Origin of the sequence: Pseudomonas sp., assembly GCF_028293835.1 — a bacterium.
Classification (GTDB): Bacteria; Pseudomonadota; Gammaproteobacteria; order Pseudomonadales; family Pseudomonadaceae; genus Aquipseudomonas.
Window position 1 is genome coordinate 1 of sequence record NZ_JAQGNX010000011.1, and the last position, 57,671, is coordinate 57,671.

Sequence of the window (57,671 nt, forward strand, 5' to 3'; positions counted from 1 at the left end):
CATCGGTATATTTATCGGCGTGCTGCTGTTGGCCGCGCTGGCCGTTGCACGACGCCTGGCCAAGCTGCAACCCTTGGCGGTGAATGCATAGGTTTGGTCACAACTGGAACGCTGGCGGATAAACCGAGCCGAGGTACACTCGCGCATCCGCCAGACTTGGTAAAGGAAACCAGCCATGCGTCTCGACCACCTCCACCTGCAGAATTTCCGTTGCTACGAAGATGCTCATTTTGACTTCCAGCCGGGGTTTAACCTTGTTGTGGGGGTTAATGGGAGTGGGAAGACGTCGTTGCTGCAGGGAATCGTATCGAGCATTGCGCCTTACTTCACGGTGGTAGGCGGTTTCTCAAACTTCGTTATGCAGACGGAAGATCAAGTGCGCTTTGTCGTCGATCAATATGAAGGGCGCATCAGGTTTGAGCGTCGCTATCCAGTCAAGCTAGAAGGCAAGGGTGAGCTTTTCAATTCAGCAGATTGGCTAGTGATCAAAGAAAGAAGAGATCAGCAATCGTCCACCATTGGCCCTACCTATAACGCCGTTATAGCGACAATGACTAAACTCGATTCAGGAACTGAAATTGAGCTGCCCATGCTCGCTTTTTATCAAGCGAGTCGTCGCTGGATGACCTCCGGATTATCTGCTGAATTAGCTGTAACGCAAAGAGTCTCCAGGCTGGATGGGTATGCCAATTGGTCGGATGCCGCATTGAACCTGAAGGATTTTGAAAGTTGGTTTATCGGAAAAACTCTCGAACGCTTAGAAGCCATCGGCAACAGCAAATCAGCTGTGGACAACTTCGACGATGAGCTAGCCTGGGCTAATAGCGCGATTCGACGAGCACTGCCTGAGTCAATGGGTGTCAGATACGACCTAAAGCTTCGAAGCCTGATGGTTGATTTAAGCGCGGAAAAATCCCTGCCTTTCAGCGATCTCAGCGACGGTCAACGCGGTATGGTCGCGTTGATCGCCGATATCGCCCGCCGCATGTGCATCCTCAACCCTCATATAGGACGTGACGTGCTCGCCAATACATCCGGCGTTGTCATCATCGATGAGTTGGACATCCATCTGCATCCGGCTTGGCAACGCACTATCGTCTCAGCCCTGAAAAACGCGTTCCCAAAAGTGCAGTTCATTGCTGCCAGCCACTCGCCGCAAATTATCGGCAGCTTAAAACCAGAAGAGGTCATCATTCTGAATAATAGTGAAGGCTCTCATCCAAGAATAACCTACGGCCTGGACTCCAGTAGTGTCTTGGAGGAGGTAATGGGTGTGGCCCAACGCGAACCGGAAATTGAACGGTTGTTAAGCGAAATGTTTTCTGCGCTCGAAGACAACGACCTCAAGCAGGCCAAACTATTACTGAAAAACCTTAAAAAGATGGCCCCGGACTTGCCTGAGTTTGCGGGCGCCGAAGCCTTGATTAAGCGCAAGGAGCTAATCGGCCGATGAAGCAGTTGATCAAAGGAACTGAGCCTGCGTCGTTTAGCCAATGGAAGAACGAAGCAAACGTAGAATGGACACCGACCTACACGACATTGCAAAATCCGTTAAAGAAAGAGCTGCACGATAGCTTGTTAACCGAGCAAAATTTTTCGTGCTGCTATTGCGGCAGAGAAGTTGGGCTGACCGACAGCCACATTGAGCACTTTCGACCGCAATCACTGTACGTACCGCTGGCGTTGGACTATCAAAACCTCCACGCATCGTGCATTCGCGCAACCACGCCGGATACCCCCTTGCATTGCGGCCACCTCAAAGACAATTGGTTCGACGAAGTGTTTTACATTTCACCCATGGAAGACGGCTGTGAGCTGCGCTTTCGCTACTTGATTTCCGGGGAAATCCAGGCATCGGAACGCGGAGACCTAGCAGCGTCGAAAATGATTGATGTGCTGGCACTGGATATCGCCTACCTGAACAACCGCCGCGAACAGGCTATTCGAGGGGTTTTCGATAACAATTTCCTAAGCGAAGCCAGCGACGAGGATCTGGGAAAAATCATCGCTGGGCTGCGCGCTACTGGAAACGAAAACAAGCCCGCTTTCAGCCACGTCATTGCTCGCTACGCAGAACAGTTGCTAGCATCTTAGACAGCAGGACCGGTCCTCTGGAGCCAACAAGTTGGCTCCTCCCCTCACACGTTACTGGTGATACTGCGCCGACATTTCGTGCACGGCTTCCATGAACGCACCTGCGTGGGCCGGGTCTACTTCCGGAGTAATGCCGTGGCCGAGGTTGAACACGTGGCCGGTGCCGTGGCCGTAGCTGGCGAGGATGCGTGACACTTCGCTGCGGATGGCCGCCGGGTTTGCGTAAAGCACGGTTGGGTCCATGTTGCCTTGCAGGGCGACTTTATTGCCGACCCGTTGGCGGGCTTCGCCGATGTCGCAAGTCCAGTCCAGGCCCAGCGCGTCCGCCCCCGCGTCAGCGATGCTTTCGAGCCATAAACCGCCACCCTTGGTGAACAGGATGACGGGCACTTTGCGCCCATCGTGTTCACGAATCAGGCCGTTGACGATTTTGCGCATGTAGGCCAGAGAAAACTCTTGATAGGCCGCTGCGGACAGGCTGCCGCCCCAACTGTCGAAGATCTGCACCGCTTGCGCGCCCGCGAGAATCTGGCCATTGAGGTACGAGGTCACCGACTGCGCCAATTTATCCAGCAACAGGTGCATGGCTTGTGGATTGTCGTAAAGCATGGCCTTGGACTTGCGGAAGTCTTTCGACGAACCGCCTTCGACCATGTAAGTCGCCAATGTCCATGGGCTGCCGGAGAAGCCGATCAAAGGCACGCGGCCATTGAGTTCGCGACGGATGGTGCTGACCGCGTCCATGACGTAGCCCAGGTCTTTTTGCGGGTCCGGAATAGGCAGCGCTTCGATATCAGCCAGGGTGCTGACGGTTTTCTTGAAACGGGGACCTTCGCCGGTCTCGAAGTACAGACCAAGGCCCATGGCATCCGGAATCGTCAGGATGTCGGAGAACAGGATGGCCGCGTCCAGTTGCGGGAAGCGATCCAACGGTTGCAGCGTGACTTCGCAAGCGAACTCCGGGTTCATGCACAAGCTCATGAAATCGCCGGCCCTGGCGCGGCTGGCGCGGTATTCCGGCAAGTAACGACCGGCTTGACGCATCATCCACACCGGGGTGACGTCGACGGGCTGCTTGAGCAGGGCGCGAAGGAAACGGTCGTTCTTCAAGGCAGTCATGTCGGCATCCGGTCAAAAAGTGGGGCATTTTCTCAGAGCCGGACGAAAAAGGCACGGCCGAAGCCGTGCCTTTTATCGACGGGGTCGATTAGCCCTTGTGAGGATTTATGATGTCTAAAGGTCTCACTGCATTCTCGACGAGAATACCGGTATCCGGGTCATAGAACGGAAGCATTCGCAAGCGCCACTTGCCTCTTCCGCCACTTGAGCTTCCAAGATGAGGAAGGTCAATGGTGTAGCCTCCCTCTGAAGGGTGCAAACGGCCCTTGCGCCGGTCTGTGTAAAGCGCCACAGCCTTTTCGACCTGCGCCCTGACATTATCATGAGGAAAACTATCTTCAGCGTCTGTAAACCCCGTGGACTCAAAAAACCCTTCCATATCTATCCTCTTCCCAGGGGCGGCCGGCGGGGTATTTACCGTTTTCGTTGGTCCCGATGTAGGGTTGGCATTAGCGGCCTTGGCCGCTTTAGCCGCTTTTTTGGCGCCCTTGCCCGGGCCGCCGCCAAGCAACCCGACAGGGTCATAGTTCCATTGACCCTGCCCATCGATCCGAATCGGCATTTGATAAAGTGCGTCTGGCCGTCGCGGATCGATTGCCCGCCATGTACCGTTTGGAGCGTCGTAGCGGACAGGAAACGTCTTGTCTCCGCTTTTGGCAAAGAACGCCGAGAAGCCGTTAACCTGCGGCTTTTCATACACGCCGCTGTAGACGCCGTCGGTACGCATCGTCAATCCTTCTGGCGTCGTTTCCAGCGCTGTTGCTGGTCGCAAGCCTCCAGAGGACGGCAGTTTGGCCTTGGGCTTTTCTCCCCCCGGTAAACCGTCAGTCAGGAGTAATGCTGCTTGTACAAAATGCACAGCAGCGGTGGTATCTCCTTCTCCCGCTGCCCGGACACCTTGCGAGACAGCAAACATACTGCGGGCTGCGGCGATAGGCAGCCGCACCTTAAAGGGCGCGAACTCAACCGCTAAATTGGCCAGCGCGCTAACGGTGTTCCAAGCGGTTTGCCCGTTGGCCTCGGCGGTGCTAGTAGTCAAATCATCTACTTCGCTTATGACCCGCTGAACTTCAGCTTCGTAACTTGCGAAGTAAAAGTTATCGGAGGCTAGCGGATGGGCTTCAATTTTCAGGTAGCTCTGATGTCGACCGTTGTTCAATTCATCATGCAGGATAGAGCGCAGATCAACGGGCAACCGGCTTTTCAGATAGCCGCTTAAGACAGGGTCGTAAAATAGCTGACTCCGCATTTCAGCCTCGCTAGCATATTCGCGGAAGCACACGCTGTCCGGGGCCGAAGGGGTGTAGACCACGACACTTGGCACACTTTTACTGGCTTCAGGCGCAATCATTAGCAGCCCCCGCAAGGTTACGCCATTGAGTTGAGCCAATGGGTTACCGGTGATGAAATCCAGGGGATCATGTGAAGACGTGTCTCTTAATCTGAGTGTCTGCACCCGAATGCGATGGCCTTCGACCATAGCCGTGGCGCCACTATCAAGCGCTTGGTTCAGAACGGCCTGCACCCATTTATAGCTTCGGTTGGCCCGTTCAGGCGGCAAACCACCATCGTTGGTTAAATCTCCAGCCATCTTGGCTTCAATTACATCCAGACGCATTTGCGCGTCCATTACCTGCGTATATTTATCGCGGTTCCACTGCCCCAAAGACGACGCCAACAAACGCTTTTTCAGAAATGCTGTGTAGCTTTCACCCACATTCAGCTCGCGGACCAGGCCATGCACATAGAGGGGGCTTAACGCCATGACCGGACGATCATCCTTATCTAGAAATTTGGCCGTCAGCACAAAATCCAGGTCAAAGGCACTCAAATTATTAGACAGAGCTCGGTAAGGCTGCGGCGTGTGGAGATTATTTCTAGCCCCCCGCCAGTCAGCGGCGGTACCGCGCCACCAGGATACAGCCCCACGGCACCTCCCTGAGTCGGGACAAACCTGGTCGTAGTAGTCACGACAATTATTGCATCCGGATCCAGCCGCAAGCCAAGATCGAAATCGAGCCTGTTCCTCAACAGGTTCCTCGCATAGGCCCGCAACTGGCCAGGATTGAGGTATTGATTGATAGTGAGAAGAGCTGGCGCCTGCGCCTCTATCAACGCTTGGCGATAGGTCAGCAACGCAGTGCTCCAAACGAGCTTGTCGGCAACAGAGGCGTCTTTCAGCCATGCGGGTAACAGACTGGGGTTTATTTGAAGAGGGGTTTGTGGCGAGAACCAGCCGCCGTTGGCAGTCGCGGCGACATTGCCAAGCCTCAAGCGAAAGCCACCGACGTCATGGTCGGATAGCATTCCCAATTTAATATACTCAGCTGGTTGCAGTACCGAAGCAATTGCGCGATAGAAGCTATCGGTGCCGATATTGAAATTGCTGACCTCATCATCCTTGAAGTTCTTGACTGCGTAATTACCTTCGCCCTTATGCAGCAATAGGATGGAACCCGTTGAAAACTGAGGATCGACGATGTATTGACCCTTGTCGTCAACCTCGGAAATAAATAATTCGAGGCCCAGAACATCTCTCAAAATACGTCGGCCAAAATGTCTGGTCAGTTCATCAGTGTCAGGGTTGTAGGTTCTTGTATGGAAAACGCCATCGAGCCCCCGGTCCATTTGCCATTCGTCTATGTACCGGTTCAAGGCATTCAGGAACGGTTCCGGGAATATGTCTTTTTCCAGCAAATCACGCGCTTGCACCTCGGACAGGGGAAATCGCTCCAGCAGCACAGCAAGACGCTCAGCGGGTACTTCAGGGTTAAGCGCCCGCAAAATGTTTAATACAGGCGAATACTCCGTAGTGTGACGTTTCCAAAGCGGTAAAAAGCGGTTGCGTACGCTGAAGCCTGATTCAGATTTCATCAGATCGTCGTCAGCCAACAACGCCTCGAATACTTTTGCCCGCTCGGACCGGAGTAATTCCACCAGTTGCTCGCGTAGCGTCACGATGCGTCCGGCAGTGGTGGAGCTTCCAGGAAAATCGCCGCCAAGACCTAACCCGGAACCTGGAGGAAGCTGGTCAAAGATAACCTTGAACAGTGTTTCTTCGTTATCAGCTTCGGAAGTAACATATTCGCCATAGCGATCTTCCACCACTGACACACTACTGAGGATAATGCGTGGGTCATTGCCCTTTAGATAAGTCGCGAGTTCATCGCCGTTCTCATCAACTATTTTAAGTTGCAAGTTGGCAGGCCATTCGGATAACTGAGGCAGTAGCGAAAAAACCATTGCTTCACTGTCCTGGGGGAAAAATCCCTTTTCAGTGAACTTTTCGAGAAACGCGTCGATGGTTCGATCGGTTTGTTCTCGAGCGCGCTGTTCGCGTGCCGACACTGAACTGGGCATAAACCCGCTGGGCTTATCGGAAGGGTCGGTAGTGTTTTCGGAGAGTTCGGCTCGAAGAGTTGTAGCGGTCGGTACTGTCATGTTTGCATCCTTGCAAATGACGTGGGAAACAGGAAGACGATACGTGCGATAGCCCTCCGCGTGTTAAAGGGCACCCTAGCACAGTGTTAAAACAGGACGAGCCGTCGGAAACATCAGGATAAACACATCCGCTATAAGCGCGAATTTACTCGGGAAGCGGCGGCGCGGTTTGTCTGAAAAACCGCATTTTCCCTTCCCGAATAAATTCGGCCCTACAGAAAAACAGGAATTGCTCCCGTCTTTTTAAACGCCCAAGTAATCCAGAATCCCTTCAGCCGCATTACGGCCTTCGAAAATAGCCGTTACGACCAAGTCAGAACCGCGAACCATGTCGCCACCGGCGAAGATTTTCGGGTGGCTGGTCTGGTGCTTGAACTGGGCCTGCTCCGGGGCGATGACGCGGCCCTGGCTGTCGGTCTGGATGCTGAACTCTTCGAACCACAGCGCCGGGCTTGGACGGAAACCAAAGGCGATCACCACAGCGTCTGCCGGGATAATCTCTTCAGAACCCGGAATCGGCTCAGGGCTGCGTCGGCCGCGGGCGTCGGGCTCGCCCAGACGCGTCTCGACAACTTTCACGCCTTCGACTTTGTCTTCGCCAACGATAGCGATCGGCTGTCGGTTGTAGAGGAACCGTACGCCTTCTTCCTTGGCATTCTTCACTTCTTTGCGCGAGCCAGGCATATTCGCTTCGTCACGACGATACGCACAGGTCACCGACTTAGCGCCTTGGCGAATCGCGGTACGGTTGCAGTCCATCGCAGTGTCACCACCGCCCAGCACTACAATCTTTTTGCCTTTCATGTCGACGAAGTCTTCCGGCAACTTTTCGAAGCCCAGGTTGCGGTTGACGTTGGCGATGAGGTAGTCGAGCGCATCGTGCACCCCCGGCAGGTCTTCGCCGGCAAAACCGCCCTTCATGTACGTATATGTACCCATGCCCATGAACACGGCATCGTATTCTTCAAGCAGGTGTTCCATGGTGATGTCTTTACCGATTTCGGTATTGAGGCGGAACTCGATTCCCATGCCGGTGAAAACTTCCCGGCGATTGCTCAGCACGCTTTTTTCCAGCTTGAACTCAGGAATACCGAAGGTCAGCAGGCCACCGATTTCCGGGTTCTTGTCGAATACCACCGGGGTCACGCCGCCGCGCACCAGCACGTCAGCACAGCCTAGGCCCGCAGGCCCCGCGCCGATGATCGCAACACGTTTGCCGGTCGGTTTGACCTTGGACATGTCCGGACGCCAGCCCATGGCAAAGGCGGTGTCAGTGATGTATTTCTCGACCGAACCAATGGTCACTGCGCCAAAACCGTCGTTAAGGGTGCAAGCGCCCTCACACAGACGGTCCTGAGGACACACACGGCCGCAGACTTCCGGCAAGGTATTGGTTTGGTGTGACAGCTCGGCAGCAGCCAAAATGTTGCCTTCCGCAACCAGCTTTAGCCAGTTGGGAATAAAGTTGTGCACCGGGCACTTCCACTCGCAGTACGGGTTACCGCAGCCCAAACAGCGGTGAGCCTGATCGGCCGACTGCTGGGGCTTGAACGGTTCATAAATCTCGACGAACTCTTTCTTGCGCTGACGCAAGAGCTTCTTCTTCGGATCTTTGCGCCCAACCTCGATGAACTGGAAGTCATTACTTAGACGGTCAGCCATTACTAAAAAACTCCTGACTGCAGCTTCAAGCGCCAAGCTTCAAGCTGCAAGAAAATCATTATGCCAACACCGCGCGCTGCCTCTAGCTTGAAGCTTGCCGCTTGAAGCTTGTGGCTGTTCTATTGTGGGTTGGCACGCGTGCTTGAGAGCAGAGACTTCAAGCTCGCTGCTTTTGGCTTGACCAACCAAAAACGACGCAAATAGTCATCGAGGTTTTCCGAGAGATTACGGCCCCACTCGCTGTTGGTTTCTTCGACGTATTCGGCCAAAACGCGCTGTAAGTGGCTGCGATTGGCTTCCATCGATTCGCCGCTGATGCGCTGGATTTCCACTAACTCGTGGTTAACCTTGTCAACGAAGGTGTTGTCCTGGTCCAGCACGTAGGCGAAACCACCGGTCATGCCGGAACCGAAGTTGTTGCCGGTTTTGCCCAACACGCAGATGAAACCGCCCGTCATGTATTCGCAGCAGTGATCACCGGTGCCTTCCACAATCGCGTGGGCGCCAGAGTTACGTACGCCGAAACGCTCGCCTGCAGTGCCCGCAGCAAACAGCTTGCCACCGGTTGCGCCGTACAAACAGGTGTTGCCGATGATGGCGCTGTCCTGAGTCTTGAACACGCTGCCCACTGGCGGAACGATGACCAGCTTGCCGCCCGCCATGCCTTTGCCGACGTAATCGTTGGCGTCGCCTTCGAGGTACATGTTCAAGCCGCCAACGTTCCACACGCCGAAGCTCTGCCCGGCCGTGCCTTTGAAGCGGAACGTGATCGGTGCCTTGGTCATGCCGTGGTTGCCATGCAGCCGGGCCACTTCGCCGGAAATCCGCGCGCCGATGGAGCGGTCGCAGTTGCAGATGTCCATGGCGAATTCAGCGCCGCTGAGTTCGACAATGGCTGGCTTGGCTAATTCGACCATTTTCTCGGCAAGCAAACCTTTGTCAAATGGCGGGTTGCGGTCCACGGTGCAGAACTGCGCTTTGTCGGCAGGAATATGATCGCTGCCCAACAAGGGCGTCAGGTCCAACTGCTGCTGCTTGGCGGTTTCACCCGGCAGGATTTCCAGCAGATCAGTACGACCGATCAATTCTTCGAGACTGCGCACGCCTAACTTGGCCAGCCACTCACGGGTCTCTTCGGCGACGAAGGTGAAGAAGTTGATCACCATGTCGACGGTGCCGATGTAGTGATTCTTGCGCAGCGTCTCGTTTTGCGTCGCGACACCGGTGGCGCAGTTGTTCAGGTGGCAAATACGCAGGTATTTGCAGCCCAGAGCGATCATTGGCGCGGTGCCGAAGCCGAAGCTTTCGGCGCCGAGTATCGCGGCCTTGATCACGTCCAGACCGGTTTTCAAACCACCATCGGTCTGCACCCGAACCTTGCCGCGCAAGTCGTTGCCGCGCAGGGTTTGGTGGGTTTCGGCCAAACCGAGTTCCCACGGAGCGCCCGCGTATTTGATCGAGGTCAGCGGCGATGCACCGGTGCCGCCGTCGTAGCCGGATATGGTTATCAAGTCGGCATAGGCTTTGGCCACACCGGCTGCAATGGTGCCGACGCCCGCTTCCGCCACCAACTTGACCGACACCAGCGCTGCCGGGTTGACTTGTTTCAAGTCAAAAATCAGCTGCGACAAGTCTTCGATGGAGTAGATGTCGTGGTGCGGTGGCGGCGAAATCAGGGTTACACCGGGCACCGCATAACGCAGTTTGGCGATCAACCCGTTGACCTTGCCACCGGGCAACTGTCCCCCTTCGCCGGGCTTGGCGCCTTGGGCGACCTTGATCTGCATGACCTCGGCGTTGACCAAATACTCAGCGGTCACGCCGAAACGACCGGTGGCGACTTGCTTGATCTTCGAGCTTCTAATCGTGCCGTAACGCGCGGGGTCTTCACCGCCTTCGCCGGAGTTCGAACGCGCGCCAAGGCGGTTCATGGCTTCGGCCAGGGCTTCGTGGGCTTCAGGCGACAAGGCGCCAAGGGAAATCCCGGCCGAGTCGAAACGCTTGAGGATTTTCTCCAGCGGTTCGATTTCTTCCATTGCCAACGGCTGGTCAAGGGTTTTGACCTTGAACATGTCGCGAATCATCGACACCGGACGGGTGTCTACCAGCGTGGTGTATTCCTTGAATTTGCTGTAGTCGCCTTGTTGCACAGCGGCTTGCAGGGTAGTGACCACTTCCGGGTTGTAGGCGTGGTATTCACCGCCGTGCACAAACTTGAGCAGGCCGCCTTGCTGGATCGACTTGCGCGGGCTCCAGGCTTCGACGGCCAGCAGCTTCTGCTCGGCTTCAAGGTCACTGAAGCGCGCACCTTTGATCCGGCTTGGCACACCACGGAAGCTTTGGTTGACGATTTCGTCAGACAGGCCAATCGCTTCGAACAACTGCGCGCCGCGATAAGACGCAACCGTGGAGATGCCCATCTTCGACAGGATCTTCAGCAGGCCTTTGGAGATGCCTTTGCGGTAGTACTTGAACGCTTCGTCGAGGTCCGCCAACACTTCGCCGGTACGGATCAGGTCGGCCAGCACTTCGTACGCGAGGAACGGGTAAATCGCCGACGCACCGAAACCGATCAATACCGCAAAGTGATGCGGATCTCGGGCAGTGGCGGTTTCGACCAAAATGTTGCTGTCGCAACGCAGGCCTTTTTCAGTGAGACGGTGGTGTACCGCGCCAACCGCCAACGAGGCGTGGGCGGGCAGTTTGCCGGGGGCAATGTGACGATCGCTCAATACCAACTGAGTCTTGCCGGAACGCACCGCTTCTTCAGCCTGGTCAGCGATGTTCAGGACCGCCGCTTCCAGCCCGATGCTTTCGTCATAGTTGAGGTCGATGAAGTGACGCTCAAATCCAGGACGCTCAAGGGTCATCAACGCACGCCACTTCGCCGGGGAAATAACCGGCGAACTGAGGATCACCCGTGACGCATGCTCAGGGGATTCCTGGAAGATGTTGCGCTCGGCACCGAGGCAGATCTCCAGCGACATGACGATGGCTTCGCGCAATGGGTCGATCGGCGGGTTAGTCACCTGCGCGAACTGCTGACGGAAATAGTCGTAAGGCGAGCGCACACGCTGGGACAACACCGCCATTGGCGTGTCATCACCCATGGAGCCTACTGCTTCCTGGCCTTGCTCAGCCAACGGACGCAGCACTTGGTCACGCTCTTCGAACGTGACCTGGAACATCTTCATGTATTGCTTGAGCTGATCGGCGTCATAGCTGGATTCACCCTGATCGTCATCGATCAGGTTCGCCTGAATGCGCAGGGCGTTCTTGCGCAGCCATTGCTTGTACGGATGACGCGACTTCAAGCGGTTGTCGATGGAGTCGGTATCAAGAATCTGACCGGTCTCGGTATCGACGGCAAAAATCTGCCCAGGACCGACGCGGCCCTTGGCGATCACGTCTTCAGGCTTGTAGTTCCACACGCCGATTTCCGACGCCAGGGTGATATAACCGTTGGTGGTGGTGACCCAGCGCGCCGGACGCAGACCGTTACGGTCGAGCAGGCACACCGCGTGGCGGCCATCGGTCATGACCACGCCCGCAGGGCCGTCCCACGGTTCCATGTGCATGGAATTGTATTCATAGAACGCACGCAGCTCGGCGTCCATGGTGTCAGCGTTCTGCCATGCAGGCGGAATCAGCATGCGCACGCCACGGAACAGGTCGATACCGCCCGTCACCATCAGCTCAAGCATGTTGTCCATGCTCGACGAGTCGGAACCTACGCTGTTAACCAGCGGGCCGAGCTCTTCCAGATCCGGGATCAGTTCGTTGGCGAACTTGGTGCGACGAGCCTGAGCCCAGTTGCGGTTGCCGGTAATGGTGTTGATTTCGCCGTTGTGGGCGAGAAAGCGGAACGGCTGCGCCAACGGCCATTTCGGCAGGGTGTTGGTCGAGAAGCGCTGGTGGAACACGCAGATCGCTGTTTGCAGGCGCTCGTCGCGAAGGTCCGGGAAGAAGGCCGTCAAATCGGCCGGCATCATCAGGCCTTTATAGATGATGGTCTTGTGAGAAAAGCTGCACACGTAGTGGTCACTGTCAGCGGCGTTCGCCACGGAAGAGCGACGACGGGAGCTGAACAACTTGATCGCGAAGGCTTGATCGCTCAGGCCTTCGCCGCCGATATAGACCTGTTCGATTTGCGGCAGGCGCTCCAGGGCCAGACGGCCGAGTACGCTGGTGTCGATGGGCACTTTGCGCCAGCCGATCAATTGCAAACCGGCGGCCAGAATCTCGCGGTTCATGTTTTCCCGCGCGGCGTCTGCTTTAGCGGTGTCCTGATTAAGGAACACCATGCCGACTGCGTATTGCTTAGGCAACTCAACGCCGAAGTGTTGCTGGGCCATGGCGCGCAGAAACACATCAGGTTTTTGAATCAGCAGACCACAGCCGTCGCCGGTCTTGCCGTCGGCATTGATCCCACCGCGGTGGGTCATGCAGGTCAGGGCTTCGATAGCCGTCTGCAACAGGTTATGACTTGCCTCGCCCTGCATATGGGCGATCAGGCCAAAACCACAGTTATCCTTGAATTCATCTGGATGGTACAGACCTGCTTTCATAGACACTTTCTCACCAGGCTGCCTCTTTTCGGGGCAAATTTCTTTTCAATTCAGCCATTTACCAACCGCGCCGAACGTTCGCCAGCTTTGCGGGGGCAAAAGGGAGGTCATTGTACACACCGACACAAACCGTCACAAACTTGGCGACGAACAGTCGCAAATCTATGTCGCATTAATGAAAGGTTTAAAGCCAGATGTTGTGCTAGTCAAAGTCTTTTTTGGAAATTTGACTGAACCGCCCTGAAACACTGCCTACGTCTGTAACGCAGACACTACAAGGCGCGCTGCATTAAAGCAGCACGCACGAGCGATATTCCGGGATTGCTGTATGGGCGGCCCGCATTTTTTAAGGCGGACCACCTATTCTCAGCGACTTGCGGCCAGTTCCTGTTGGATGCTGGCGACAGTACGAGGCCAAGGTTTACCAGCCTGAACCTTGGCTGGCAATACCTTGATTGCTGCGGTGGCAGCGGCGTGATTGGAAAAACTGCCGTAGGTCACGACATACAAGGGTTTGCCTTGCAGGGTTTTCTTGAAATAACGGTACTCGCCGCCTTGCTCGCGCACGAATGTCTGGGCGGTGGTTTCGGAACTGGTGCCGAGAATTTGCACGACATAGTTACCTGGAGCCTGAGCCGAGTACCAGCTACCACCCGCGGCAGGCTTGGCCGCAGCGGCCACCGGCTTCTCTGCCACTTTAGGGGCTGGCTTGGCGCTAGCCACTTGAACAGGCGCTGGAGCGGGCTTGGCCGCCGGTGTTGGCTTGGCCGCAGCAACCGGTGCGGCACGTGTCGGCGCAGGCGCTACGGTGGGTGTCGGGCCGGCAGGAACGCCAACCGGAGGCGCAGTGGTGGTGACGGTAGGCGGCTGAAGATTGCCTGCCGGGCCGCCCTCGTCGCCATCACTGTCCCCTGCAGCTTCCGCCAGCGGACCGCGCATCACTGGCTGCCCCTTACCCAGCGGTAACGGCATCGGTTGCGAATTGCCTGCGAATTCAATCGCAGGGCCAGCTCCATTGTTCGACTGCTGAGCGGCAGGCTGTCCCTGGCCCAGCGGCAATTGCGCCTGCGCATTGGCAGGTGGTGCGGCCGGTGCGGTGCCAGTGTTATTAGCGTTGTGGCCCGGAATCAGCCATGCGGCCAATATTCCGACTACGACAACTGCACCTAAAGCCAGTACATGTTTCTTTGGCATCTTGAACCCCATACTTGGACGCTTGACCGCAGTGCGACTAGCGATCATGGCTTCGATCATTGCATCGCGGGCGACTTGGTTGATCGCGCCCGGCCAGCCATTGGAATGTTCGTGAATATCAGCAATCTGATCAGCCGTGAACAATTCGATGCCTTGACCGGCACCGTCCAGACGCTGAGCCAGGTACTCACGCGTTTCTTCTTCGGTGTAAGGTTGCAACTCGATGACGTGGAAACGTTCTTCCTCGGCGCTGAGCTGATCCAGCTTGTCGATCAATGACGACTCGCCAAACAGAAAGACATGCGGACGCCCTTCCGGGGTGCCCGCCGCCAAACCAAGCAAGGCTTCGAGTGCGGATTCGCCAAGTTGTTCGGCATCATCGACCAATAAATAGACTTCTTGTCCGGTCAGCGCCAGTTGCACAACCTGGGAAAGGATCGCGCGCATCTCTGGCTGGGCCACGTTGAGCGCCTGGGCAACCTGACGCAAAACTCCCGCAGCGTCAGTGGCGCCGCGCGCCGAGACCACGACGCTTTGCACAGATTGCTTGTTGGTGCTGGCAACCAATGCCTGGCGCAGCAAGGTCTTGCCGCTGCCTTGCGGGCCAGTCACGACCAACAGCAATTCACTGTAACGGGCCAAATGGTGAAGCTGCCCAAGCACGGGTTTACGTTGTGCCGGGAAAAATTTGAAGCCAGGTACCCGCGTCGCAAAGGGATCATGACTCAACTGGAAATGGCCGAGAAAGGCCTCGTCGGCATGCAAACTAGTCATGGATTTCTCATTAACCTCTAAGCTGATCCACGAGAGCGCGGTAATCCGCTCTCAGCGTGGCCTGTAATACTTCTTTTGGATAATCGGCAGTGACGACGGCTTCGCCAATGCGCCGCAGCAGGACCAGACGCAACTGTCCGTCGACCACTTTTTTGTCGATTGCCATGTGCTCGAGGAAGTCTTCCTCTGTCATGTTCTCGGGCGGTACGACCGGCAGTCCGGCCCGTTGGAACAGGCGAATCCCCCGATCACGTTCCTGCTGGGTAATCCAGCCCAGGCGTGACGACATTTCTAACGCCATTACCGTGCCGGCCGCAACAGCCTCTCCATGCAGCCAAACGCCATAACCCATGTGGGTTTCGATGGCGTGGCCAAAGGTGTGTCCCAGGTTAAGTGTCGCGCGGATGCCGCCCGTCTCACGCTCGTCCACACCGACGACCGCGGCTTTCGCCGAGCAAGAACGCTCGATAGCGACCGTCAGCGCGGCTTGATCAAGCGCGCGCAACTGGTCGACGTTTTCCTCGATCCAGGTCAGAAACGATTCATCGCAAATCAGGCCGTATTTGATGACTTCAGCCAAACCCGCCGACAGCTCTCGCTCCGGCAAGGTATTGAGGGTCGTGGTGTCGATCAGCACGACATTGGGCTGATAAAACGCGCCCACCATATTCTTGCCCAGAGGATGGTTGATGCCGGTTTTACCACCCACCGAGGAGTCGACCTGGGACAACAAGGTGGTTGGAATCTGAATAAAGTCCACGCCTCGCTGGTAGCAGGCCGCCGCAAAACCGGCCATGTCGCCGATCACGCCGCCGCCCAAGGCAATCACAGTGGTGCGCCGGTCATGCCGAGCGGTCAGCAATGCGTCGAAGATGGTTTGCAGGGTTTCCCAATTTTTGAAGGCCTCACCGTCAGGCAGCACCACCGGCAACACGTTGTAGTTGCTTAACGTGCGGGTCAGTCGCTCAAGGTAAAGGGGCGCAACGGTCGCATTGGAGACAATCGCCACTTGCCGTCCGGCAATGTGCGGCGCCAGCAGCTCAGGCCGATCCAGCAAGCCTTCGCCAATGTGGATCGGGTAGCTTCGTTCGCCCAGCTCGACCGTAAGTGTCTGCATGTGTCCCCACGCTGATAAAGAGTACGCCTGCCGCGCGCCCTTGATTCTAGTTCTGAGTCATGGCCGCTATAGAAATCATGGCTTTACGCCACGTCGCGACAATTTCAATGTGATTAAGAATAGCGCATTTCGGTCCGCGCTTTAACGGGGAGCGAGCTCGGCCAGTCTCGCCAGAATGTGCAACACCACCAATCTAGGCGGTCGCTCATCGGTTTCCACCACCAGATCGGCGATTTCCCGATAGAACGGATCACGGATTTCCAGCAGTTCGCGTAATACGCGTGCCGGATCGGCGGTTCGCAACAAGGGGCGGTTGCGGTCACGGGCTGTGCGGCCGACTTGCTGCTCAACCGAGGCATGCAAATACACCACACGCCCGCCAGCACGCAACGCCTGACGGTTTTCGCTGCGCATTACCGCGCCACCGCCAGTCGCCAGGACAATACCGTCAGCCGCGCACAGCTCAGCAATCATTTGCTGCTCGCGGTCACGGAATCCGGGCTCGCCTTCTTTATCGAATATCCACGGAATGTTGGCGCCGGAGCGCAGTTCAATTTCCTTGTCGGAATCCTTGAACGGCAAGCGCAACTCTTTGGCCAGCAAGCGACCGATGGTGCTTTTGCCAGCGCCCATCGGTCCTACAAGTATTAAATTTTGCACAGAATCAACGACTCACAGCAATCGCCTGGTTGTTCATGATACGCGGGGTGAGAAACACCAGTAACTCGGATTTAGCCTCCGAAACCACGTCGCGCCGGAAAAGTCGGCCAACATACGGCACATCACCCAAAAATGGCACCTTTTCAACGGTTTTACTTTGCGTATTAGAGAATACGCCACCGATGACGATGGTTTCACCATCCGCTACCAACACCTTGGCATTCACTTCGTTTTTCTTGATAGGCGGTACGCCGAGTACGGTATTGACGTAGTCCGGCTCATCCTTGGTCACCTTGACCTCCATGATGATCCGGTTGTCTGGCGTAATCTGCGGTGTCACTTCTAGGGACAGCGCCGCCTCTTTAAAGGACACCGATGTTGCACCGCTGGAGCTGGCTTCCTGGTACGGGACTTCAGTACCTTTGAGGATCTTTGCCGTTTCCTTGTCGGACGTAACGACCTTCGGCTGAGAAACCACTTCGCCGTTACCGGTTTTTTCCATGGCGCTGAGCTGAAGGTCGAGCAATATATTGTCGGTCAGGAAGGAAATACCGATGCCTGAGGTCGCATTCGCAGCGCCCAAATCAACATAAGGGGAGTTGAGGTTCGGGGCGGTTCCGGTTGGCGTGGTCACCACACCGGTACCGCCCGCGGTCCATTTACTGTTGCCGTTCGCATTGGTTGAGCCGCCCCACTGCACGCCGAGCGCCTTGTCGTAACCGACGTTGGCCTCAACGATGCGCGCTTCGATCATCACCTGACGCACCGGGATATCCAGTTGCGAGACGATCCGGCGCAACTCATCGAGTCGGTCCTGGGTCTGGTAGGCAATGATGTTGTTGGTCCGCTCATCAACGGTGATCGAACCACGCTCTTCGGTTTTAGCTTCGGCACTGGTTACCGACTGAAACAGCTTGGCGATGTCGGCGGCCTTGGCGTAGTTCACTTGCAGCAATTCGCGACGCAGCGGGGCCAGTTCGGCAATCTGCTTCATCGACTCCAGTTCCTGCCGTTCACGTGCGGCGATTTCGTCTGCCGGTGCGACCAGCAATACGTTACCAATCTTGCGTTTATCCAGGCCTTTGGTTTTCAGCACCAGGTCTAGCGCCTGGTCCCAGGGCACGTTCTGCAGCCGCAGGGTAATGCCGCCTTGCACTGTGTCACTGGCGACCAGGTTGAGGTTGGTGAAATCGGCGATCAATTGCAGGACCGAGCGCACGTCGATGTCCTGAAAGTTCAGCGAAAGTTTCTCCCCGGTGTAGACCAGTTTGTCGAGATTGCGGCGCTCGACGTCATCGCTGGTCAACGGGCGCACGCTGATGGTCAGCTTGTTATCTGTCTGGTAGGCCGAGTAATCGAACGCCCCGGACGGCTCAATGTTGATACTGGCTTTGTCACCCGACGCACTGGCTGTAACGAATTGCACCGGTGTTGCGAAATCCTTCACATCCAGCCGAACACGCAAGGGATCCGGCAGTTGGGTCTTGGCGAAATCCACACGAATTTTGCCGCCCTGCTCCTGGATATCCGGTGCGATCCCCGGATCCGTCAGTTCGATCACGACGTTGCCTTCGCCCAGCTCGCCGCGCTGGAAATCAATATTCTTGATCGCCTTGCCAATGGCTGCATACGACTTGGCCGGAGCAGCCGTTGGCACCGACACACGGGCAGCCCCCTTGGCGGTGTTTGGCGGGACGCTTGGTTGGGAGCGCTGAGCCGTCGCAGCCCCCTGACCGATCACCACGAACAGGTTGTTGCCTTCGACCCGCGAGCTGTAGGGCGCAAGTGTCGTCATATTGATGATGACCCGCGTACGGTCTTTGGCTTCGACCACCACCACGCTGCGCGTATTGCCGACGCCCAGCTCACGGGTTTTGGTCGCCAACTGGCTGGTCACCCCCGGCAAATCCAGGGCGATCCGCGCTGGCTGCTCGGTGGTATAGCCGTGCGGTACAGGGATCGGGCCATCGAAGGTCAGCTTCAACTCCACACGGTCTCCCGGTAATGCCGCGCTATCCAACGTTTTCAAGTTGGCGGCTTCGAGCATCGGGGACATCATCGCTACGCAAAGCGAAACGCCGATAACCGAGAAAATCCTGTTCATGATCAAATTCCGCTGTGCTGACCCGAGGGTGTTGTACATGCTTGGCTCCACCCTTTTATGATTTCTCTTTGAGGGAAATAATGCGCGGCCGCTCGAGCCATGCACCCTCTCCATCAGGAACTATTTCAACGACATCGACTTGCGATTCACTGATTGCAACGATGCGCCCCTCATTGCGGCCCAAGTAATCACCCACCTTCATGCGATACACACCACCCGCGCCGCGCATCAGGGCAAAGGTTCCCGACGGGTTGGCCATGGTCCCGACCATCTGGAATTGTTCGATGTTGAAGCCTTCAAGAAATTGCTTGATCCGGGTTTCATCCGGCTTGACCTGCTTCGAACCTTTCTGGCGCTTGGTCAGATCAACTTTGATCGGCGGTTGAAACGGGCTGCGCAACGTCGACGCGCTGTACGCGAATGCTTCGTAAGGGCGGAATTTGGGCAATGCCTCAATCACACCGGTAGGGCGTGAGCGCACCTCATCCATGTACGCTTTCAGATCACTGAATTGAGTGTCGTTGTCACACCCGGCCAGGCTGATCAAGGCCACGCTGATGCACAGCAGTCTGGCGGCCCTCATTTTTGCAGCCCTTTGTCGTTGTAGCGGTAAGTCTTGGCCAGAATGCTCATGCGCAATTTCTGCGTGCCGCCAGGCTCGACCGGCTTGATCTGGAAGTCATGCAACGTGACGATGCGCGGCAGGCTGGCAACACCACTGGCGAACGTCGCGAGGTCGTGATACGCCCCCACTACGGTGATCTGGATCGGCAGCTCAATGTAAAACTGCTGGGTCACCTCAGGCAGCAACTTGATTTCTTCGAACTCCAGACCGCTGCCCAACCCCGTGCGCGTAATGTCTTCAAGCAGACCCGGGACTTCGGTATCACTCGGCAATTGGCGCAACAGTGCACCGAAGGAATTCTCCATCTCCCTCATTTGCACTTTGTAGGCGTTCAGGTTTGCCGCTTGATAAGCCTTGGTCGCGAATTGTTCTTTCAGCGTGACCTCGGCCGCCCGCGACAGGTCGAGCTGGTCTTGCAGGTCTTTCAGATAAAAGTTGTAACCCAGCGCCAGCACAATAATCAGAACCAACGCTCCTGCGATGGTTTTGATCGCTGCGGGCCATGAGCCCAGGTTGTTTAAGTCCAGATCGCTAATGTCGATCTTGCGCAGGCCATCCAGCCATTCTTTAGGATTCATGGCTTGGCCCTCTCAACCTGGGGCTGCGTCTGGCGCACCGTCAGCTGGAAAACGTTTGCCTGGTCCAAGCCACCTGCGGTAGTCGCCTTGACCTCGGTCAAGCTAGGCCCTTCGAGCCAGTCGGAGGCTTCCAGGTTACGCATCAAGTCTGAAACACGGTTGTTTGACTCTGCGGCGCCGACAATACTAATGAGCTTGTTGGTCATTTTTACTTCAGTGAAATAAACACCGTCGGGCAGGGTTCGCGCCAATTGATCGAAAATCCGACCGATGATAGGACGGTTGCCTTGCAAGTCCTGGATGATTTTCATGCGCTCCAGCAGTTGCTTGCGTCGCGCTTTGAGCTCGCTGATTTCTTTGATTCGCGCATCGAGCTGGGTAATTTCGGTCTGCACATAGGCGTTGCGCGCCGTTTGGTGCTCAATGGATTTGCTGATGTACTGATCACCCAGGAAAACCACACCGACGGCAACCACCAATACGCCGACCAGGGCCGTCAGAAAGCGCTTCTTTCGCTCCTCCCGGAGTTGCTCGCGCCACGGTAATAAGTTGATCCGCGCCATTAGTCGAAACTCCTCAGCGCAAGACCACAGGCAATCATCAAGGCCGGTGCGTCACTGGCCAGTGCGCCTGCGTTGACTTTGCTGCTCAGCGCCATGTCGGCGAACGGATTGGCCACCAGCGTGGGGGTGCCGATACGTTGCTGGATCAAATGATCCAGCCCGGCAATTGACGCGGTACCGCCCGCCAGCATGATGTAGTCGACGCTGTTGTACTGACCGGCGGCGAAAAAGAACTGCAGGGATCGTGATACCTGCTGCACCACGGCGTCCTTGAACGGCTGCAACACTTCCGTCACGTAGTCGTCCGGCAATCCGCCCTGCTTCTTCGCCAGACCAGCCTCTTCCATCACCAGGCCGTAGCGTCTTTGAATTTCTTCGGTCAGTTGACGCCCGCCAAACAACTGCTCACGGGTATAGATGATCCGGCCGCTATGCAAAACACTCAGGGTGGTCATGGTGGCGCCAATATCAACCACCGCCACCGTCAGCTGCTGGTGGTCGTGACCCAGTTGTGCGGTGAGCAGACCGAAAGAACGTTCCAGCGCGTACGCTTCGACATCCACCACTTTCGCCGTAAGGCCGGCGAGCGCCAAGGCAGCTTCGCGAACTTCGACGTTTTCTTTGCGGCAGGCAGCAAGCAGCACTTCGACGCGCTCTGGGTTGCGCGCCGAATAGCCCTGCACTTCAAAGTCGATGGCGACTTCTTCAAGCGGATAGGGAATGTATTGATCAGCTTCGATCTTCAGCTGGTTTTCCATGTCATCGTCTGACAGGCCAGCATCCATCTCGATGGTTTTGGTGATGACCGCGGAACCGGCCACCGCAACCGCCACATTTTTGACATTAGTCTTGGCCTTGATCAGCAGTCGCGACAACGCCTGACCAACCCCTTCGAGCTCGGCAATGTTCTTTTCTACTACAGCATTGGCGGGAAGCGGTTCGACCGCGTACGACTCAACTTTGTAGCGGGTGCCGGAGCGACTCAGTTCAAGGAGTTTTACCGAGGTGGAGCTAATATCGATCCCTAGAAGGGTATTGGCCTTCTTACTGAAGAGTTCGAACACAAACCGATTCCCTATGAGTTTCCGCCACTTACGGATTGTTTAGCGTCCAGCGCCTTTGTCACTTGCTCGAACAGTAGCGCAAATAACGCTCGGACACGAAAAATGCTTATAATGCCCAGCGTTTTTTTCGTAAAGCCAAGCTTCAAGGCATGTCTATTTTTTGATGCTTTCGCTTAACCCATTCTTTTATCTGGAAATCCAAAAGCCTTGATACGCCTGCTGAAGTTTTTCTGGTGGTCATTCGTCGCGGTATTTTGCGGGCTTGTGCTCGTTCTGAGCGGCGCCTACCTCTATCTGACCCCTGGCCTGCCATCCGTCGACGCGCTGCGGAGCATTCAGCTACAGATCCCGCTACGGGTCTATAGCAGTGATGGCAAATTGATCGCTGAATTTGGTGAAATGCGTCGATCACCGATCCGCTTTGCCGATATCCCGCCCAATTTCATCAACGCCTTGCTGTCAGCAGAAGATGACAACTTTGCCAATCACTACGGCGTAGACCCCAGCAGCCTTATGCGCGCAGCTTCGCAATTGGTAAAAAGCGGCCACATTCAATCCGGTGGCAGCACCATCACGATGCAAGTGGCGAAAAACTTCTTTTTGACGAGTGAACGAAGTTTTTCACGCAAAACCAATGAAATCCTCTTGGCCTTGCAAATTGAGCGCCAACTGACCAAGGACGAAATTCTTGAGCTGTACGTCAACAAAATTTATTTAGGCAACCGCGCGTACGGCATCGAGGCGGCGTCGCAAGTGTATTACGGCAAATCAATTCGTGATGCGAGCATTGCGCAGATGGCGATGATCGCCGGGCTGCCCAAAGCACCGTCGCGCTTCAACCCGCTGGCCAACCCAGTGCGCGCCAAAGAGCGCCGCGACTGGATTCTCGGGCGCATGTTCAAGCTGGGCAAAATCGACCAGAACGCCTACCAGACAGCCTTGGCTGAACCCATCAACGCCAGTTATCACGTGCCTATTCCAGAGGTGAACGCCCCGTATATCGCTGAGATGGCCCGCGCCGAGATGGTCGGTCGTTATGGCAGCGAAGCCTATACAGAGGGTTTCCGGGTCACCACCACCGTGCCCAGCAACTTGCAGGAAGACGCCAACACTGCCGTTCAGGAAGGCTTGATCGCTTACGACCAGCGACACGGTTACCGTGGCCCGGAAACACGTCTGGCGGGCAAGACCAGGGAAGCCTGGGCCCAAGAGTTGCTCAAACAGCGTCCGATCAGCGGTCTGGAGCCTGCCATCGTCACCCAGGTGGATAAAACCGGCCTGCACGTCCTGACCCACAATGGCGAAAAAGAAGAAATCGTCGGGTGGGACACCATGAAGTGGGCTCGGCCATACCTGAACACCAACAGCTTGGGCAAAGTTCCAGCTCAGCCGTCCGAGGTCGCTCAGGTTGGTGATCTGATTCGAGTGCAGCGTCAATCCAATGACTCATTAAAATTCAGCCAAGTCCCGCAGGCGCAAAGTGCCCTGGTATCCCTTGATCCGCAGAACGGCGCGATTCGCGCACTGGTGGGTGGTTTCGCCTTCGAGCAAAGTAATTACAACCGCGCATTGCAGGCCAAGCGCCAGCCGGGCTCTAGCTTCAAGCCGTTTATCTACAGCGCTGCACTGGACAATGGCTTTACCGCTTCCAGCCTGGTCAACGACGCACCGATCGTGTTCGTAGACGAATACCTGGACAAGATTTGGCGTCCGAAGAACGACACCAACACTTTCCTGGGTCCAATCCGCCTGCGCGAGGCGCTGTATAAATCACGCAACCTGGTGTCGATCCGCGTGCTGCAAAGCTTGGGTGTCGAGAATGCGATCAATTACATCACGCGCTTCGGCTTCAACAAGCAAGACTTGCCGCGCAACTTGTCGCTAGCGTTGGGTACTGCGACGCTGACGCCCATGGAAATCGCCACAGGCTGGAGCACCTTCGCCAACGGCGGTTATAAAGTCGCACCGTATTTGATCCAGCGCATCGAAAACCGTGATGGCGGGACGCTATTCACTGCCAATCCACCAAGCGTACCGGCCAACCCGATCAACGACGTCAAAGTGGTGGAGAACACTGCCGCGTTCGCCGTCAACGACAGCCCAAGCGTTGCGCCTGCACCCGCAGTTGGGTCGACACCGGCGCCAGCAGACCCTCAAGCGCCAGCCGTTGCTGAACGCATTGTCGACGGCCGCACTACTTACATCCTCAACAGCATGCTGCAGGACGTGATCAAGAAAGGCACCGGCCGCCGCGCCCTGTCGATGAATCGCCCAGACATTGCGGGCAAGACCGGGACCACTAACGATTCCAAGGATGCCTGGTTCACGGGCTACAACGCCGATTACATCACCACGGTCTGGACCGGTTTCGACCAGCCAGAGAGCCTGGGTCGCCAAGAGTTTGGCGGGACGGTAGCGCTGCCGATCTGGATGGATTACATGAGTGCGGCGTTAAAAGACAAACCGCCCCATGTCCAGGCAGAACCTGAAGGCATTCTTAGCTTGCGGGTCGACCCGATCAGCGGTCGAGCAGCTACACCAGGAACGCCTAACGCGTACTTCGAGCTGTTCAAAAGCGAAGACACGCCCCCTAGCGTGAACGAAATCGGCGGCAGCGGCACAAGCCCAAACAGCCCGTTACCGGCAGATGAGTCAGCGCCAATCGATTTGTTCTAGCGCTCCTATAGACTGGTATGAATTCGCGGCTAAAAAAAAACCCTACATCGCTGTAGGGTTTTTTTGTGTTTCGTCATCAGGTCTTAGCCGTTGAAAACGTCATCGACACTGTTCAGCGGGTAGTGCTTTGGATACGGTAGTGTGGCGACACCGGTCTCGATGGCGGCTTTGGCCACGGCATCGGAAATCACGCCCAGCAGACGAGCATCCATTGGTTTCGGGATGATGTACTCACGACCGAATTCCAGTTTGATGCCACCGTATGCATCGCAGACTTCTTGAGGAACCGGCAGCTTGGCCAGATCGCGCAAAGCATTGGCGGCGGCAATCTTCATTTCTTCGTTGATGCGCTTGGCGCGAACGTCCAGTGCACCGCGGAAGATGAACGGGAAGCCCAGTACGTTGTTCACCTGGTTCGGGTAGTCCGAACGGCCAGTGGCCATGATCACGTCACTGCGAGTGGCATGAGCCAACTCGGGAGCAATTTCCGGATCAGGGTTGGAGCAGGCGAAAACAATCGGATTTGCGGCCATCAGCTTCAGGTTGTCAGCACTCAACAGATTCGGACCCGACAGGCCGACGAACACGTCAGCGCCATGCAGGGCGTCAGTCAGTGTGCGTTTGTCGGTAGCATGAGCGAAGGCAGCCTTGTACTGGTTCAGGTCAGTACGACCGGAGTGAACCACGCCAGTACGGTCAACCATAAATACGTTTTCGATTTTTGCGCCCATGCTCACCAGCAACTTCATGCAGGAGATGGCAGCGGCACCGGCGCCCAGGCAAACGATTTTCGCGCTTTCCAGGGTTTTACCGACGATTTCCAGTGCGTTGATCATACCGGCTGCGGTCACGATAGCCGTGCCGTGCTGGTCATCATGGAACACCGGAATATCGCACTGTTCGATCAGCGCTTTTTCGATCTCGAAGCATTCAGGCGCCTTGATATCTTCAAGGTTGATACCACCGAACGTAATGGAAATACGCTTAACGGTATCAATGAATGCCTGGGGGCTTTCGGCATCGACTTCGATGTCAAAAACGTCAATGCCTGCGAAGCGCTTGAACAGCACACCTTTGCCTTCCATCACTGGCTTGGAAGCCAATGGGCCAAGGTCACCGAGTCCCAGGATGGCGGTGCCGTTGGAAATAACTGCTACTAGATTTCCTTTCCCGGTGTACTTGTAGGCAAGTTCAGGATCACGGGCGATTTCGCGCACCGGCTCGGCGACACCCGGGCTGTAGGCCAGGGCTAAATCACGAGCCGTTGCGGTAGGTTTAGTGAGCTCGACGCTTAATTTTCCTGGACGAGGAAAGGCGTGGTATTCGAGAGCGGCAGTTTTCAGATCTGACATGTGGGCATTCCGCTTTTTTTTCTGTTGAACAGACGGATTGCCGAGGATACGCAAGAAGGAAAGGCCTCACAAGACTGGCCAGTCACTCGTGTCAAGCCCCGACGCCTACGACTTTACGCTTAGAGCCACGGAACACAAGGGTTTGAGTGTTCACAATCCAATAGTAAAACTGTCTACAATTTTTTATCGTTCCGGAAGATTGATCATGGCGGGATGCGTAATTGGCAACATCCAGCGTGCCTGGCCAGACGCCAGACCTCCACGACGGGAACGGTCGATCACCCAGCCGCGCGCCTCGAGGGTCTTTCCCTTGAGACGCAACAGCTGCGCAACGTCAAATTGGCTCATCAGCGCGGGGGCAATACGCAACACCAGCGAACCCTGCAGCTCGATCCATAGACCGCCGCCGTTGCGCTGCACGTCGCTGACCTGCCCGGAAATCAGCACGAATCCACTGCGCTGGATCTGTCCCGCCAGCAACACCGGGGAAACACGCCAAAGCCCCAGCCCGGCCTGGCGGGCACCACGCTCGGCGGCCTGTTGGCATTGAACCAGAGCAACGTTGGGCGCTACGACCACTTGATAGGCGAGCCCCTCGGCCAGCAGTCGGGCTTCGAGGTTTTCACCCTGCCGACCAAATATATTGGCCAAGGTGCGGCCGTAATGGTCTTTGGGTTCTTGGCCTACCTGCACGCTGACCTGGCCGTCATTCGCCTCGATCAGCGCCTGCAAACGACGCCGGGCAGCTTCGGCGAAGGGTTCTGCCGAGCGACCTTTCTTACCGGTTTCAGGCGCATTCAGACCAATCATTCGCACACTTCGCCCGTCGCTCAAGCGCACGGTGTCGCCATCAACCACACGTTCTACGGCAAACACCGGCAGCGGGCCTGGCGCCGTGCACAGCGCATAGGCCGTCGGCAGCCAAATCGTGGACATAAAAAAAGCGCCCGCGAGGGACGCTTTTTTAAGCAGCCTGGAGAAGCCCAAAGGACCTCCCAGATCTACCACATTACTCAGCAGCAGTTTCTTCTGCAGCAGGAGCTTTGGTAGCGCCGAATGCACCGAAACGCGACTTGAACTTGTCGACGCGGCCGCCGATATCAAGAGTCTTCTGCTTGCCGGTGTAGAATGGGTGGCACTCGTTGCACACGTCAAGGCTCATTGGCTTGGCGAGGTTGGAACGAGTGTGGATCACATTGCCGCAGCTGCAAGTCGCGACAATGGCTTCGTATACTGGATGGATATCAGCTTTCATGGGTATTTCCTCGGCTAGCGTGCCGCCACTCAACATGATTGTTGAATACCGCACGTAATTAGGCTGCGGATACTACCAGACAAATCCTAATACGCAAGCGGACGTTAAAACCGGTCGTCTGCTAAGATCGCCGCTTCGTCATAGTCCGTTACAGAGAACCCTCCGCGTGCCCGACGCCATTTTGCGCCTCGCCCTGCCCTCGCCGCTCAGACGTTTATTCGACTATCGCGCTCCCGCTGGAGTACTGCGCAGCGCGCTACAGCCCGGCATGCGGGTCAGGGTGCCGTTCGGTCGCCGGGAAATGATCGGCATCTTGATCGAGGTGGTTGACCACAGCGAGGTGCCCGCCGAGAAGCTAAAACCCGCTGTCGCTATCCTGGACAACGAAGCGCCGCTGCCGCCGTCGTTGTTCAAGCTGTGCCTGTGGACCGCGCAGTATTATCAGCACAGCCTTGGCGACACCTTGAGCTGGGCATTGCCGGTACTGTTGCGTCAGGGCGAACCGGCCGAGTCTCGCCAGGAACGCTTCTGGCAGGCGGCGCCCGGCGCCAGTCTCGATGACCCGCGTATCGCCCGAGCGCCCAGGCAACGTGAAGCTTTAACCACCTTGGCGCAGCACCCACACGGGGTTGCACATCAACTGCTGAGCAAATTGATGCTCAACCGCGAAAGCCTCAATTTGTTACTGGCCAAAGAGATGGTGCAGGTGGAAGTGCGGCGCCATGCGCCCACCGAGCGCCACGAACGTTGGCTGGCGCAACCAGAGTTGCCGCTGAACCCGGAACAGCGAGCCGCGTATGAAGCCATTCGTGCGGGTTTCGACAGTTTTCACGGGTTTCTGCTGGCGGGCGTTACCGGCAGCGGCAAGACCGAAGTCTATCTACAGCTGATCCGCGAAACCCTGGAAGCCGGCAAGCAGGCATTGGTGCTGATTCCCGAGATCAACCTCGGCCCGCAAACCCTGGCGCGCTTCGAACAACGCTTCAACGCGCGCATTGCGCTGGTGCATTCTGCTGTCAGTGATCGCGACCGCCTCGACGCCTGGCTCGCTGCGCGGGATGGCGAGGCCGACATCATTATCGGAACTCGATCCGCACTGTTCACGCCGATGAAGAATCCCGGGCTGATTATCATCGACGAAGAACACGACGGTTCATATAAACAGCAGGAGGGCCTGCGCTACCACGCACGGGATCTGGCGCTGGTCCGAGCGCGGCAGGAAAACATTCCGATTGTGCTGGGCTCAGCCACGCCATCCCTGGAAAGCCTGCACAACGCCTACACCGGTCGCTACGGCTTATTAAGGCTGAATCAGCGAGCGGGCGGCGCCCAGCAACCGAAATTCCTGCGTTTGGACGTGAAAAGTCGTCCGCTGGACAGCGGAATTTCCGGGCCGATGCAGCAAGCTATCGGTCAGACGTTGGCGGCGGGGCAGCAAGTATTAGTGTTCCTCAACCGCCGTGGGTTTGCGCCAACGCTGCTGTGTCACGACTGCGGCTGGCTGTCAGAATGCCCGCGCTGCGATGCTCGAATGACCGTGCACCAGCGTTCCGGCGAACTGCGCTGCCACCATTGCGGCCACGTCGAGCGCACGCCGCGACGCTGCCCGTCGTGCAGCAAAGTTGATTTGCGTCCGGTGGGCGCAGGTACTGAGCGCGCGGAGGAACGCCTGGGCATTCTGTTTCCTGACTTCCCCGTGCTGCGGGTCGATCGTGACAGCACCTCACGCAAAGATGCCATGAACCAGTTGTTCGCCACCATCCAACGCGGGCAGCCGTGCATTTTGGTAGGCACGCAAATGCTCGCCAAAGGGCATCACTTTCCGCGGGTAACGCTGGTGTCGATTCTGGACGCTGACGGCGGGCTGTTTTCCGGTGATTTCCGCGCCAGCGAGCGCATGGCGCAGTTAATCGTCCAGGTGGCCGGGCGAGCCGGGCGTGCGGAAGAACCTGGAAGAGTGATCATCCAGACGCATCTGGCTGATCACCCGCTGCTGATTCAACTCACCGAGCAAGGCTATTTTGCGTTCGCCGAACAGGCATTGAGTGAACGCCGCGCCGCTGGCCTGCCACCGTTTTCGCATTTGGCATTGTTAAGGGCAGAAGCCCACAAACCAGGACAGGCCGAAGGTTTTCTGGACATTGCGTGCACTGAAGCCGAACGCTTGCTGACTGAAATGAACCTGGGCGGCATCGAGCTACTGGGCCCGGTTCCTGCCCCGATGGAACGCCGCGCCGGACGCTACCGCGCACAACTTTTGCTGCAAGCCAGCGCCCGCGCGCCGCTGCATCGACTGCTCAGCGCATGGTTACTGGCGCTTGAACAAATGCCCAGTGGCCGACAAGTGCGCTGGTCGCTGGACGTGGATCCGGTGGATCTGTATTGAGATCGATCACTTTAACTTGCCCCCCTGTAGGAGCTGCCGAAGGCTGCGATTGGCTGCGCAGTAGCCATAAATAGACGGCATTGAAGTCCCTTAAGCCCTTATCGCAGCCTTCGGCAGCTCCTACAAGGAATGCGCCAAAGGTAACCGCATGTCCATCGTGGTTGGCAAGCTCGCCATCGCAACGGATAATGCCCTCTTTTTTCACCAGCGCATTCGAGCGCCGCCGCGCTTGCGGTCGGAAGAGAGCCCCATGAAAGACACCATTCGCCAGTTGATCCAACAAGCCCTGACCCAACTCGTCAACGAAGGCGTGCTGCCTGAAGGGCTGACCCCGGCGATTCAGGTGGAAAACGTTCGGGATAAAACCCACGGTGACTTCGCCAGCAATATCGCGATGATGCTGGCCAAACCCGCTGGCATGAAGCCTCGTGACCTGGCGGAAAAACTGGTCGCAGCGCTGCCTGCCGATCCGCAGGTCAGCAAAGTCGACATCGCAGGTCCGGGCTTTCTCAACTTCTTTCAAAACACGCAGGCGCTGGCTGCCCGCCTCGACATCGCACTGGCCGATCCGCAGCTGTCAGTGCGCAAAGTCGGCGCCGCTCAACGGGTAGTCGTCGATTTATCGGCGCCGAACCTGGCCAAAGAAATGCACGTTGGCCATTTGCGCTCGACGATCATCGGCGACGGCGTGGCCAATGTGCTGGAATTCCTTGGCGACACCGTGATTCGCCAGAACCACGTGGGCGACTGGGGCACGCAGTTCGGCATGTTGCTGGCCTATCTGCAGGAAAAACCTGCGGCCAGCGACGAACTGTCTGACCTGGAAAACTTTTACCGCGCCGCAAAACAACGCTTCGACGAATCTGAAGAGTTCGCCGAGCGCGCCCGTGGTCTGGTGGTCAAGTTACAAGCAGGTGATCCTGATTGCCTGGCGTTGTGGGCACACTTCAAGGACATCTCCTTGCTGCACTGCCAACAGACCTACGAACGTCTCAACGTCAAACTGACGCCTGGGGATGTCATGGGCGAAAGCGCCTACAACGACGATTTGCCAAACGTCATCAGCGACCTTAAGACAGCGGGTCTGCTGGTTGAAAGCAACGGCGCGCAGTGCGTGTTCCTTGAAGAATTCAAAACCGCCGAAGGTACGCCGCTGCCGGTCATCGTGCAGAAAAACGGCGGTGGTTACCTGTATGCCACCACTGACCTGGCGGCCATCCGTTACCGCAGCAACGTGCTGAAAGCAGACCGCGCCCTGTATTTCGTCGACCAGCGCCAGGCGCTGCACTTTCAACAAGTGTTCGAAGTCGCACGCCGTGCCGGTTTCGTGACCAACGGCATGCAGATGGAACACATGGGCTTCGGCACCATGAACGGCGCCGATGGCCGCCCGTTCAAAACCCGCGACGGTGGCGTCGTGAAGCTGGTCGACCTGCTCGATGAGGCCGAAGACCGCGCTTACACATTGGTCAAGGAAAAGAACCCGGAAATCGCCGAAGACGAATTGCGCAGCATCGCCAAGGCAATCGGTATCAGCGCGGTGAAGTATGCCGACCTGTCCAAACACCGCACCAGCGACTACAGCTTCAACTTCGACCAGATGCTCAGCTTTGAAGGCAACACCGCGCCCTATTTGCTATATGCCTACACCCGCGTGGCGGGTGTTTTCCGCAAGCTGGGCAAACCGTTCGACGCGACCCAGGGTCAGATCGTCCTTGAAGCGCCGCAAGAGCAAGAGTTGGCAGCACGCCTGGCACAGTTCGGTGAAACCCTGAATAACGTCGCGGAGAAAGGCACGCCTCATGTACTGTGCGCGTACATCTACGACCTGGCGGGGCTGTTCTCCAGCTTCTACGAGAACTGCCCGATTCTGGGCGCCGAGAACCCGCAACAACAGCAAAGCCGTCTGCGCCTCGCCGCGCTGACTGGCCGCACCCTCAAGCAAGGCCTGGAACTCTTGGGTCTGGATACTCTGGAGCGCATGTAAGTTGGCTGTTAAGAAAAAACCTGCTCCCAAGCGCGGTGCCAGCCGTTATCAGGCACCGGCAAAGAAGCCGATTCCGGGATGGTTGTGGCTGGTGATTGGCCTTTCGGTTGGCGCTTTCGTGGTTCTGCTGATGAAGATTGGGCCTGGTGGCGCTGACGTCAAGCGCGTCAAGGAAGAGACCAAAGCTGCAAAAATCGCCGAAGCCAACAAGGCGCCCCCAAGCCCCCAAGCGCCGGCAAAACCAAAATACGATTTCTATACCTTGTTGCCTGAGTCGGAAGTCATCGTGCCCAACGAAGCGGTGCCGGAGAAAACCCCACCGATTGTTGCGCCAATCGTGGCACCGGTCACGCCGGAACAGGCGGCGAAAATTGATACCGCTCGTGCTCAGGCGGCATTGAGCGGTGTAACCCCGCCTCCGGCGCCACCGGTGGTAAAACCGGGACCCGCTGCGGTGACCAGGTTCTTCTTGCAGGCCGGTTCGTTCCGCAAAGAAACCGACGCCGATAAAGTTCGCGCCCAGATCATTTTGCTGGGCCAAGCCGTGCAGGTCGAGTCCGGCACGGTGAAGGATGAAACCTGGTTCCGCGTACTGGTCGGCCCGTTCAGCAATCGCGAACAACTGACCATTGCCCAGAAACAATTGGCTGGCAGCGGCTTTAGCAATTTGTTGTTACAACAGCGCCAGGGTAAATAAATCACCGTTTGACACATCTGTAGGAGCCAACATGTTGGCGAGGCTAACCACTGACACACCGCGTCAGACCTCTCGCCAACAAGTTGGCTCTACAGGCTAGAGGCCTGATGCGGTGTGCCGGGTATGCAGCCTCGCCAACAAGTTGGCTCCTACAGCGGATCGTGATCCGCCTGCGGAAGCGGTCACCATTCATCCCCCACGGTTGAAATGCCCATCCCCACCCCCATATGAGTTTCCACTAGGGCATTTTCGCCCCGCTGCGTGGAGACTCTCCTTTGACCACCATCGTTTCAGTGCGCCGTAACGGCAAAGTCGTCATGGCCGGCGACGGCCAGGTTTCCCTCGGCAATACCGTCATGAAAGGCAACGCGAAAAAAGTGCGCCGCCTGTATCACGGCCAAGTGATTGCCGGTTTTGCGGGTGCCACCGCCGACGCCTTTACTCTTTTCGAACGTTTCGAAGGCCAACTCGAGAAACATCAGGGCCATCTGGTTCGCGCCGCCGTTGAGCTGGCGAAAGAATGGCGCACCGATCGTTCACTTAGCCGCCTTGAAGCCATGCTTGCGGTGGCCAACAAAGACGCCTCGCTGATCATCACTGGTAACGGTGACGTTGTTGAGCCCGAAGATGGGCTGATTGCCATGGGTTCTGGCGGCGCTTTCGCGCAAGCCGCCGCCCGCGCCCTGCTGATGAAGACCGAATTGTCCGCACGCGAGATTGCCGAAACCGCATTGGGCATTGCTGCAGACATCTGCGTATTCACCAACCACAACATCACCATTGAGGAGCAGGACCTCGCCGACTAAACCGTTTCCCTGGCCGCTTTTGTGCGCGGCGTGAACGCTTTTTTCAGCTAGAGGACCGCCACTATCATGTCTATGACTCCCCGCGAAATCGTCCACGAACTCAATCGCCATATCATTGGTCAAGACGATGCCAAGCGCGCCGTCGCTATCGCCTTGCGCAATCGCTGGCGTCGTATGCAGCTGCCCGAAGAGCTGCGTGTTGAAGTGACACCGAAAAACATTCTGATGATCGGCCCGACCGGTGTCGGCAAAACCGAGATCGCCCGTCGTTTGGCGAAGCTGGCCAACGCGCCGTTCATCAAGGTCGAAGCGACCAAGTTCACCGAAGTGGGTTACGTCGGCCGTGACGTCGAGTCGATCATTCGTGACCTGGCCGATGCTGCGATCAAGCTCCTGCGTGAGCAGGAAATGGCCAAGGTTCAGCACCGTGCCGAAGACGCTGCCGAAGACCGCATTCTCGACGCGTTGTTGCCGCCTGCACGTGTGGGCTTCAACGAAGATGCCGCCCCGGCCTCCGACTCCAACACTCGCCAGCTGTTTCGCAAACGCCTGCGCGAAGGTCAGTTGGATGACAAGGAGATTGACATCGAAGTCTCCGAATCCATCGGCGTCGACATCTCCGCGCCGCCTGGCATGGAAGAGATGACCAACCAGTTGCAAAGCCTGTTTGCCAACATGGGCAAGGGCAAAAAGAAAAGCCGCAAGCTCAAGGTTAAAGACGCGCTGAAACTGGTGCGCGATGAAGAGGCTGGCCGTCTGGTCAACGAAGAAGAGCTCAAGGCCAAGGCGCTGGAAGCCGTTGAACAGCACGGCATCGTGTTCATCGATGAGATCGACAAAGTTGCCAAGCGCGGTAATACCGGCGGCGTCGATGTGTCCCGTGAGGGTGTGCAACGTGACCTGCTGCCGTTGATTGAAGGCTGCACCGTCAACACCAAGCTGGGCATGGTCAAGACCGATCACATCCTGTTCATCGCGTCAGGTGCGTTCCACTTGAGCAAGCCGAGCGATCTGGTGCCGGAGTTGCAAGGTCGCTTGCCAATCCGCGTGGAACTCAAAGCCCTGACGCCGCAAGACTTCGAACGCATCCTCAGCGAACCGCACGCGTCATTGACCGAGCAGTACCGCGAGCTGCTGAAGACCGAAGGCCTGAACATCGAGTTCTTGCCGGACGGCATCAAGCGCATCGCCGAGATCGCGTGGCAGGTCAACGAGAAAACCGAGAACATCGGTGCCCGCCGTTTGCACACCTTGCTTGAGCGGCTACTTGAAGAGGTGTCTTTCAGCGCCGGGGACCTGGCCTTGGCCCAAGGCACAGAGACCATTCGCATCGACGCCGAGTACGTCAACAGCCACTTGGGCGAACTGGCCAAAGACGAAGACCTATCGAGGTATATTTTGTAAGTCAGCCACAAGCGGCAAGCTACAAGCGGCAAGCTGGATTGCGATCCTCTTGTAGCTTGCGGCTTGCGGCTTGCAGCTTTAAGCTGCCGTTATGCCCAAACTCCCTACTGCTATCAATCTGCACAAAGCCTCGAAAACCTTGACGCTGAAATACGCGCCCGATGAGGAGTACCACTTGCCCGCCGAGTTTTTGCGGGTGCACTCACCCTCGGCTGAGGTACAGGGGCATGGTCATCCGATTCTGCAATTTGGCAAGCTGGGTGTCGGCCTGAGCAAAGTCGAACCGGCCGGGCAGTACGCACTAAAATTGACCTTCGACGACGGCCATGACAGCGGACTGTTCACTTGGGAATATCTGTACCAACTGGCGCAACGCCAAGAGCAGCTGTGGGACGATTATCTTGCAGAATTAAAAGTGGCTGGCAAAACCCGCGACCCCTCCGAGCAAATCATTAAGCTGATGCTCTAGCTCAACCTTTTGCTCTTTTAGGGCGACCATTCTAATTCTGTTTGTTCCAATGCTCCCCGCACAGGCCAACGAATGGCCTGCTTGCGATTTTGTGAAATCTCGGGTAACCAATGATTCTGGCAAGCTCCCTGCATTTAATTTACGCAGAACCAGATCGTGCACATACGTAACGAATGAAGTCCCGCTGCCGCGTTTCGTTCTCGGCTTTTTCGTTCATGTGCAGGCCAACTGGAATACTTGTTTAGCCATCATCGATCACCCGAGCAGCAGTATTGGGATGTACCTGTGTAAGTGCTTTCGCAGGGAGGCTCAGTACTCGTCTCAGGACAATGGAGCGTCATAGATGAGTAGCAATAATAACGATGACCTGCAGCGGCAAGCGTCTGAAAGCACATTGAATCTGAACCCCGTCGTGGGGCTGCGACGTAAAGATTTACTGAACACCGCACGCATGGTTCTAAGGCAAGCCCTCAGACAGCCGATCCTTAGCGTCAAGCACGTCGCTCATTTTGGTGTTGAACTGAAGAATGTTTTGCTCGGCAAATCCAGCCTGGCACCTGCCAGCGACGACCGTCGTTTCGCCGACCCTGCGTGGAGTCAAAACCCCCTTTATCGTCGTTACCTGCAAACCTATCTGGCGTGGCGCAAAGAGCTGCATGACTGGATCGGCGACAGCAATTTATCGCCGCAGGACATCAGCCGTGGTCATTTCGTGATCAATCTCATGACTGAAGCCATGTCACCGACCAACACCGCCGCTAACCCGGCCGCGGTCAAACGCTTCTTCGAAACGGGCGGCAAAAGTGTGCTCGACGGCCTGTCACATCTGGCCAAGGACCTGGTGCACAACGGCGGCATGCCGAGCCAGGTCAACATGGACGCGTTTGAGGTCGGCAAGAGCCTGGGCACTACCGAAGGGTCGGTGATTTTTCGCAACGATGTACTCGAGTTGATCCAGTACAAGCCTACGACAGAGCAGGTACTTGAACGGCCATTGCTGGTGGTGCCGCCGCAGATCAACAAATTTTACGTTTTCGACCTGAGCCCGGAAAAAAGCCTGGCGCGTTTCTGCCTGCGCGGCGGTGTGCAGACCTTCATCGTCAGTTGGCGGAACCCAACCAAAGCTCAACGCGAATGGGGCCTGTCGACCTACATTGATGCGCTCAAGGAGGCCGTGGACGTGGTCATCGCCGTCACCGGCAGCAAAGAGATCAACATGCTGGGCGCCTGCTCGGGCGGCATTACCTGTACCGCACTGCTGGGGCACTACGCTGCGCTGGGTGAGCAGAAAGTTCACGCGCTGACCCTATTGGTCAGCGTACTCGACACCACGCTAGACAACGAAGTAGCGTTGTTCGTCGACGAAAAAACCCTGGAGTCGGCCAAGCGTCATTCGTATCAGGCGGGCGTATTGGAGGGCCGCGACCTGGCGAAGATTTTCGCCTGGATGCGCCCCAACGATTTGATCTGGAACTATTGGGTCAACAACTACCTGTTGGGCAACGAGCCACCGGTGTTCGATATCCTGTTCTGGAATAACGACACCACGCGCCTCCCCGCCGCTTTTCACGGCGACCTGATCGAAATGTTCAAGACCAATCCATTGATTCGTCCGAACGCCCTGGAGGTCAGCGGCACGTCCATCGACCTCAGACAGATCACCAGCGACGTGTTTTGTCTCGCCGGCACCAACGACCACATCACACCTTGGGGCTCATGCTACAAATCGGCACGCCTGTTCGGTGGCAAAACAGAATTCGTCCTGTCCAGCAGCGGACACATCCAAAGCATTTTGAATCCGCCGGGCAACCCCAAATCGCGCTATATGACCAACCCGGAACTTCCGGTTGACGCCAAAGAATGGCAAGACAACGGCACCAAGCACACCGACTCCTGGTGGCTGCACTGGCAGGCATGGCTGTCCGTTCGCTCCGGCAAGCTGAAAAAAGCGCCCACCACTCTTGGCAATAAAACGTTCACAGCCGGCGAAGCAGCGCCGGGCACGTACGTACACGAACGCTAGACAATAACAATACGAGGCGGGCTTAGCCTGCCTCCAACGCGCGATCACGTGACGAGTAAACGAGGTTTGACCTCGATCCGATCTGGCAAAGCAAAGGACGGCTTTATCAGTGGTTTAACCCATAGGGCTTCGCGCATGCCGCAACCGTTTATTTTCCGTACCGTCGATTTGGATGGCCATACCATCCGCACGGCCGTCCGCCCAGGCAAGAAACACATGACGCCTTTGCTGATTTTCAACGGCATCGGCGCCAACCTGGAGTTGGTGTTTCCGTTCATCGACGCACTGGACCCCGACCTCGAAGTGATCGCGTTCGACGTGCCTGGTGTCGGTGGTTCTTCTACACCGAGTCGGCCCTTTCGCTTTCCAGGGCTGGCCAAGCTGACGGCACGCATGCTCGATTACCTGGACTACGGCCAGGTCAATGTCATCGGCGTTTCATGGGGCGGCGCATTGGCCCAGCAGTTCGCGTACGACTACCCGGAACGCTGCAAAAAACTGGTATTGGCCGCGACTGCCGCAGGGGTGGTAATGGTGCCGGGGAAACCGCGCGTGCTGTGGTTGATGGCAAGCCCACGGCGTTACATCCAGCCGTCACATGTTATTCGAATCGCCCCGGAAATTTATGGCGGCGCGTTCCGACGTAATCCCAGATTGGCGGCCAGCCATGCAGCCAAGGTGCGCTCGTCCGGAAAACTGGGCTACTACTGGCAGCTGTTCGCCGGCATGGGTTGGACCAGCATACATTGGCTGCACAAAATTCATCAGCCTACTCTGGTGTTGGCGGGCGACGACGATCCGCTGATTCCGCTGGTAAATATGCGCCTGCTGGCTTGGCGGATACCCAATGCCCAGCTACACATAATCGACGACGGTCATTTATTTCTGATCACCCGCGCCGAAGCGGTGGCACCGATCATCATGAAGTTTCTTGAAGAAGAACGACAGCGCGCGGTCATGCATCCGCAGCCTGCACCACTGGCGCGGTAACCGACTCGGCCTTGCGCGCAACTGCCATTGAGTAAGCAGTACAGGAGAAATCGTTTCATCGACTGCGCCCGAGCCGGAGTGCTCAACGGCGCAGAATCGCAATCCAGCCTGCTGGTGCAGTACCGTTTGCCCGTCGGTATTTTCCCCTGTTCAGCGGCTGCTTTGCGTCTGTTTGTGTTGATGGTCTGACGACGGAGTGTTGCCCCGATGCGAAATAAACCCACCACGAGCGCAGTGCCGACCTCGGCTAACTTCATCAACGTGCAAAGCGCTATCACCGGCTTGCAAGGCAAGGATCTTTTCTCCACCTTGCGCAGCGTGGCCACTCAGAGCTTGCGCCATCCTATTCACAGTGCTCGTCATGTGCTGGCGTTGGGCGGCCAACTTGGCCGTGTGTTATTGGGTGAGACCCCTTACACACCTAACCCGCGTGACGCTCGCTTCGCCGACCCAACGTGGCAGCTGAACCCATTCTATCGGCGCAGTTTGCAGGCGTATCTGACCTGGCAGCATCAGGCCAAAAGCTGGATCGACGACAGCAGCCTGTCCGGGGACGATCGGGCCCGCGCGCACTTTATTTTCTCACTGCTCAATGATGCGTTCGCACCCTCCAACACCCTGCTCAACCCACTGGCGATCAAAGAGCTGTTTAACACCGGTGGCAGCAGTGTGCTGAAAGGCGTCAGCCACCTGTTCGACGACTTGTTGCACAATAATGGCCTGCCTAGCCAGATCACTAAGGATGCATTCGAAGTTGGCGGAACAGTCGCGACCACCCCCGGTTCCGTAGTGTTTCGCAATGAACTGCTGGAGGTGATGCAATACAATTCCATGAGCGAAAAGCAGTACGCCAAACCGTTGCTGATCGTCCCGCCACAAATCAACAAGTACTACATTTTCGACCTCAGCCCAGCGAACAGCTTCGTTCAGTTCGCCCTGAAGAATGGCCTGCAGGTGTTCATGATCAGTTGGCGCAACCCGGACGTCCGTCACCGCGAATGGGGCTTATCCACCTACGTCGAGGCCCTGGAAGAAGCAGTGAATGTGGTCCGCGCCATCACCGCCAGCCGGGAGGTGAATTTGGTCGGCGCCTGCGCAGGCGGCCTGACCATGGCGGCGCTGCAAGGGCATTTACAGGCCAAGCGACAATTGCGCCGAATCTCCAGCGCCACGTATCTGGTGAGTCTGATGGACAGCCAGATCGAGAGCCCAGCCACGCTGTTTATCGACGAACAAACCCTGGAAGCGGCCAAGCGGCGATCGTATCAACAAGGCGTTCTGGATGGCCGCGACATGGCAAAAATCTTCGCCTGGATGCGTCCCAACGATTTGATTTGGAGTTACTGGGTCAATAATTACTTGCTGGGTAAATCACCGCCAGCGTTTGACATCCTTTATTGGAACAACGACAGCACGCGCCTGCCCGCAGCCTTGCATGGCGACCTGCTGGACTTCTTCAAACATAACCCGCTCAGCCGCGCCGGAGGCCTGGAAGTGTGTGGCACGCCCATCGACCTGCAGAAGGTCACGGTGGACAGCTTCAATGTGGCCGGCATTAATGACCACATCACGCCCTGGGACGCAGTTTATCGTTCGACGCTGCTATTGGGCGGCGACCGGCGCTTCATTCTGTCCAACAGTGGCCATGTGCAGAGCATTCTCAACCCGCCGGGCAATCCTAAATCCAACTTTATTGACAACCCCAAACTCAGCAGCGACCCACGCGCCTGGTTTTATGACGGCAAAACCGTCGAAGGCAGTTGGTGGCCACATTGGTTGGAATGGATTCAACAACGCTCCGGTGAGCAACGGGAAACCCTGTTAACGCTGGGCAATCAGAACTACCCGCCCATGGAAGCGGCGCCCGGGACTTATGTACGCGTGCGCTAGAACGGACTCGAACTGTAGGAGCTGCCGAAGGCTGCGATAAGGTCGGCACAACCTTCGGCGGCATCCGGAAATCGACCGGTTCCCGTTCGAATCGCAGCCTTCGGCAGCTCCTACACGTTATCTATTTCATTTCAAAAATATTTTAAACAAGAAGACCGGATGAAAACCCGCGACCGTATCCTCGACTGTGCGTTGCACCTGTTTAACCAACAGGGCGAACCTAACGTCTCGACCTTGGGAATTGCCAACGAAATGGGTATCAGCCCCGGCAACCTCTACTATCACTTTCACGGCAAAGAACCGTTAGTGCTGGGCCTGTTCGAGCGCTTCCAAAGCGAGCTTTCCCCGCTCCTCGACCCACCGGCCAACGCGAAACTGGCACCAGAAGATTACTGGCTATTCCTGCACCTGATCGTCGAGCACCTGTCGCACTACCGCTTCCTTTTTCAGGACCTGTCCAACCTCGCCGGCCGCCTGCCAAAACTCGCCCGGGGTATTCGCACGTTGCTCAACTCACTAAAGCGCACCCTGGCGTCACTGCTCGCCCAACTCAAAACCCAAGGGCAAATGGTTAGCGATACTCAAGCGTTAGGGCAACTGTTGGAACAGATCAGCATGACGCTCTTGTTCTCGCTGGATTACCAACGGATTTTGGGCAAAGAAGGACAAGTGCGGGTGGTGGTGTATCAAATCATGATGCTGGTGGCGCCACATTTGATTGTTGGGTCGAGGGAAGCGGTGGAAGATGCGGCGAAGCGGTATCTGGAACGGTAGCCGACCAACCAGTGGGGCCACGAGACTGCAGCACCGAATTCATTCGGGAAAGCCCAACCGGTCTGCCTGAAACACAGCGCCAAGTTCTTCCCGTACACGTTCGGTCCCACCGGATCTTTGGTGTGTATTTCCGATCCTGGGCAATCAGTGCTCAGTAAAAAGCCCGACCTCACGGCCGGGCTTGGGCAGTCCGTAAAAAATCAGGACTGGCTGGCTGGCGTCGACTCGGAGGTCGTTGCTGGCGCAGGGGTTGCTGCCGGAGCCGATGTTTGGCTTGGGGCTGCAGTTGCAGCGGCTGGCTTGGGTGCTGCCGCTTTTGGTGTCGCTGGTTTTTTGGCCGCTGCGGGCTTGGCTGCTGCCTTGGGCGCCGCTGCTTTTACAGCAGGCTTGGCCGCCGGTTTCGCGGCTGCTTTGGCTGCCGCCGGTTTAGCCGCTGCAGGTTTAGCTGCTGGCTTGGCCGCTGCGGTTTTTGCCGGCGCTTTCGTCGCGGCTTTTACGACTGGCTTGGCCGCTGCCTTGGCCAATGGTTTTGCTGCCGTTTTAGGCGCAGGTTTGGACGCCAGCGCTTTGGACGCAGGTGCCACCGCCGCACCGGTCAGTTTTTCAATCTGCTTGGTCAGTAAATCGACCTTGCTGTGCAGCGCTTTGACTTCATTACGGCTGGGTACACCAAGGCGTGAAATGGCGCTGTTCAGGCGCTTGTCGAAGGCGCCTTCAAGTTCGCTCCACTTACCCAGCGCAAGGTCTTTGACATCGCCTACACGGGATTTCGCCGTTTGAGCGGTTGCCTTGGCAGCGTCCACTTGTTTGTCGACACCCTGCTTGGTTTGCTTTTCAGCCTTCTCGCCGTCCTTAACTAACGTTTCGAAAAGCTTACTTCCGTCATTGCTGATCTTCGAGTAAGCGCCTAAACCAGCCAGCCAGATTTGACGAGAGTACTTTTCAACTTCGCCCATCCAGGAACTGCCTTCTTTTTCGATTTTCTTTTTGCCAGCCATCCCGCTCTCCTTATTGTTTACGCGCGACACGTTCAAGCAATGCCGTCAGCCCATCGAGCTTAGCAGACAGTGTCTCAACATCATGTTTAGACGCAATTCCAAAGCGATTCAAGGCGCTTGACACGCGGCGGTCGAAAGCACTCTCGACTTTTTCGAATTGCAGTTCGAGTCTGCCTTTAATGCTTTTGACTTCGGTTTTGACGTCATCGATCTCGCTGTTGATTTCGCTATTGGCAGCTTCGATTTTTTTACCGATAACTTTTTTGCCTTCGCGCTCGGCAACTTCCCCGGTCTTGATCAGCTCTTTGACGTATTCCGCGCCTTCGGAACCGGCCTTGGCGTAGGCACCCAGGCCAGCCAGCCAAATCTTGCGGGCATACAGTTTGACTTCGGAAAGGGTGGTCACTTGCTCGGCTTCAACTTTCTTTTTCAGGCTTACTCTGGCCATGGTGCACCTCACGCTCAAAGGTTGGAGGAACTGCCCAAGCTGTTTATGGGCATGGGCCAAAGTAATCAGAAAAATTAGAATGCTCACCCTAGGTTGCCTAAGACAAAGGGATTTTTATGTAGGAATCAGCCCTCAGTCACAGCAACGCTTTATCCAGCGCCTTTTCGATTTCACTTTTGATTGTGCCGCTGAAGGCGGACATCAAGAAGCCCACCTCAACTTCAACTTTGATCAGCTCATCGAACACACTCACCGTGCCGCTGACGCCGGAGCCAGCCAGTTTGACGGTGTCGCCGGTCCAGTTGGGCTCAAGCGAATATTTCTCGGCCAGCTTCTGCACCAACGTTTCTGCTTTTTGTTTTGCTGCTTCACGACCCAGGTCGTGGGCACGCTCAACGCTTATCCGGGCCATCGTAGGGCTCCTCTATCCGTAGGTTCTGCCGGCACCCCATCCACATCCCATGCGTCAATCGGTCCCGGCGCGTCACTATACTTACATTAAGCCTTGCCAAGACAAAGCCAGCCACCGGGATTAGAATGTCCGGCATTCTCTTCCGGTGACAGCGACATGAATGATCAGCGCAAAGGCAGCGATGCCGAACCCACCACTCACTTCGGCTTTAAAAACGTGCCGGAAAGCCAAAAAGCCGAGAAGGTTGCTGAGGTTTTCCACTCGGTCGCCGCCAAGTACGACTTGATGAACGACCTGCTGTCCGGTGGCATGCACCGTTTATGGAAGCGCTTCGCTATCGAGTTATCGGGCGTACGCACCGGCAACCGAGTGCTGGACATCGCTGGCGGCACCGGCGATCTGACGAAAAAATTCTCGCACTTGGTCGGCCCGACCGGCGAAGTGGTGCTGGCCGACATTAACGCTTCAATGCTCAAGGTCGGTCGTGACCGTCTGTTGGACCTGGGCGTGGCGGGCAATGTCAAGTTCGTTCAGGCCGACGCGGAAAAGCTGCCGTTTCCCGACAATCATTTTGACTGCGTGACCATTGCCTTCGGCTTGCGCAACGTGACCCATAAAGAAGATGCGCTGAAGTCGATGCTGCGCGTGCTCAAGCCAGGTGGCCGCTTGCTGGTTCTGGAGTTCTCCAAACCGACCAATAAGCTGATGTCCAAGGCCTATGACGCTTATTCGTTCGCCTTCATGCCGTTGATGGGCAAATTGATCACCAACGACTCGGAAAGCTACCGTTACCTGGCGGAGTCGATCCGCATGCACCCGAATCAGGAAACCCTGAAATCGATGATGGTAGAGGCCGGCTTCGACCGCGTCACTTATCACAACATGACCGCCGGCATTGTGGCCCTGCATCGCGGTATCAAACCCTGATGTTGTTCAGCGGCTTGCTCGCCAGCGTCGAGCACGGCATCAACCGTGTGCTGCGCATGGACAGCACCGCGTTGCCACGTCTGGAGCGCCTGGCGGGCAAGGTGATTGCTGTCGATTGCCGTAACCCGGCGCTGCAACTGTTCATTTTGCCCAGCAACGAAGGCTTGCTGCTGGCCGCGCAATGGGAAGCCGATGCCGATTGCACCTTGCGTGCCCCAGCGTCGAGCCTGCTGCGCCTGGCATTGAGCCAAGACAAAACTGCCTTACTGCATGGCCCCGACGTCGAAATGGAAGGCGACAGCGCCGTACTGCTGGAACTGGTCGGCGTGCTGCAAGACCTTGAGCTGGACTGGGAGTACGAACTCTCGCGCTGGCTCGGCCCTATCGCCAGCCCATTCCTCAGCGGTCATTTGCGCAATAGCGCGCGCTGGACCAGCGACGGCGTAGCCAACCTGACGCGCAATCTTGCTGACTACCTCAGCGAAGAGTCGCGCACATTAGTCGGTCAGCGCGAAGCTGATGCACGCTTTGCTGAAATTGATCAAACCAAGCAAGACCTTGAACGTCTCGAGGCGCGTTTCGAGCGCCTTGCCCTCTTCCTCAAACCCAGCGATAACGCATGAAGCTGCTTGCCGTCCGCCGTTTGTTTCGCATCCAACGCGTGGTCATCCGCTACCGTCTCGATGACTTGCTGTTTGCCCTGCCGCTGCCTTGGTGGATGCTCGCCTTGCGCTACGTCATGCCGTGGCGTTGGTTCCCGCGCAGAACCCTGGACCTGAGTCGAGGCGCTCGCCTGCGTTTGGCATTGCAGGACCTTGGGCCGATTTTCATCAAATTCGGTCAGTTGCTGTCGACCCGTCGCGATCTGTTGCCAGAAGACATCGCTGACGAATTAATGCGCTTGCAGGACCGTGTGCCGCCGTTCGATTCGCAACAGGCCATCGACCTCATCGAGCAACAACTCGGCGCGAAAATCAGTGCAGTGTTCAGCCGCTTCGATGTCGCGCCGCTGGCCTCGGCCTCGGTAGCACAAGTCCACGCCGCACAACTAAAGACCGGCGAAGAAGTGGTGGTCAAGGTTGTACGCCCAGGCCTTAAACCGATCATCGGTCAGGATCTGGCATGGCTGTTCATTCTGGCGCGCATCGCTGAACGTCTGTCGGCTGACGCGCGCTTGCTGCACCCGGTGGACGTGGTCAGCGATTACGAAAAAACCATCTACGACGAACTCGACTTATTGCGTGAGGCAGCCAATTCGAGCCAGTTGAAACGTAACTTCGAAGGTTCACCGCTGCTCTACGTGCCACAAGTCTATTGGGACTGGTGCCGCCCGAAAGTGCTGGTGATGGAGCGTATCTACGGCATCCAGGTCACCGATCTGGCGACCTTGGCCGATCAGCGCACCGACATGAAAATGCTGGCCGAACGCGGGGTAGAGATCTTCTTCACCCAAGTATTCCGCGATAGCTTCTTCCATGCCGACATGCACCCCGGCAATATTTTTGTCAGCACCGTCAATCCGTGGAGCCCACAGTACATTGCCATCGACTGCGGTATCGTCGGCAGCCTGACCCCGGAAGATCAGGACTACCTGGCGCGCAACCTGTTCGCCTTCTTCAAGCGCGACTACCGGCGCGTGGCGCAATTGCACATCGATTCTGGCTGGGTGCCAGCGGAAACCAAACTCAACGAATTCGAAGCGGCGATCCGTACCGTGTGCGAACCGATTTTCGAGAAGCCGCTCAAGGATATTTCCTTTGGCCAGGTGCTGATGCGCCTGTTCCAGACGGCGCGTCGTTTCAACATGGAAGTCCAGCCGCAGTTAGTGCTGCTACAGAAAACCTTGCTCAACATCGAAGGCCTGGGCCGTCAGCTGTACCCGGACCTGGATTTGTGGAGCACCGCCCAGCCGTTTCTGGAGCGCTGGATGCGTGAGCGGGTCAGCCCGAAGACCCTGCTGCATAACCTGCAATCCCAAGTCGAGCAGATCCCGCACCTGGCGGGCATGACCCGTGACCTGCTGGAACGCATGTCTCAGCCCCATGCCTATGATCCGCCCGCACCGTGGCGTGAGCGGCAGGTACGCGGCGGCGACGGCTGGGCATTGCGGCTGATTGGTGCGGCGTTGCTGGCAGGCGGCGCAGTGATGGCATCGACCCTGGCAGGCGGCGGCACGGCATTAATCGCTCTCGCAGCATGGCCGGCGTGGATCATGCTAGCGGCCGGGTTGTATCTGGTCGTGCGCCGATAGCCCGCAACTGGCACACTACTTAACCCGCCTGGCCAGAAGCCAGGCTGCCGGAGTCGATATGAAAGACTGGCTAGACGAGATCAAGTGGGACAGCGACGGCCTTGTGCCGGCAATCGCCCAAGACTTTAAAACCGGCCGCGTGCTGATGATGGCCTGGATGAACCGTGAAGCCCTGAGCCTGACCACCGCTGAGAACCGAGCCATTTACTGGTCGCGTTCCCGTGGCAAACTCTGGCGTAAAGGTGAAGAATCAGGGCATGTACAGAAACTTCACGAACTGCGCCTGGACTGCGACGCTGACGTGATTATCTTAATGATTGAGCAGGTCGGTGGAATTGCGTGTCACACGGGTCGGGAAAGCTGTTTTTATCGGGTCTATGACGATGCTGGCTGGAAGGTCGTCGACCCGGTACTGAAAGACCCGCACGCGATCTATCAGGCAGGACATACACATGACTGACACCCTGGCCCGCCTGGCCGAAGTGCTTGAATCGCGCAAAGGCGCCGCTGCCGACAGCTCGTATGTCGCCAGCCTGTATCACAAGGGTTTGAACAAGATTCTGGAAAAGGTCGGTGAAGAATCGGTCGAAACCATCATTGCCGCCAAAGACGCCGCGGTGAGCGGGGACTGCAGCGACGTCATCTACGAGACCGCAGACTTGTGGTTTCACAGCATGGTGATGCTGGCTGCGTTGGGTCAGCACCCGCAGGCTGTGCTGGATGAACTGGATCGCCGTTTTGGATTATCCGGGCACGTGGAAAAAGCCGCGCGCCCAGTCGAATAAACAAGCACCACTAGAAAGAGGAACGTGTCATGGGCATTTTTGACTGGAAACACTGGATCATCATTTTGATCGTTGTCGTGCTGGTATTCGGCACCAAGAAACTCAAAGGTCTTGGCGCGGATGTGGGCGAAACGATCAAGGGCTTTCGCAAAGCCATGAATGACGAAGAAAAACCGGCCGAACCACAGCCGCCCGTGCAACCGACGCAACCTATGCAGCCTCCGCAAGCAGCGCCGCAGGCCTCTACGTTACATGAGCCGCACACCATCGACGTGCAAGCGCACAAAGTCGAAGAGCCCCTCCGTAAAGACTAGGTCGTGTTAAATGTTTGGTATCAGCTTCTCTGAACTGCTGCTGGTTGGTCTCGTTGCCCTGTTGGTTCTTGGGCCTGAGCGCCTGCCCGGCGCAGCACGTACCGCCGGCCTGTGGGTTGGGCGGCTGAAACGCAGCTTCAATGCGATCAAACAGGAAGTTGAACGCGAGATAGGTGCTGACGAAATTCGTCGGCAATTGCATAACGAGCACATTCTGTCGCTGGAAGAAGAGGCGAAAAAGATCTTCGCGCCGCAACAACCGCAGCAGCCAGCAACCGAACCGGTCGCCACCGTGCATCCGGCCGTCGAAAGCCACAGTATTGCCCCGCCGACCACCTCTGTGGCCGACGCACCATTGACCGCTGCGCCACTGGCTACGCCTGAAGCAACCACGACCGTCCCGGTTGATGACGTTCCCGCGCCGACGGCGACTGAAGCTGTTCCGCCAGCCCACGTGAGCCCGGTGCCAATCGCACCTTCCGCCAACGATTCAACTTTGCCACCGCGAGCCCCATGAGCGCAGACATCCCGGAAAACGATCAGCAGATGCCGCTGATCTCGCACCTTACTGAATTGCGCACGCGCCTGTTGCGTTGCGTCCTGGCGATTTTCTTGATCTTCGCCGGGTTGTTTACATTCACCCAGAAGATCTACACCTTGGTATCCGCGCCCCTGCGGGTATATTTGCCCGAAGGCGCGACAATGATCGCCACCGACGTGGCATCGCCGTTCCTGACCCCCTTCAAGCTGACCATGATGTGCTCGCTGTTCCTGGCGATGCCGGTGGTCTTGCATCAGATCTGGGGGTTCATTGCGCCGGGCCTGTATAAGCATGAAAAACGCGTCGCGGTGCCCTTGTTGGTGTCGAGCATCATCCTGTTTTACTCAGGCATGGCGTTTGCCTACTTCCTGGTGTTCCCGCTGATTTTCCACTTCTTCGCCAGCGTGACACCGGAAGGTGTGTCGATGATGACCGACATCGCCAGTTATCTGGACTTTGTCATGACGCTGTTCCTGGCGTTTGGCGTCGCCTTCGAGATCCCGGTGGCCGTGGTATTGCTGGTGTGGATCGGCATCGTCGACGTCAAATACTTGAAGAAGATGCGCCCATACGTGGTTATTGGCTGCTTCGTGGTCGGCATGATCCTGACCCCGCCGGACATCTTCTCCCAGACGCTGCTCGCGGTGCCCATGTGGCTACTGTTCGAAATCGGCGTGTTGTGCAGCGGCTTGATCGTCAAGCGTGGCGATCACCCGGACGATCAGCCCGACGAAGACAAACACGACCAGCCGCCAGCGACCCCACTGTGAACCTGCTGCTGCTCGAAGACGCCGACTTCATTTCGGCCGATCGGGTGGTCTTGGGCGACCGCCGTCTCACGCACATGCAAGAGGTGCATCGGGCAGTGGTAGGTGACACGTTGCGTGTAGGGCGAATCGGCGGGCAGTTGGGCTCAGCCGAGCTGCTACGGCTGGAGAATCACGAAGCGGAACTGCGGGTCAGCCTTGACCGCGCCCCGCCGGCCAAACTGCCTTTGACCCTGTTGCTGGCCCTGCCCCGTCCAAAAATGCTGCGTAGAGTGTTTCAGACTATTGCAACCATGGGCGTACCCCGGGTCATTTTGCTCAACAGCTATCGGGTTGAAAAAAGCTTTTGGCAGACACCGTTTCTTGAGCCCGAAGCCATTCGCGAACAACTGATCCTTGGATTGGAACAGGCACGCGACAGCATTCTTCCTGAGATCATTATCGAAAAACGCTTCAAGCCTTTCGTCGAAGACCGTTTGCCGCAGTTAGTCCAAGGCACGCTGGGCCTGGTGGGGCACCCCGGCGAGTACCCGGCTTGCCCACGGGGCATCACTGAGCCAGTGACCCTGGCCATCGGTCCCGAAGGCGGCTGGATTCCCTACGAAGTCGACTTGCTCAACAAAGCAGGGTTGCAGCCAGTGCAACTAGGCGAACGTATTTTACGCGTTGAAACTGCTGTAACTGCACTGCTTGCCCGCCTGTTTTAAACCAGTTTCCCGTCGATAATTGCCACTTCAGTTCCTGCCCCGCCCGCCGATAGACAAACACTTCTATAACAACTGAACACCAAGGAGCTGTCATGTACCGCTGGTTAGTACGAAACCTGGGCAACGTTAGCGTTCGCCTGAAACTGGCTATCGGCTTCGGCACGGTGTTGTTGTTAACAGTATTGATCACCCTCACCGGCTGGTTCGGTGTGTCATCGCTGATTGATCGAGGCGAAAAGCTAGCGTTGATTACCCGGCTGACTAATTTGACCACAGACCTGCGTATCGCCCGAATGCACTACGAGACGCAGTTCGATGCCGAATCGGCGAAGGAAGTGACCGACGCACTCAATGCAGTCGAGCAAAGTATTGCTCGCTCGCGCGCCCTGCTGGCGCTCTCCAGTGACCAGAAGACCCTTGACCTGCAGGCAACAGCGAACGGCGCCTATCGGCGTGCCTTCAGCGAAATGACCAGCGCTACCCAGGCCCGCGAAGCGGCCAGCGCAAACCTTGAGGTTACCGCCGACCTCGCGCTGAAAAACGTTGCAGCCATTGAACAATCGTTGCTTCAGGGTGACAACATCCTTGCGTTCAATGACGCGGTCTACCTGAGCACCTTAATCCAACAGGCGCGTTTGCACGTTAAAAGTTACACCTACAGCGGCAAGCCGGAGTTTGATCGCAGCGCCACAGCGGCAATCGACGAAGCCATGGGCGGTCTTAACGGCCTGGCGGGCTCAATTCCGGCGCAGTACCTGGGCAAGCTTAAAGATGCCAGCGATGCGCTCAAGTCTTATCGGGGAGCGGTTGGTCAATACCGCGACGCGCAGGGGCTGAGTACGCATGCGGCGGAAAAAATGGCCGCCGAGGGGGAAAACCTGCAGGAAATGAGCACGCAACTGACCGCCTCACAGAATACCTTGCGCGACGCCGACAGCGCCAAGGCACGGTCCATGCTCAGCCTGGCGACCGGGCTAGCGTTGCTGTTCGGGGTGATCGCGGCCTGGACTATCACTCGCCAAATCGTTGTACCGCTGTTGCTGACCCTCAAGGTCGTAGAGCGCGTCGCTTCGGGTGATTTGAGCCAGGATTTGTACGTGGAACGACGTGACGAGCTGGGCCAGTTGCAGGGCGCCATTCAGCGAATGACCGTGGGCTTGCGCAGCTTGATCGGCGGCATCAGCGAGGGTGTGAACAAGATAGCCAACGCGGCCGAACAATTGTCGGCGGTGACTGAGCAAACCAATGCCGGCGTCAGTAGCCAGCGGATTGAAACCGATCAAGTGGCCACCGCCATGCACGAAATGACCGCCACGGTTCAGGAAGTGGCGCGCAATGCCGAAGAAGCCTCTGAGGCAGCGGTTGCTGCCGACCAACAGGCGCGCGAAGGCGACCGAGTGGTCAATGAAGCCATCGCTCAGATCGAACTGTTAGCCCGGGAAGTGGAAAACTCCACCGAAGCGATGAGTGACCTCAAGCGTGAAAGTGACAAGATCGGCAGCGTGCTGGACGTCATCAAATCCGTCGCCCAGCAGACCAACCTTTTAGCACTTAACGCCGCCATCGAAGCGGCGCGTGCAGGCGAAGCGGGCCGGGGTTTTGCGGTAGTCGCCGACGAGGTACGCAGCCTCGCCCAGCGCACGCAAAAGTCCACTGAGGAAATCGAAGAACTGGTCGTCGGTCTGCAAAACGGCACCCGGCAAGTGGCAACGATCATGGATAACAGCCGTACGCTGACCACCAGCAGTGTCGAGTTGACACGTCGTGCTGGCAGCTCGCTGGAAAACATCACCCGCACGGTCTCGGCGATTCAGTCGATGAATCAACAAATCGCAGCCGCCGCTGAACAACAAAGCTCAACCACGGAGGAGATAAATCGCAGCGTGTTGAACGTGCGCGACGTGTCCGAACAAACCGCCACCGCCAGCAAGGCAACCGCCGCGTCCAGCGTCGAACTCGCGCGTTTGGGTACCCATCTGCAATCCTTGGTCGGTCAGTTTAAGGTCTAGAGCCTGCCAGAGCCCCCAGTAAACGCTGGGGCTCTGCCCTGCCAGCTAAATTATCAGACTTTTCCTACGACCGATTCAGGTCCCGAGTTTACCGCTCCTGCCGATGCGCTGATCAAGTCAAAACGTCGTTTTGCCTTCGTCTTGCCGCCATCACAGGAGAACACTCATGTTTCGATCCTTATCCAAGATTTTGGACAACACACGCGTCAAAGTTAAACTTGCGCTGGGCTTCGGCCTGGTATTGCTGCTGACGTTGGTGATTACACTGACCGGCTGGCATGGCCTCGGCACCATGGTCGAACGCTCAGAATCGCTGTCCGCAATCGGCCAGTTGACCACCGCGACCAAAGACCTGCGCATCGAAAGAATCCTCTTTCGCAGCGAAAACACGCCCGAGTCCGCTGCTGCCGTGGTCAAGCGTCTGAACGAACTGGAGGCGCAACTCGCCGCTCTGCGCAAAACCACCGACGACGCGGACAGCCTTAAGTTATTGTCCGACCAGAGCGACCACGTGCGCCGGTTTGAAACCACCTTTGAACAGCTCGGCCAGACGTTGAAGGAGCGCGAAAGCACCCGTGATGAACTGGAGAACAAATCCGAGCAGGCCATGAAAACCGTGGCGCAGGTGGAAACCGAGGTATTGAAGGCGGTCAGTCAGGAGCAGGACAGCGCTGATCGTTTGGATGAATTCACTAACATTTCGCAACTGCGCCAGCAGATTCAGGTGGCCCGTTATCAGGTGCAGGCCTATACCTTCAACGGTCAAGATCGCTATGAGCAGGCGGCGATCACGGCCATCGACGAAGCGATCAAGGAAGTCAGCCAGATTGCCGAGGATCAAGCCGATACCAGTGTCGGTGGGCTGCAAATGGCTAGCCAGACGCTCCAGGATTACCGCCTTCGGCTGAGCCAGTTCAAAGATACACAGGTCAAGACCGAAGCCGAACAGGAAGCGATGGAAGCACTTGGAGATAAATTGCTCGCCTCGAGCAGCGAGCTGAGCGACCGCCAAATGAGCCTGCGCGACGTTCAAGCCGCTAGAGCGCGCACTACATTGGTGAGCATCGCCAGCCTGGCATTGGTTCTAGGATTAATGGCCGCCTGGCTGATCACCCAACAAGTCATCATGCCCCTGCAACAAACGTTGGCGGCGGCACGGCGCATCGCCCAAGGCAACTTGAGCGAAGACCTTAAGGTTGAGCGCAGCGATGAGATGGGCCAGTTGCAAGCCAGCATGCAGCAGATGACCTTGAGTTTACGCGATCTGATCGGCGGGATAGGCGAGAGCGTGACGCAGATAGCCAGCGCGGCTGAACAGCTGTCGGCGGTCACCGAGCAGACCAGTGTCGGGGTTAACAGCCAGAAAGATGAAACCGATCAGGTGGCGACGGCCATGAATCAGATGACCGCCACGGTGATGGAAGTCGCGCGCAACGCTGAAGAGGCTTCGGACGCGGCCACCCAGGCGGACCAGCAGGCGCGCGAGGGCGATAAGGTGGTGTCGCAAGCCATTGCGCAGATTGAGCTGTTGGCCGCCGAGGTCGGCAATTCAACACAGGCCATGACCCAGCTCACCGCCGAAAGCGACAAAATCGGTAGCGTGCTTGACGTGATCAAGTCGGTGTCGCAACAAACCAATCTGTTGGCGCTGAACGCGGCCATTGAAGCGGCTCGGGCAGGAGAGGCCGGACGCGGTTTCGCGGTGGTGGCTGACGAGGTACGCAGCCTGGCACAACGTACCCAGCAATCCACCGAGGAGATTGAAGAGCTGATCGCGGCATTGCAGAACGGCACTCAGCAAGTCGCGGCCTCACTGGATAATAGCCGGGCCCTGACCAATAACGGCGTCGAATTGAGTCGCCGCGCCGGTAGCGCGCTGGAGCACATCACCCGTACGGTGTCGACGATCCAAAGCATGAACCAACAGATCGCCACCGCTGGAGAGCAGCAAACGGCGGTGGCTGAAGAAATCACCCGCAGCGTCATGAGCGTACGCGACATCTGCGAACAAACCGCTGCGGCCAGCGAAGAGACCGCAGCCTCAAGCGTTGAGCTGGCAAGAATGGGTATTCATTTGCAGGGGTTGTTGGGCAGGTTTCAGGTGTAACTGACGTAACCAATCACCTGTAGGAGCCGTTAACAAAAAACGCCGTTGAGGATGACCCCAACGGCGTTTCTCATGTTACCCAGCGAGCGCTATCAGGCGTTAACCAGTTGAGACTCGATGGCGTGAGTAACCGGCTGCAAAGGCAACAACGGCGCGTGGGGGTCGGCGGCGATTGACTCGCGCCAGGCCGACAGCCATTGCGCATGACCTTCGCTCCAGACTTGCTCGTGCAGACGCGCCAGCGCAACCGGGTCGCTCAAAAGCATGAGACGTTCCTGGTTACTCAGCGCGCCAGGACCGGCTTTCATTGCCTGACGAACACGATCAATCCGCAGCCACTCAACCGGTTCCGACTGCAAATGCCGTGAGGTGGCCAATGCACACGCCAACGCATTTTGCTGAGGGTCGACCACCGCCCGGATGAACCCCTCTTTCAGCGCATGCCAACGGTTTTCATGGGTGTATTTATCAGTCGCGATCAGCTCTTGCGGCGGCGCGTATTCCTCAGGGATAAGGAACAGCTTCTCGTCCCGGGCCTTGAGGCCAAGTGTTACGCGGCTGGAAATCACCGAGACCGGAATCGACAGCATCAACGAACCAACGATAGGCGCCAACCACCAAAGAAAGCTTGGGTTGAGCGAGGCAACCAACAACGCCCAGCAGGCGCCCAACAAGGTTTGTGGACCGTGGCGTTTGGTCGCTTCGAGCCATGACGTCGAGCCGTCATCGCGTTGCGGCGAGTCCCACGTCGCAGCCCAGCCCAGAAAAGCAGCCAGTACGAAACGGGTGTGGAACAACATCCGCACCGGCGCCAGCAGCACCGAGAAGAACATCTCCATGAGCATCGACAGGGTCACTTTAATGCGACCACCGAAACCCACCGAGCCCTTGGCCCAGATCAAAATAATGCTCAGCAGTTTAGGCAAGAACAGCAACACGATGGTGGTCGAAAACAGCGCGACCGCCTTGTCCGGATGCCATTGCGGCCACAGCGGATACAATTGCCGGGGCTCCATGAAGTACTGCGGTTCCATGAGCGTATTGACCGCCAGTAGCGCAGTGGATAGCACCAGGAAGAAGAACCACAGTGGCGCCGACAAGTACGACATCACGCCGGTCAAAAACACCGCTCGGTGTACGGGGTGCATGCCCTTGACCAGGAACAGGCGGAAGTTCATCAGGTTGCCATGGCACCAGCGACGGTCACGTTTGAGCTCATCCAGCAAGTTAGGCGGCAATTCTTCATAGCTGCCTGGCAAATCGTAAGCAATCCACACGCCCCAACCGGCACGGCGCATCAGCGCGGCTTCGACGAAGTCGTGAGACAGAATTGCACCCGCGAAAGCACCTTTACCGGGCAACGGCGCCAAGGCGCAATGCTCAATAAACGGCTTCATGCGGATGATCGCGTTGTGGCCCCAATAGTGGGATTCGCCCAACTGCCAGAAGTGCAGACCGGCGGTAAACAACGGACCGTACACCCGCGTGGCGAATTGCTGCATGCGTGCATACAGCGTGTCCATGCCCGACGCCCGTGGCGCGGTCTGGATGATACCGGCGTCTGGTGTGGCTTCCATCAAGCGCACCAGACTGGTCAGGCATTCACCGCTCATGACACTGTCGGCATCCAGCACCACCATGTAACGGTATTCACCGCCCCAGCGACGGCAGAAGTCATCGAGGTTGCCGCTTTTGCGTTTAACCCGACGGCGACGGCGACGATAGAATATCCTGCCGAAGCCGTTGGCCTCGCGACATACGTCAAGCCAGGCCTGCTGCTCGGCGACCGCGATGTCTGTGTCGTTGGTGTCGCTGAGGACGAAGAAGTCGAAGCGATCCAGATCACCGGTCGCCGCGATTGACTCGAACGTGGCGCGCAAACCGGCGAACACACGGGGGACGTCTTCGTTGCAAATCGGCATCACCAGCGCAGTCCGGGCGCCTTTTTCAATCGGCTCGTCGCCAGCGCTGGCACCGGAAATACGGTATTTGTCGTGCCCGGTGAGCAACTCCAGAAAACCCATCAGGGCTGTCCAGAAACCAGCCGAGACCCAACAAAACAATATCCCGAACAGCAACAGGATGCTGGTTTGCAGGGCGTAAGGCAGCACTTGCAATGCAGTCTGCATCAGCGACTGGCGCGCGATTTCCTCCCACGACACGAACGACCAGCCCTGGTACGGCATGATCCCTTTCATGTAAAAACTGGCGACGATGGTTTGACCGATCATCAACACCAGCAAAATGTAGCGGCGCAACGAACCGACAAAACGCCAGCGTGCTGAAGGCAACTCGCGCTTGGGTGGTTCGGGAGTGTTGGTACGACCGGTCATCCGCCGCCAGGCACGCACCAGGATGTTGGTGCGCCACGGCTCAGGAACAACCTTGGTCCGACGTATCGGTGGCGTTGCCTTGAGGCAAACCCGACCGCTGGCGTCGAGAACCAGCATTTCTGCTTCTTCCAGCTCGTCAGCGGTGGTCAATGTCAGACGGCGGCCAACGGACGCTTGAGCGGCATTGGTCGCGTCTGCGACAGGCTGCGCGGATAACCGCTCGTGCAGCTCGGCGAAAGTTGAACAGTTGGCAAGTTCTGCCCGCTGCTCATCGCTCATCGGTAAATGTGCCAGGTACTCGTTCAGAGACACTGGCACGGTCTGGGAATTACTCATCGGCGGGCAACTGGTAGCTCCAGGTCTCGGTCAGGATTTGGATATTCTTGGCCGGTTCCGGATTAGTTGGGGCAGCTTCGGTTGCAGGCTGCGGGGTTTCTTTGCCATCTTTATCTTTCGCGGCATCAGCCTTGGCTACGTCGGTTTTTGCAGCATCTGCTTTCGCGTCGGCTGGTTTGGCCGCGTCAGCTGGTTTGGCAGCGTCAGCCTTGGCAACATCGGCTTTCTCGTCTTTCGGCGCGGTTACAGGCGCTGGCTTGATGTCGGCCTTCTTCTGGGCGGTCTTGTCGGCCTTGGCGGCAACGATAGCAATTGCAGCAGGCTCTTTACCCGGCTCGGCAGGCACTTCTCGCAGCAAGTAAGCCTTCATGTCCACCGACTTGTTGGTGTCTTTTGCCTTGACACGCAAGGTCAAGCGCCAGCCTTTGGTCACTGGGTTATAGCGTAGATTATTTTCCACCAGGTCGGTGTTGTCGTCCGTGGTCACCTGGCTCCGAATAGCAGGGTCTTCGCCTAACTTGGCCAATACAGGGCCTTCGAAATCGATCAGATACGCAACGCTGCCGTCAGGCTGACGAACCAGGTTCGATTGCTTGACGTCGCCTGTGGAGCGCAGGGTTTGTTTAACCCAACCCAGGTCTGGCGAATGGATCGACTTCTCGTCCATGGTCCAGTGAATGCGGTAGTTGAACTCCATCGGTTGGCCTGGCTCAGCAACCACGGCTGGCCGCCAGAACGCGACGATGTTGTCATTGGTTTCGTCCGCGGTCGGGATTTCAGTCAGATCGACGGTGCCTTTGCCCCAATCGCCTTTTGGCTCGATCCAGGCACTTGGGCGCTTGTCATAGCGATCATCGAGGTCTTCGTAGTGGCTGAAGTTACGGCCACGTTGCAGCAGACCGAAGCCACGAGGGTTTTCCACCGAGAAGTTACTTACGGCAAGGTGTTTCGGGTTGTTCAGAGGGCGCCAGATCCACTCACCGTTGGCTGCCTGGATCGACAGACCGCTGGAGTCATGCAACTCGCGACGGTAGTTGAGCACCTTGGACGGCTGGTTGGCGCCGAACAGGAACATGCTGGTCAGAGGAGCAACGCCCAGTTTGCCGACCTTGTCACGCAGGTACATACGCGATTTGACGTCGACCAAGGTGTTGGTGCCAGGGCGAAGAGTCAACTGGTACGCACCCGTGGCGCGTGGCGAGTCCAGCAACGCGTAGATCACTATATGGTTGTCATCCGGGTTTGGACGCTCGATCCAGAACTCAGTGAAACGCGGGAATTCTTCGCCCGACGGCATCGCAGTGTCGATAGCCATACCGCGTGCAGACAAACCGTAAACCTGATCCTTGCCGATCACGCGGAAGTAACTCGCGCCCAGCATGGTCATGATTTCGTCGTTTTTGTCGTCTTTGTTAATCGGGTACAACACACGGAAGCCAGCATAACCGAGGTTTTGCGTAGCTTTCGGGTCAAATTTCACATCACCGAAATCAAAGTGACTGGGGTCGTATTTGATTTCCTGGACATCGTTAGCGGTGACTTCGTTGATTTTCACCGGCGTATCGAAGTGCATGCCCTGGTGGTAGAAGGACAATTTGAATGGTGTCTTCTCTCCCGCCCAGATGCCCTTGTCTTCAATGAAACGAATTTTCTGATAATCGGCGAACTTCATGTCGCGGAATTCGTTGGGCAGATTGCTTTTTGGGGCCTCGAATTTTTGTCCGGCAAGGTCTTTAGCCTTGGCCGCGACGTCGTCAAGATCGAACGCCCACAGCGAGCTGGATCCAAACAGGCAGATCAGTGCCGAACCGGCCAGCAGTGCACTGCGCAACCGTTTAACAGGTGTCATTGGAGCAATACAGGGACTAACAATCACGAGCAACCCTCGCCGAAAAACAGATCAAAAAACCAACAGCCTGCTATCACATGGCGAATTGGCGAGCATTGTTCCGACTCCGAAAGGGTGTAGTAATTCCCTAAACGGCGACGGAGTAACCTCTGGCTATATCATTGGGTCAACGAAAGTTGATCCCCGTAGCGCGCGATTATCTAGTAGGCCGCGTTACAACGCATCATGTCCGATGAACTATTTTTTGCTTTTATGCCTAATAAATCCGGGCACCCCATGGCAAACGGCCGTTTAGCTCTCAAGTAAAAGTGTCACTGGGCCATCATTGACTAGATGCACTTGCATATCCGCACCAAACTGGCCCGTCTCGACCGGACGGTGCATGCCTTTTGCCTTCGCTAATAGATAGCTGAACAGTTCAGCGCCCAACGCAGGTGGCGCTGCCCTGGAGAAGCTCGGACGCAGACCACTTTTGGTGTCGGCGGCCAACGTAAACTGCGACACCAGGAGCAACCCTCCACCCACGTCGATCAACGACAGGTTCATCTTGCCTTCGGCGTCGCTGAACACTCGATAGTTCAGCAACTTGTGCAACAGCTTGTCGGCACTGGCCGG

At 57.0% G+C, this 57,671-nt stretch carries 46 protein-coding genes (1 of these 46 running past the window's edge); 24 read left to right on the forward strand and 22 right to left on the reverse strand.

Translation table 11 applies throughout. The annotated features are described in order from the left end of the window. Positions 1 to 175 precede the first annotated feature (175 nt). Both JWR17_RS01040 and JWR17_RS01045 read left to right on the forward strand, forming a co-directional pair. Positions 176 to 1,453 carry an AAA family ATPase gene (locus JWR17_RS01040; RefSeq protein ID WP_299827442.1) on the forward strand — a complete coding sequence of 426 codons (1,278 nt, stop codon included), beginning with the start codon at positions 176 to 178 and terminating at the stop codon, positions 1,451 to 1,453. Continuing rightward, the gene (locus JWR17_RS01045; RefSeq protein ID WP_299827443.1) at positions 1,450 to 2,094 is read left to right on the forward strand and encodes a retron system putative HNH endonuclease; all 645 of its coding nucleotides are present in this window, start codon (positions 1,450 to 1,452) and stop codon (positions 2,092 to 2,094) included. The genes JWR17_RS01040 and JWR17_RS01045 overlap by 4 nt, the downstream gene beginning before the upstream one ends. Before the next feature lie 51 nt (positions 2,095 to 2,145). On the opposite strand, the gene hemE is transcribed toward JWR17_RS01045, so the two are convergent. The 13 genes from hemE to JWR17_RS01110 form a co-directional block, all read right to left on the reverse strand. After that, entirely contained in the window at positions 2,146 to 3,213 is a 1,068-nt protein-coding gene (gene hemE / locus JWR17_RS01050; RefSeq protein ID WP_299827445.1) for a uroporphyrinogen decarboxylase, read from the reverse strand. An 88-nt stretch (positions 3,214 to 3,301) separates the two neighbouring features. Further along, a complete protein-coding gene (locus JWR17_RS01055; protein WP_299827447.1) occupies positions 3,302 to 5,044 on the reverse strand; it encodes a DUF6543 domain-containing protein in 1,743 nt (580 codons plus the stop codon). Further along, positions 5,041 to 6,654: a hypothetical protein gene (locus JWR17_RS01060; protein WP_299827449.1), complete on the reverse strand. Its 1,614-nt coding sequence runs from the start codon at positions 6,652 to 6,654 to the stop codon at positions 5,041 to 5,043. Before JWR17_RS01060 ends, JWR17_RS01055 begins: the two co-directional genes overlap by 4 nt. Before the next feature lie 243 nt (positions 6,655 to 6,897). Continuing rightward, positions 6,898 to 8,316 (reverse strand): FAD-dependent oxidoreductase, encoded by a 1,419-nt coding sequence (locus JWR17_RS01065; protein WP_299827451.1) that lies wholly within the window; start codon positions 8,314 to 8,316, stop codon positions 6,898 to 6,900. Positions 8,317 to 8,435: 119 nt separating this feature from the next. Continuing rightward, positions 8,436 to 12,884, reverse strand: a complete 4,449-nt coding sequence (gltB, locus tag JWR17_RS01070) for a glutamate synthase large subunit (protein ID WP_299827453.1) — start codon at positions 12,882 to 12,884, stop codon at positions 8,436 to 8,438. A 366-nt stretch (positions 12,885 to 13,250) separates the two neighbouring features. Further along, a complete protein-coding gene (locus JWR17_RS01075) occupies positions 13,251 to 14,852 on the reverse strand; it encodes an AAA family ATPase (RefSeq protein WP_299827456.1) in 1,602 nt (533 codons plus the stop codon). Between the two features lie 10 nt (positions 14,853 to 14,862). Next, entirely contained in the window at positions 14,863 to 15,969 is a 1,107-nt protein-coding gene (aroB, locus tag JWR17_RS01080) for a 3-dehydroquinate synthase (protein WP_299827458.1), read from the reverse strand. A gap of 141 nt (positions 15,970 to 16,110) precedes the next feature. Then, a complete protein-coding gene (gene aroK / locus JWR17_RS01085; protein WP_299827460.1) occupies positions 16,111 to 16,629 on the reverse strand; it encodes a shikimate kinase AroK in 519 nt (172 codons plus the stop codon). Between the two features lie 4 nt (positions 16,630 to 16,633). Further along, a complete protein-coding gene (locus tag JWR17_RS01090) occupies positions 16,634 to 18,733 on the reverse strand; it encodes a type IV pilus secretin PilQ family protein (protein ID WP_299827462.1) in 2,100 nt (699 codons plus the stop codon). Between the two features lie 55 nt (positions 18,734 to 18,788). Further along, positions 18,789 to 19,316, reverse strand: a complete 528-nt coding sequence (locus JWR17_RS01095) for a pilus assembly protein PilP (protein WP_299827464.1) — start codon at positions 19,314 to 19,316, stop codon at positions 18,789 to 18,791. Next, positions 19,313 to 19,936: a type 4a pilus biogenesis protein PilO gene (pilO, locus tag JWR17_RS01100; protein ID WP_299827465.1), complete on the reverse strand. Its 624-nt coding sequence runs from the start codon at positions 19,934 to 19,936 to the stop codon at positions 19,313 to 19,315. Before pilO ends, JWR17_RS01095 begins: the two co-directional genes overlap by 4 nt. Further along, a complete protein-coding gene (locus JWR17_RS01105) occupies positions 19,933 to 20,499 on the reverse strand; it encodes a PilN domain-containing protein (protein ID WP_299827467.1) in 567 nt (188 codons plus the stop codon). The genes pilO and JWR17_RS01105 overlap by 4 nt, the downstream gene beginning before the upstream one ends. After that, positions 20,499 to 21,563 carry a pilus assembly protein PilM gene (locus JWR17_RS01110; protein WP_299827469.1) on the reverse strand — a complete coding sequence of 355 codons (1,065 nt, stop codon included), beginning with the start codon at positions 21,561 to 21,563 and terminating at the stop codon, positions 20,499 to 20,501. The genes JWR17_RS01105 and JWR17_RS01110 overlap by 1 nt, the downstream gene beginning before the upstream one ends. A gap of 207 nt (positions 21,564 to 21,770) precedes the next feature. Here JWR17_RS01110 and JWR17_RS01115 point away from each other — a divergent pair, with 207 nt between their 5' ends. Further along, positions 21,771 to 24,239 (forward strand): penicillin-binding protein 1A, encoded by a 2,469-nt coding sequence (locus tag JWR17_RS01115; protein WP_299827471.1) that lies wholly within the window; start codon positions 21,771 to 21,773, stop codon positions 24,237 to 24,239. Between the two features lie 83 nt (positions 24,240 to 24,322). Here the strand turns inward: JWR17_RS01115 and JWR17_RS01120 are convergent, their stop codons facing one another. From JWR17_RS01120 to rpmE, 3 genes are all read right to left on the reverse strand, one after another. Beyond that, positions 24,323 to 25,591 carry a malic enzyme-like NAD(P)-binding protein gene (locus tag JWR17_RS01120; protein WP_299827473.1) on the reverse strand — a complete coding sequence of 423 codons (1,269 nt, stop codon included), beginning with the start codon at positions 25,589 to 25,591 and terminating at the stop codon, positions 24,323 to 24,325. Between the two features lie 183 nt (positions 25,592 to 25,774). Next, on the reverse strand, positions 25,775 to 26,578 hold the full coding sequence (locus tag JWR17_RS01125) for a thermonuclease family protein (RefSeq protein WP_299827568.1): 804 nt from the start codon (positions 26,576 to 26,578) through the stop codon (positions 25,775 to 25,777). 22 nt (positions 26,579 to 26,600) lie between these two features. Continuing rightward, positions 26,601 to 26,846 carry a 50S ribosomal protein L31 gene (gene rpmE / locus JWR17_RS01130; RefSeq protein ID WP_299827475.1) on the reverse strand — a complete coding sequence of 82 codons (246 nt, stop codon included), beginning with the start codon at positions 26,844 to 26,846 and terminating at the stop codon, positions 26,601 to 26,603. A gap of 166 nt (positions 26,847 to 27,012) precedes the next feature. Between rpmE and JWR17_RS01135 the strand changes: the two genes are divergently transcribed. From JWR17_RS01135 to JWR17_RS01180, 10 genes are all read left to right on the forward strand, one after another. Next, positions 27,013 to 29,232, forward strand: a complete 2,220-nt coding sequence (locus JWR17_RS01135; protein ID WP_299827477.1) for a primosomal protein N' — start codon at positions 27,013 to 27,015, stop codon at positions 29,230 to 29,232. A gap of 250 nt (positions 29,233 to 29,482) precedes the next feature. Continuing rightward, positions 29,483 to 31,219, forward strand: coding sequence for an arginine--tRNA ligase (gene argS / locus JWR17_RS01140; protein ID WP_299827479.1), 1,737 nt, complete (start codon positions 29,483 to 29,485; stop codon positions 31,217 to 31,219). Position 31,220: 1 nt separating this feature from the next. Continuing rightward, positions 31,221 to 31,916 (forward strand): SPOR domain-containing protein, encoded by a 696-nt coding sequence (locus JWR17_RS01145; RefSeq protein WP_299827481.1) that lies wholly within the window; start codon positions 31,221 to 31,223, stop codon positions 31,914 to 31,916. 275 nt (positions 31,917 to 32,191) lie between these two features. Continuing rightward, positions 32,192 to 32,722, forward strand: coding sequence for an ATP-dependent protease subunit HslV (hslV, locus tag JWR17_RS01150; protein WP_299827482.1), 531 nt, complete (start codon positions 32,192 to 32,194; stop codon positions 32,720 to 32,722). A gap of 66 nt (positions 32,723 to 32,788) precedes the next feature. Further along, entirely contained in the window at positions 32,789 to 34,126 is a 1,338-nt protein-coding gene (hslU, locus tag JWR17_RS01155; RefSeq protein ID WP_299827484.1) for an ATP-dependent protease ATPase subunit HslU, read from the forward strand. 91 nt (positions 34,127 to 34,217) lie between these two features. Next, a complete protein-coding gene (locus tag JWR17_RS01160) occupies positions 34,218 to 34,595 on the forward strand; it encodes a DUF971 domain-containing protein (RefSeq protein WP_299827486.1) in 378 nt (125 codons plus the stop codon). 343 nt (positions 34,596 to 34,938) lie between these two features. Continuing rightward, complete coding sequence (gene phaC / locus JWR17_RS01165) at positions 34,939 to 36,618, forward strand: class II poly(R)-hydroxyalkanoic acid synthase (RefSeq protein ID WP_299827488.1); 1,680 nt, start codon at positions 34,939 to 34,941, stop codon at positions 36,616 to 36,618. A gap of 135 nt (positions 36,619 to 36,753) precedes the next feature. Beyond that, a complete protein-coding gene (gene phaZ / locus JWR17_RS01170; RefSeq protein ID WP_299827490.1) occupies positions 36,754 to 37,608 on the forward strand; it encodes a poly(3-hydroxyalkanoate) depolymerase in 855 nt (284 codons plus the stop codon). 207 nt (positions 37,609 to 37,815) lie between these two features. Continuing rightward, complete coding sequence (phaC, locus tag JWR17_RS01175; RefSeq protein ID WP_299827492.1) at positions 37,816 to 39,498, forward strand: class II poly(R)-hydroxyalkanoic acid synthase; 1,683 nt, start codon at positions 37,816 to 37,818, stop codon at positions 39,496 to 39,498. Positions 39,499 to 39,657: 159 nt separating this feature from the next. Next, positions 39,658 to 40,272, forward strand: coding sequence for a TetR/AcrR family transcriptional regulator (locus tag JWR17_RS01180; RefSeq protein WP_299827494.1), 615 nt, complete (start codon positions 39,658 to 39,660; stop codon positions 40,270 to 40,272). Positions 40,273 to 40,472: 200 nt separating this feature from the next. Here JWR17_RS01180 and JWR17_RS01185 read toward each other — a convergent pair whose 3' ends face one another. From JWR17_RS01185 to JWR17_RS01195, 3 genes are all read right to left on the reverse strand, one after another. Further along, entirely contained in the window at positions 40,473 to 41,270 is a 798-nt protein-coding gene (locus JWR17_RS01185) for a phasin family protein (protein ID WP_299827495.1), read from the reverse strand. 10 nt (positions 41,271 to 41,280) lie between these two features. Continuing rightward, on the reverse strand, positions 41,281 to 41,718 hold the full coding sequence (locus JWR17_RS01190; protein ID WP_299827497.1) for a phasin family protein: 438 nt from the start codon (positions 41,716 to 41,718) through the stop codon (positions 41,281 to 41,283). 136 nt (positions 41,719 to 41,854) lie between these two features. Continuing rightward, a complete protein-coding gene (locus JWR17_RS01195) occupies positions 41,855 to 42,130 on the reverse strand; it encodes a polyhydroxyalkanoic acid system family protein (protein ID WP_299827499.1) in 276 nt (91 codons plus the stop codon). A gap of 156 nt (positions 42,131 to 42,286) precedes the next feature. Between JWR17_RS01195 and ubiE the strand changes: the two genes are divergently transcribed. From ubiE to JWR17_RS01250, 11 genes are all read left to right on the forward strand, one after another. Beyond that, positions 42,287 to 43,057 carry a bifunctional demethylmenaquinone methyltransferase/2-methoxy-6-polyprenyl-1,4-benzoquinol methylase UbiE gene (gene ubiE / locus JWR17_RS01200; protein WP_299827501.1) on the forward strand — a complete coding sequence of 257 codons (771 nt, stop codon included), beginning with the start codon at positions 42,287 to 42,289 and terminating at the stop codon, positions 43,055 to 43,057. Then, positions 43,057 to 43,680: an SCP2 sterol-binding domain-containing protein gene (locus JWR17_RS01205; RefSeq protein ID WP_299827503.1), complete on the forward strand. Its 624-nt coding sequence runs from the start codon at positions 43,057 to 43,059 to the stop codon at positions 43,678 to 43,680. Before ubiE ends, JWR17_RS01205 begins: the two co-directional genes overlap by 1 nt. Then, a complete protein-coding gene (gene ubiB / locus JWR17_RS01210; RefSeq protein WP_299827505.1) occupies positions 43,677 to 45,308 on the forward strand; it encodes a ubiquinone biosynthesis regulatory protein kinase UbiB in 1,632 nt (543 codons plus the stop codon). Before JWR17_RS01205 ends, ubiB begins: the two co-directional genes overlap by 4 nt. A 58-nt stretch (positions 45,309 to 45,366) precedes the next feature. After that, positions 45,367 to 45,768, forward strand: coding sequence for a phosphoribosyl-AMP cyclohydrolase (gene hisI, locus JWR17_RS01215; RefSeq protein ID WP_299827507.1), 402 nt, complete (start codon positions 45,367 to 45,369; stop codon positions 45,766 to 45,768). Continuing rightward, positions 45,761 to 46,093, forward strand: coding sequence for a phosphoribosyl-ATP diphosphatase (locus tag JWR17_RS01220; protein WP_299827509.1), 333 nt, complete (start codon positions 45,761 to 45,763; stop codon positions 46,091 to 46,093). Before hisI ends, JWR17_RS01220 begins: the two co-directional genes overlap by 8 nt. Before the next feature lie 29 nt (positions 46,094 to 46,122). Then, a complete protein-coding gene (locus JWR17_RS01225; RefSeq protein WP_299827511.1) occupies positions 46,123 to 46,407 on the forward strand; it encodes a twin-arginine translocase TatA/TatE family subunit in 285 nt (94 codons plus the stop codon). A 10-nt stretch (positions 46,408 to 46,417) separates the two neighbouring features. Then, positions 46,418 to 46,924: a Sec-independent protein translocase protein TatB gene (gene tatB / locus JWR17_RS01230; protein WP_299827513.1), complete on the forward strand. Its 507-nt coding sequence runs from the start codon at positions 46,418 to 46,420 to the stop codon at positions 46,922 to 46,924. Further along, positions 46,921 to 47,718 (forward strand): twin-arginine translocase subunit TatC, encoded by a 798-nt coding sequence (gene tatC / locus JWR17_RS01235; RefSeq protein ID WP_299827515.1) that lies wholly within the window; start codon positions 46,921 to 46,923, stop codon positions 47,716 to 47,718. The genes tatB and tatC overlap by 4 nt, the downstream gene beginning before the upstream one ends. Next, the gene (locus JWR17_RS01240; protein WP_299827517.1) at positions 47,715 to 48,422 is read left to right on the forward strand and encodes a 16S rRNA (uracil(1498)-N(3))-methyltransferase; all 708 of its coding nucleotides are present in this window, start codon (positions 47,715 to 47,717) and stop codon (positions 48,420 to 48,422) included. Before tatC ends, JWR17_RS01240 begins: the two co-directional genes overlap by 4 nt. A gap of 92 nt (positions 48,423 to 48,514) precedes the next feature. Further along, positions 48,515 to 50,431, forward strand: coding sequence for a methyl-accepting chemotaxis protein (locus JWR17_RS01245; protein WP_299827518.1), 1,917 nt, complete (start codon positions 48,515 to 48,517; stop codon positions 50,429 to 50,431). A 166-nt stretch (positions 50,432 to 50,597) separates the two neighbouring features. Next, entirely contained in the window at positions 50,598 to 52,538 is a 1,941-nt protein-coding gene (locus tag JWR17_RS01250; RefSeq protein WP_299827520.1) for a methyl-accepting chemotaxis protein, read from the forward strand. 92 nt (positions 52,539 to 52,630) lie between these two features. Here JWR17_RS01250 and mdoH read toward each other — a convergent pair whose 3' ends face one another. The 3 genes from mdoH to dtd form a co-directional block, all read right to left on the reverse strand. Further along, positions 52,631 to 55,207 carry a glucans biosynthesis glucosyltransferase MdoH gene (gene mdoH / locus JWR17_RS01255; protein WP_299827522.1) on the reverse strand — a complete coding sequence of 859 codons (2,577 nt, stop codon included), beginning with the start codon at positions 55,205 to 55,207 and terminating at the stop codon, positions 52,631 to 52,633. Then, the gene (locus JWR17_RS01260; RefSeq protein WP_299827524.1) at positions 55,200 to 57,089 is read right to left on the reverse strand and encodes a glucan biosynthesis protein G; all 1,890 of its coding nucleotides are present in this window, start codon (positions 57,087 to 57,089) and stop codon (positions 55,200 to 55,202) included. Before JWR17_RS01260 ends, mdoH begins: the two co-directional genes overlap by 8 nt. Positions 57,090 to 57,347: 258 nt before the next feature. Beyond that, on the reverse strand, positions 57,348 to 57,671 hold the 3' portion of the coding sequence (dtd, locus tag JWR17_RS01265) for a D-aminoacyl-tRNA deacylase (protein ID WP_299827526.1). 114 nt of this gene lie beyond the right edge of the window; only the last 324 of its 438 coding nucleotides appear in the window; its start codon lies off the right edge, out of view — the gene reads right to left on this strand; it ends in the stop codon at positions 57,348 to 57,350.

Coding starts and splice junctions, on each gene's coding strand:
- JWR17_RS01185 (WP_299827495.1), bottom strand. CDS start 41,270: ATGGCTGGCAAAAAGAAAATCGAAAAAGAAGGCAGTTCCTGGATGGGC.
- JWR17_RS01220 (WP_299827509.1), top strand. CDS start 45,761: ATGACTGACACCCTGGCCCGCCTGGCCGAAGTGCTTGAATCGCGCAAA.
- hemE (WP_299827445.1), bottom strand. CDS start 3,213: ATGACTGCCTTGAAGAACGACCGTTTCCTTCGCGCCCTGCTCAAGCAG.
- aroB (WP_299827458.1), bottom strand. CDS start 15,969: ATGCAGACACTTACGGTCGAGCTGGGCGAACGAAGCTACCCGATCCAC.
- JWR17_RS01195 (WP_299827499.1), bottom strand. CDS start 42,130: ATGGCCCGGATAAGCGTTGAGCGTGCCCACGACCTGGGTCGTGAAGCA.
- ubiB (WP_299827505.1), top strand. CDS start 43,677: ATGAAGCTGCTTGCCGTCCGCCGTTTGTTTCGCATCCAACGCGTGGTC.
- JWR17_RS01250 (WP_299827520.1), top strand. CDS start 50,598: ATGTTTCGATCCTTATCCAAGATTTTGGACAACACACGCGTCAAAGTT.
- JWR17_RS01160 (WP_299827486.1), top strand. CDS start 34,218: ATGCCCAAACTCCCTACTGCTATCAATCTGCACAAAGCCTCGAAAACC.
- JWR17_RS01190 (WP_299827497.1), bottom strand. CDS start 41,718: ATGGCCAGAGTAAGCCTGAAAAAGAAAGTTGAAGCCGAGCAAGTGACC.
- JWR17_RS01065 (WP_299827451.1), bottom strand. CDS start 8,316: ATGGCTGACCGTCTAAGTAATGACTTCCAGTTCATCGAGGTTGGGCGC.
- phaC (WP_299827488.1), top strand. CDS start 34,939: ATGAGTAGCAATAATAACGATGACCTGCAGCGGCAAGCGTCTGAAAGC.
- JWR17_RS01075 (WP_299827456.1), bottom strand. CDS start 14,852: ATGACTAGTTTGCATGCCGACGAGGCCTTTCTCGGCCATTTCCAGTTG.
- gltB (WP_299827453.1), bottom strand. CDS start 12,884: ATGAAAGCAGGTCTGTACCATCCAGATGAATTCAAGGATAACTGTGGT.
- JWR17_RS01205 (WP_299827503.1), top strand. CDS start 43,057: ATGTTGTTCAGCGGCTTGCTCGCCAGCGTCGAGCACGGCATCAACCGT.
- tatB (WP_299827513.1), top strand. CDS start 46,418: ATGTTTGGTATCAGCTTCTCTGAACTGCTGCTGGTTGGTCTCGTTGCC.
- JWR17_RS01095 (WP_299827464.1), bottom strand. CDS start 19,316: ATGAGGGCCGCCAGACTGCTGTGCATCAGCGTGGCCTTGATCAGCCTG.
- JWR17_RS01045 (WP_299827443.1), top strand. CDS start 1,450: ATGAAGCAGTTGATCAAAGGAACTGAGCCTGCGTCGTTTAGCCAATGG.
- hisI (WP_299827507.1), top strand. CDS start 45,367: ATGAAAGACTGGCTAGACGAGATCAAGTGGGACAGCGACGGCCTTGTG.
- JWR17_RS01090 (WP_299827462.1), bottom strand. CDS start 18,733: ATGAACAGGATTTTCTCGGTTATCGGCGTTTCGCTTTGCGTAGCGATG.
- tatC (WP_299827515.1), top strand. CDS start 46,921: ATGAGCGCAGACATCCCGGAAAACGATCAGCAGATGCCGCTGATCTCG.
- phaZ (WP_299827490.1), top strand. CDS start 36,754: ATGCCGCAACCGTTTATTTTCCGTACCGTCGATTTGGATGGCCATACC.
- pilO (WP_299827465.1), bottom strand. CDS start 19,936: ATGAATCCTAAAGAATGGCTGGATGGCCTGCGCAAGATCGACATTAGC.
- JWR17_RS01225 (WP_299827511.1), top strand. CDS start 46,123: ATGGGCATTTTTGACTGGAAACACTGGATCATCATTTTGATCGTTGTC.
- JWR17_RS01105 (WP_299827467.1), bottom strand. CDS start 20,499: ATGGCGCGGATCAACTTATTACCGTGGCGCGAGCAACTCCGGGAGGAG.
- rpmE (WP_299827475.1), bottom strand. CDS start 26,846: ATGAAAGCTGATATCCATCCAGTATACGAAGCCATTGTCGCGACTTGC.
- JWR17_RS01060 (WP_299827449.1), bottom strand. CDS start 6,654: ATGACAGTACCGACCGCTACAACTCTTCGAGCCGAACTCTCCGAAAAC.
- ubiE (WP_299827501.1), top strand. CDS start 42,287: ATGAATGATCAGCGCAAAGGCAGCGATGCCGAACCCACCACTCACTTC.
- JWR17_RS01180 (WP_299827494.1), top strand. CDS start 39,658: ATGAAAACCCGCGACCGTATCCTCGACTGTGCGTTGCACCTGTTTAAC.
- JWR17_RS01040 (WP_299827442.1), top strand. CDS start 176: ATGCGTCTCGACCACCTCCACCTGCAGAATTTCCGTTGCTACGAAGAT.
- mdoH (WP_299827522.1), bottom strand. CDS start 55,207: ATGAGTAATTCCCAGACCGTGCCAGTGTCTCTGAACGAGTACCTGGCA.
- phaC (WP_299827492.1), top strand. CDS start 37,816: ATGCGAAATAAACCCACCACGAGCGCAGTGCCGACCTCGGCTAACTTC.
- argS (WP_299827479.1), top strand. CDS start 29,483: ATGAAAGACACCATTCGCCAGTTGATCCAACAAGCCCTGACCCAACTC.
- JWR17_RS01120 (WP_299827473.1), bottom strand. CDS start 25,591: ATGTCAGATCTGAAAACTGCCGCTCTCGAATACCACGCCTTTCCTCGT.
- JWR17_RS01245 (WP_299827518.1), top strand. CDS start 48,515: ATGTACCGCTGGTTAGTACGAAACCTGGGCAACGTTAGCGTTCGCCTG.
- hslU (WP_299827484.1), top strand. CDS start 32,789: ATGTCTATGACTCCCCGCGAAATCGTCCACGAACTCAATCGCCATATC.